Origin of the sequence: Nocardiopsis sinuspersici (assembly GCF_001998325.1) — a bacterium.
GTDB lineage: Bacteria > Actinomycetota > Actinomycetes > Streptosporangiales > Streptosporangiaceae > Nocardiopsis > Nocardiopsis sinuspersici.
In genome coordinates this window covers 862,433-920,103 of record NZ_MCOK01000001.1, presented here as the reverse complement: position 1 = coordinate 920,103, position 57,671 = coordinate 862,433, and the positions used below count along the sequence as shown (strand labels likewise).

The 57,671-nt window shown below is 71.8% G+C and carries 44 protein-coding genes and 2 tRNA genes (2 of these 46 running past the window's edge); 13 read left to right on the top strand and 33 right to left on the bottom strand.

The features are described 5' to 3' along the window. A protein-coding gene (locus tag NOSIN_RS03860) for a deaminase (RefSeq protein ID WP_077689414.1) crosses the window boundary here: on the bottom strand, positions 1 to 408 show its 5' portion. 63 nt of this gene lie to the left of the window's left edge; the window shows 408 of its 471 coding nt (coding positions 1-408); it begins with the start codon at positions 406 to 408; its stop codon lies off the left edge, out of view. Continuing rightward, positions 405 to 1,109, bottom strand: coding sequence for a RibD family protein (locus tag NOSIN_RS03855; RefSeq protein WP_077689413.1), 705 nt, complete (start codon positions 1,107 to 1,109; stop codon positions 405 to 407). Before NOSIN_RS03855 ends, NOSIN_RS03860 begins: the two co-directional genes overlap by 4 nt. A 471-nt stretch (positions 1,110 to 1,580) precedes the next feature. Here NOSIN_RS03855 and NOSIN_RS03850 point away from each other — a divergent pair, with 471 nt between their 5' ends. Next, complete coding sequence (locus NOSIN_RS03850; protein ID WP_077689412.1) at positions 1,581 to 2,468, top strand: SAM-dependent methyltransferase; 888 nt, start codon at positions 1,581 to 1,583, stop codon at positions 2,466 to 2,468. 183 nt (positions 2,469 to 2,651) lie between these two features. On the opposite strand, the gene NOSIN_RS03845 is transcribed toward NOSIN_RS03850, so the two are convergent. The 3 genes from NOSIN_RS03845 to NOSIN_RS03835 all read right to left on the bottom strand — a co-directional run bounded on the left by NOSIN_RS03845 (position 2,652) and on the right by NOSIN_RS03835 (position 5,248). Then, a tRNA-Asn gene (locus NOSIN_RS03845) sits at positions 2,652 to 2,724 on the bottom strand. Positions 2,725 to 2,941: 217 nt separating this feature from the next. Then, a complete protein-coding gene (locus tag NOSIN_RS03840) occupies positions 2,942 to 4,561 on the bottom strand; it encodes a glucuronyl esterase domain-containing protein (protein WP_077689411.1) in 1,620 nt (539 codons plus the stop codon). A 614-nt stretch (positions 4,562 to 5,175) separates the two neighbouring features. Then, positions 5,176 to 5,248 (bottom strand) — tRNA-Asn (locus tag NOSIN_RS03835). Between the two features lie 159 nt (positions 5,249 to 5,407). Between NOSIN_RS03835 and NOSIN_RS03830 the strand changes: the two genes are divergently transcribed. Together NOSIN_RS03830 and NOSIN_RS03825 are read left to right on the top strand one after the other, a co-directional pair. Then, complete coding sequence (locus tag NOSIN_RS03830; RefSeq protein WP_077689410.1) at positions 5,408 to 5,749, top strand: hypothetical protein; 342 nt, start codon at positions 5,408 to 5,410, stop codon at positions 5,747 to 5,749. Continuing rightward, positions 5,749 to 6,270 (top strand): hypothetical protein, encoded by a 522-nt coding sequence (locus NOSIN_RS03825; protein ID WP_077689409.1) that lies wholly within the window; start codon positions 5,749 to 5,751, stop codon positions 6,268 to 6,270. Before NOSIN_RS03830 ends, NOSIN_RS03825 begins: the two co-directional genes overlap by 1 nt. On the opposite strand, the gene NOSIN_RS03820 is transcribed toward NOSIN_RS03825, so the two are convergent. The 4 genes from NOSIN_RS03820 to dnaG all read right to left on the bottom strand — a co-directional run bounded on the left by NOSIN_RS03820 (position 6,267) and on the right by dnaG (position 13,936). Further along, a complete protein-coding gene (locus NOSIN_RS03820) occupies positions 6,267 to 9,233 on the bottom strand; it encodes an FAD-binding and (Fe-S)-binding domain-containing protein (RefSeq protein WP_077693387.1) in 2,967 nt (988 codons plus the stop codon). The genes NOSIN_RS03825 and NOSIN_RS03820 overlap by 4 nt on opposite strands. 160 nt (positions 9,234 to 9,393) lie before the next feature. Continuing rightward, entirely contained in the window at positions 9,394 to 10,719 is a 1,326-nt protein-coding gene (locus tag NOSIN_RS03815; protein WP_077689408.1) for a glycoside hydrolase family 18 protein, read from the bottom strand. A gap of 140 nt (positions 10,720 to 10,859) precedes the next feature. Then, complete coding sequence (gene rpoD, locus NOSIN_RS03810; protein WP_077693386.1) at positions 10,860 to 11,945, bottom strand: RNA polymerase sigma factor RpoD; 1,086 nt, start codon at positions 11,943 to 11,945, stop codon at positions 10,860 to 10,862. A gap of 104 nt (positions 11,946 to 12,049) precedes the next feature. Next, positions 12,050 to 13,936, bottom strand: a complete 1,887-nt coding sequence (gene dnaG / locus NOSIN_RS03805) for a DNA primase (protein ID WP_077689407.1) — start codon at positions 13,934 to 13,936, stop codon at positions 12,050 to 12,052. 210 nt (positions 13,937 to 14,146) lie between these two features. Here dnaG and NOSIN_RS03800 point away from each other — a divergent pair, with 210 nt between their 5' ends. The 3 genes from NOSIN_RS03800 to NOSIN_RS03790 all read left to right on the top strand — a co-directional run bounded on the left by NOSIN_RS03800 (position 14,147) and on the right by NOSIN_RS03790 (position 18,550). Continuing rightward, positions 14,147 to 15,496 carry a phytase gene (locus NOSIN_RS03800; RefSeq protein WP_143832844.1) on the top strand — a complete coding sequence of 450 codons (1,350 nt, stop codon included), beginning with the start codon at positions 14,147 to 14,149 and terminating at the stop codon, positions 15,494 to 15,496. 229 nt (positions 15,497 to 15,725) lie between these two features. Further along, positions 15,726 to 16,886 (top strand): hypothetical protein, encoded by a 1,161-nt coding sequence (locus tag NOSIN_RS03795; protein WP_077689406.1) that lies wholly within the window; start codon positions 15,726 to 15,728, stop codon positions 16,884 to 16,886. Positions 16,887 to 16,921: 35 nt separating this feature from the next. Next, positions 16,922 to 18,550, top strand: a complete 1,629-nt coding sequence (locus NOSIN_RS03790; protein WP_077689405.1) for a VWA domain-containing protein — start codon at positions 16,922 to 16,924, stop codon at positions 18,548 to 18,550. A gap of 28 nt (positions 18,551 to 18,578) precedes the next feature. On the opposite strand, the gene mmsB is transcribed toward NOSIN_RS03790, so the two are convergent. From mmsB to ppdK, 15 genes are all read right to left on the bottom strand, one after another. Then, positions 18,579 to 19,868, bottom strand: coding sequence for a multiple monosaccharide ABC transporter permease (gene mmsB, locus NOSIN_RS03785; protein ID WP_077689404.1), 1,290 nt, complete (start codon positions 19,866 to 19,868; stop codon positions 18,579 to 18,581). After that, positions 19,865 to 21,445: a sugar ABC transporter ATP-binding protein gene (locus NOSIN_RS03780; protein ID WP_077689403.1), complete on the bottom strand. Its 1,581-nt coding sequence runs from the start codon at positions 21,443 to 21,445 to the stop codon at positions 19,865 to 19,867. Before NOSIN_RS03780 ends, mmsB begins: the two co-directional genes overlap by 4 nt. Then, positions 21,442 to 22,533, bottom strand: coding sequence for a multiple monosaccharide ABC transporter substrate-binding protein (gene chvE, locus NOSIN_RS03775; protein WP_077689402.1), 1,092 nt, complete (start codon positions 22,531 to 22,533; stop codon positions 21,442 to 21,444). The genes NOSIN_RS03780 and chvE overlap by 4 nt, the downstream gene beginning before the upstream one ends. Before the next feature lie 37 nt (positions 22,534 to 22,570). After that, positions 22,571 to 24,094 (bottom strand): arabinosylfuranosidase ArfA, encoded by a 1,524-nt coding sequence (gene arfA, locus NOSIN_RS03770; RefSeq protein ID WP_077689401.1) that lies wholly within the window; start codon positions 24,092 to 24,094, stop codon positions 22,571 to 22,573. A 70-nt stretch (positions 24,095 to 24,164) separates the two neighbouring features. Further along, the gene (locus NOSIN_RS03765) at positions 24,165 to 25,235 is read right to left on the bottom strand and encodes an arabinan endo-1,5-alpha-L-arabinosidase (protein ID WP_077689400.1); all 1,071 of its coding nucleotides are present in this window, start codon (positions 25,233 to 25,235) and stop codon (positions 24,165 to 24,167) included. A 43-nt stretch (positions 25,236 to 25,278) separates the two neighbouring features. Continuing rightward, complete coding sequence (locus NOSIN_RS03760; RefSeq protein WP_077689399.1) at positions 25,279 to 26,163, bottom strand: carbohydrate ABC transporter permease; 885 nt, start codon at positions 26,161 to 26,163, stop codon at positions 25,279 to 25,281. 2 nt (positions 26,164 to 26,165) lie between these two features. Beyond that, a complete protein-coding gene (locus NOSIN_RS03755) occupies positions 26,166 to 27,113 on the bottom strand; it encodes a carbohydrate ABC transporter permease (RefSeq protein ID WP_077689398.1) in 948 nt (315 codons plus the stop codon). Positions 27,114 to 27,124: 11 nt separating this feature from the next. Then, on the bottom strand, positions 27,125 to 28,459 hold the full coding sequence (locus NOSIN_RS03750) for an extracellular solute-binding protein (protein WP_077689397.1): 1,335 nt from the start codon (positions 28,457 to 28,459) through the stop codon (positions 27,125 to 27,127). Positions 28,460 to 28,551: 92 nt separating this feature from the next. Next, the gene (locus NOSIN_RS03745; protein ID WP_077689396.1) at positions 28,552 to 29,988 is read right to left on the bottom strand and encodes an L-fucose/L-arabinose isomerase family protein; all 1,437 of its coding nucleotides are present in this window, start codon (positions 29,986 to 29,988) and stop codon (positions 28,552 to 28,554) included. 10 nt (positions 29,989 to 29,998) lie between these two features. Next, a complete protein-coding gene (locus NOSIN_RS03740) occupies positions 29,999 to 30,691 on the bottom strand; it encodes an L-ribulose-5-phosphate 4-epimerase (protein ID WP_077689395.1) in 693 nt (230 codons plus the stop codon). After that, positions 30,688 to 32,364, bottom strand: coding sequence for a ribulokinase (gene araB / locus NOSIN_RS03735; RefSeq protein WP_077689394.1), 1,677 nt, complete (start codon positions 32,362 to 32,364; stop codon positions 30,688 to 30,690). The genes NOSIN_RS03740 and araB overlap by 4 nt, the downstream gene beginning before the upstream one ends. A 156-nt stretch (positions 32,365 to 32,520) precedes the next feature. Next, positions 32,521 to 33,567 carry a LacI family DNA-binding transcriptional regulator gene (locus tag NOSIN_RS03730; protein ID WP_227014250.1) on the bottom strand — a complete coding sequence of 349 codons (1,047 nt, stop codon included), beginning with the start codon at positions 33,565 to 33,567 and terminating at the stop codon, positions 32,521 to 32,523. A 111-nt stretch (positions 33,568 to 33,678) separates the two neighbouring features. Further along, on the bottom strand, positions 33,679 to 34,929 hold the full coding sequence (locus NOSIN_RS03725; RefSeq protein WP_077689392.1) for a deoxyguanosinetriphosphate triphosphohydrolase: 1,251 nt from the start codon (positions 34,927 to 34,929) through the stop codon (positions 33,679 to 33,681). A 51-nt stretch (positions 34,930 to 34,980) separates the two neighbouring features. Further along, positions 34,981 to 36,069 (bottom strand): YdcF family protein, encoded by a 1,089-nt coding sequence (locus NOSIN_RS03720; RefSeq protein ID WP_077689391.1) that lies wholly within the window; start codon positions 36,067 to 36,069, stop codon positions 34,981 to 34,983. Between the two features lie 337 nt (positions 36,070 to 36,406). Further along, the gene (ppdK, locus tag NOSIN_RS03715) at positions 36,407 to 39,103 is read right to left on the bottom strand and encodes a pyruvate, phosphate dikinase (protein ID WP_077689390.1); all 2,697 of its coding nucleotides are present in this window, start codon (positions 39,101 to 39,103) and stop codon (positions 36,407 to 36,409) included. A 417-nt stretch (positions 39,104 to 39,520) separates the two neighbouring features. Here ppdK and trhA point away from each other — a divergent pair, with 417 nt between their 5' ends. Continuing rightward, positions 39,521 to 40,303: a PAQR family membrane homeostasis protein TrhA gene (gene trhA, locus NOSIN_RS03710; RefSeq protein WP_077689389.1), complete on the top strand. Its 783-nt coding sequence runs from the start codon at positions 39,521 to 39,523 to the stop codon at positions 40,301 to 40,303. Positions 40,304 to 40,583: 280 nt separating this feature from the next. Here trhA and NOSIN_RS03705 read toward each other — a convergent pair whose 3' ends face one another. From NOSIN_RS03705 to NOSIN_RS03685, 5 genes are all read right to left on the bottom strand, one after another. After that, positions 40,584 to 41,966 carry a permease prefix domain 1-containing protein gene (locus tag NOSIN_RS03705; protein WP_077689388.1) on the bottom strand — a complete coding sequence of 461 codons (1,383 nt, stop codon included), beginning with the start codon at positions 41,964 to 41,966 and terminating at the stop codon, positions 40,584 to 40,586. Next, a complete protein-coding gene (locus NOSIN_RS03700) occupies positions 41,966 to 42,340 on the bottom strand; it encodes a PadR family transcriptional regulator (RefSeq protein ID WP_077689387.1) in 375 nt (124 codons plus the stop codon). The genes NOSIN_RS03705 and NOSIN_RS03700 overlap by 1 nt, the downstream gene beginning before the upstream one ends. Positions 42,341 to 42,711: 371 nt before the next feature. Continuing rightward, positions 42,712 to 44,100, bottom strand: coding sequence for a glycine--tRNA ligase (locus NOSIN_RS03695; RefSeq protein ID WP_171986552.1), 1,389 nt, complete (start codon positions 44,098 to 44,100; stop codon positions 42,712 to 42,714). A 182-nt stretch (positions 44,101 to 44,282) separates the two neighbouring features. After that, positions 44,283 to 44,579 carry an antibiotic biosynthesis monooxygenase family protein gene (locus tag NOSIN_RS03690; protein ID WP_170293616.1) on the bottom strand — a complete coding sequence of 99 codons (297 nt, stop codon included), beginning with the start codon at positions 44,577 to 44,579 and terminating at the stop codon, positions 44,283 to 44,285. 24 nt (positions 44,580 to 44,603) lie between these two features. Then, a complete protein-coding gene (locus tag NOSIN_RS03685; RefSeq protein WP_077689384.1) occupies positions 44,604 to 46,121 on the bottom strand; it encodes a purine-cytosine permease family protein in 1,518 nt (505 codons plus the stop codon). 75 nt (positions 46,122 to 46,196) lie between these two features. Here NOSIN_RS03685 and NOSIN_RS03680 point away from each other — a divergent pair, with 75 nt between their 5' ends. Both NOSIN_RS03680 and NOSIN_RS03675 read left to right on the top strand, forming a co-directional pair. Further along, positions 46,197 to 46,934, top strand: a complete 738-nt coding sequence (locus tag NOSIN_RS03680; RefSeq protein ID WP_077689383.1) for a TetR/AcrR family transcriptional regulator — start codon at positions 46,197 to 46,199, stop codon at positions 46,932 to 46,934. Beyond that, a complete protein-coding gene (locus tag NOSIN_RS03675) occupies positions 46,934 to 48,559 on the top strand; it encodes an amidohydrolase (protein WP_077689382.1) in 1,626 nt (541 codons plus the stop codon). Before NOSIN_RS03680 ends, NOSIN_RS03675 begins: the two co-directional genes overlap by 1 nt. A 69-nt stretch (positions 48,560 to 48,628) precedes the next feature. Here the strand turns inward: NOSIN_RS03675 and NOSIN_RS03670 are convergent, their stop codons facing one another. Beyond that, complete coding sequence (locus NOSIN_RS03670) at positions 48,629 to 52,237, bottom strand: CDP-glycerol glycerophosphotransferase family protein (RefSeq protein ID WP_077689381.1); 3,609 nt, start codon at positions 52,235 to 52,237, stop codon at positions 48,629 to 48,631. A gap of 333 nt (positions 52,238 to 52,570) precedes the next feature. On the opposite strand from NOSIN_RS03670, the gene NOSIN_RS03665 reads away from it, so the two are divergent. The 4 genes from NOSIN_RS03665 to NOSIN_RS03650 all read left to right on the top strand — a co-directional run bounded on the left by NOSIN_RS03665 (position 52,571) and on the right by NOSIN_RS03650 (position 55,110). Continuing rightward, positions 52,571 to 52,948, top strand: coding sequence for a DUF6703 family protein (locus NOSIN_RS03665; RefSeq protein WP_077689380.1), 378 nt, complete (start codon positions 52,571 to 52,573; stop codon positions 52,946 to 52,948). 63 nt (positions 52,949 to 53,011) lie between these two features. Further along, positions 53,012 to 53,848: a metal ABC transporter ATP-binding protein gene (locus NOSIN_RS03660; protein ID WP_077689379.1), complete on the top strand. Its 837-nt coding sequence runs from the start codon at positions 53,012 to 53,014 to the stop codon at positions 53,846 to 53,848. Beyond that, positions 53,841 to 54,737, top strand: coding sequence for a metal ABC transporter permease (locus NOSIN_RS03655; RefSeq protein ID WP_077689378.1), 897 nt, complete (start codon positions 53,841 to 53,843; stop codon positions 54,735 to 54,737). The genes NOSIN_RS03660 and NOSIN_RS03655 overlap by 8 nt, the downstream gene beginning before the upstream one ends. A 1-nt stretch (position 54,738) precedes the next feature. Beyond that, positions 54,739 to 55,110: a Fur family transcriptional regulator gene (locus tag NOSIN_RS03650; RefSeq protein WP_077689377.1), complete on the top strand. Its 372-nt coding sequence runs from the start codon at positions 54,739 to 54,741 to the stop codon at positions 55,108 to 55,110. A 130-nt stretch (positions 55,111 to 55,240) separates the two neighbouring features. On the opposite strand, the gene NOSIN_RS03645 is transcribed toward NOSIN_RS03650, so the two are convergent. The 3 genes from NOSIN_RS03645 to NOSIN_RS03635 form a co-directional block, all read right to left on the bottom strand. After that, positions 55,241 to 56,059, bottom strand: a complete 819-nt coding sequence (locus tag NOSIN_RS03645) for an SGNH/GDSL hydrolase family protein (RefSeq protein WP_077689376.1) — start codon at positions 56,057 to 56,059, stop codon at positions 55,241 to 55,243. An 89-nt stretch (positions 56,060 to 56,148) separates the two neighbouring features. Next, positions 56,149 to 56,910, bottom strand: a complete 762-nt coding sequence (locus NOSIN_RS03640) for an SGNH/GDSL hydrolase family protein (protein WP_077693384.1) — start codon at positions 56,908 to 56,910, stop codon at positions 56,149 to 56,151. A gap of 35 nt (positions 56,911 to 56,945) precedes the next feature. After that, positions 56,946 to 57,671, bottom strand: the 3' portion of a protein-coding gene (locus tag NOSIN_RS03635; RefSeq protein WP_077689375.1) for an isoprenyl transferase. 90 nt of this gene lie beyond the right edge of the window; 726 of the gene's 816 nt are visible here — the last part of the coding sequence; its start codon lies beyond the right edge, outside the window; the stop codon is at positions 56,946 to 56,948.

Genomic DNA, 57,671 nt, shown 5'->3' with positions numbered 1-57,671 from the left:
GGTCCGTCCCGCCGCGCGCAGGCGCTCGGCCCCGTCGCAGTCCACGAACAGGGCGGGCTCGCGCCAGGCGAAGACCACGCGCGGGACCGGCGTGGCCAGGACCAGGGCGCTGCAGGACCGCGGCCGTGAGGAGCGTGAGCTGCACGGCTCCAGCGAGGAGTACAGGGTGGCGCCGGCCAGCCGGGGGTCGTCGGCGGCCACCTCGCGCAGGGCCGCCTCCTCGGCGTGGTCGCCGGGATCGTCACGGCGCGAGTAGCCCTCGCCCAGGACGGTGCCGTCGTCGGCGACCACGACGCATCCCACGGAGAACGCGGTGTCCGAGGGCGGGCAGGAGCGGGACAGCTCGACGGTGCGGCGCAGCCAGTGCGCGTCGGCCTCTCCCCCGGCCGGGGGCGGACCGGCCCTCACGCCTCCTCCCCTGCGCCCAGGCGGTAGCGCAGGACGGCCACGTCGCCGAGCGCCCTCGCCTCCACCAGGCGCATCGGCGCGTCGAAGGTGTACGGAAAGGCGCCGGGCAGGACGAAGCGCGGGGCCTCCTCCTCCCCCACGAAGAACGGGGCGACCGCCAGCCGGAGCTCGTCGGCCAGCCCCGAGGTGAGGAACAGGGTGTGGACGTGCCCGCCGCCCTCCACCAGCAGGCGGGACACCCCCCGGCCGGCCAGGTCGGCCAGGATCGCCTTGGCGGTGGGGGGATCCCCGGCGTCCACCACCTCGGCGGGCGGGTCGTCGGCGGGCCTTCCCTCCAGTGCGCGCCGGGCGGTCCCGACGCCCGTGCCCCCGGTGTAGACGACGGCTCCCGCGTCCCCGGTGGAGAAGAAGCGGGCCTCGGGGGAGAACTCCCCGCTGCGGGTGACCAGGACCTTCAGCAGGTTCTCGGTGCGTCCCCGAGCACGGCGGCGCTCCCGCAGCAGCGGCGAGCGCACCAGGAGGCGTGGGTCGTCGGCGCGCAGGGTGCCCGCGCCGACGAGGATCGCGTCGCATCCCGCGCGCAGTTCGTCGATCTCGGCGAAGTCGGCCTCGTTGGACAGGCGCAGCCGCCGCGGTCCGGTGTCGTCGATGCGTCCGTCGACCGACGCCGCGCAGCTGAGGATGGTGTAGGGGCGGTCCATGCCCCCAGGTTAGCGAGGGTGCGCGACCCGGGTCGGCACACCTCGGCCGGACGGAGTATTTCCGCCGCGGAAACGGGAATTCCCGCAGGCAGCGGCCGCGAACACGGAATTTCCCGCCAACGTACGGTACGCGCCTTTCTCCACGCGTGCGCGCAAGGGCGCGGGGCCGCCCGAGGACGGGCAGACGACACTTCCCGGGGGTTCTCCCCGGCCACACCGCCGCGTCCGCGAAGCCCGCCTCCACGGGCTTGCGGGGACCGGAGCCGACTCTCAATTCATCACATAATGGACATTAAGCATATAAGTCCTAGCCAGCCCAAGTGAGTCCTTCCACGTACCGCGCGACACTTCCCGGGCACACCGAGCGACGATTTCCGCGAACTGTGTCTGTGACTCGGTTAACAACACCGCACACTCGGAATACAATCCAGAGGTCGACCAGACTTCCCCACCTCAGACAAGAGGAAGGCGATGCCTCGATTCTCCTCCCCCGATTTCCTCAGGCAGGCGGGGGGCAAACACGTCAGGGCCAATCCACCACCCCTCCTCGACCTGGCGCAGCCCAGTGTGGCTCGTCTGCACTCCTTCCACCTCAAGGGCAAGGACCACTTCGAGGTGGACCGGGACCTGGCCGCCAAGGCGGAGCGGGCCGCACCGGGGTTCCAGGACCTCGTCCTGGGCGAGAGGGCCTTCCTCCAGCGCGCCGTGCGCCATCTGAGCGCGGAACTGGGCATCCGACAGTTCGTCCAGTTCGGCGCGGGCCTGCCAGCGCCCGGCGACCCGCACGAGATCGCACGCGAGAGCGCTCCGCGGACCCGCGTCGTCTACGCCACCGACGACCCGGTGGTACTGACCCACCACCGCGCCCTGCTCCGCAGCGGACGCGCCACCACGGCGGTGCGCGCCTCCCTCACCCGGCCCGACGAGCTCCTGGCCGATCCCGGGATCCGTGACTTCATCGACCTGGACGAGCCCGTGGGCCTGCTGCTCACCGGCGCGGTCTCCCACACCTCCGACGCCGACGCCCCGGCCGAGCGCATCGCGACCCTGCGCCGGGCCCTCGCTCCCGGCAGCCACATGGTCCTCAGCCACTACTGCCGCCCCGACCCGACCGCCTTCCCGAAGGACGCGGCGCGGGCCGAACAACTGGAGCGTGTCTTCCTGGACCGTCTCGGATCCGGCCGCTGGCGCTCCCGGCAGGCCATCGAGGCCCTCTTCGGGGGCTGGCGGATCTGTGAACCCGGTGTGATCGAGGTCCAGCGCTGGCGCACGCTGCCCGTGGCACCGCCCGTGCCCGGCTGCTACCAGATGCCGCAGCGCAACCGGCGGCTGATCCTCGGCGGTATCGGCAGGATCTGAGGTCTCCGACACTCCCTCTCCCCGCGTCGAAGCCATGCGGACCGGCAGCGGGCGAGGGCCGCCCCGTCCGGGCGGGACCACCGGAGCGCCTCGACGTGCCCGAACCCGGCCGCGGCGCATCGCGGTGGAGGCACAACGACGACAGGGCCCCTCCCCTGGTGGGAAGAGACCCTGTCCCTACTGCTCCCGCGACTGGACTCGAACCAGTAACCTGCCGGTTAACAGCCGGCTGCTCTGCCGATTGAGCTACGCGGGATCGTGCTCCGCCGAGAGGCCCGAGGCCCTGGCGACGCCCACCAGCCTAGCGCCTCCCGGAGAGTGCTCGCGACGCGTTTTCCGCCGCGCTCCCCCGGGCGTGGGTCTTCGCGTCCCGTGACCCCGTGGCCCCGCGTGAGGTCCCGCGGATCCGGACGGGGTCCCGCCCCGGCGGGTGCGGAGCCGGGGCGGGACCGTCAGGGTGTGCACGGGATCGGTCAGGGGCTGGAACAGGTGATGCCGCCGGGCTCGGTGGAGGAGTCGCCGGTGGCGGTGAAGCCGAAGGTGACGGTGCTATCGGCCGCGACGGTGCCGTTCCACGGGGTGTTGCTCACCGTGACGGATCCGCTGGTCCCGGTGCTCTCGCCGTTCCAGAGGTTGCTGATGGACTGCCCGGAGGCCAGGGTCATGTCGACGGCCCAGCCGTCGAGCGCGCCGGCGCTGTCGTTGCGGACCGTCACCTCGCTCTGGAAGCCGCCGGACCAACTGTTGACCGTCCGGTAGTCGGCGGTACAGACGCCTCCCGTGCCGTCGCCCGGCGGCTCCTCGTCACCGGGCGGGTCCTCGTCGCCCGGGGGGTCCTCGTCGCCCGGCGGCTCCTCGCCGCCGTCTCCGGTCAGGGTCGGGGTCCGCCAGTTCCTCCACCCGGACAGGTCACCGGCCTTGCCGGGCGAGATCCTGAACACGCCGGGAGCCTCGCCCGTGCCCAGCAGGAACGCCTCGATGCTCTGCCGCAGGGGTCCCCGCCACTCGGACCTGGTGGCGCAGTGGGTACCGTCCTGGACGTCGGACGAGTAGCTGATGTTCTCCTCGGCGCCGAGCGCCTTGTAGACCTCGGCTCCGCCCAGGGCCGCCACGCTGCCGGACCGGGCGCCCAGCCACTCGACGTGGGGGTTCTCCATGACGAAGAGCCCCCGAGGCGCGATCATGCCCACGATCTCGTGCGTGTCCACCGGCAGCGCGCTCGGGTCGCCCGTGTAGGAGCCGAACGCGTCGCCCAGCCACGGCTGCTCTCCGTAGGCGCTGTCCAGTGGCTGGGAGCCGCTCTCCCGCGCGATCCCGCGGAAGGCGGGAACACCACCGGTGCCCGACTCGACCGGCATGGTCAGATCGATGCGCTGGTCGAAGGCACCGGCCACGAAGGCGCCCTTGCCGTACCGCGAGCATCCCGTGACACCGGTGCCGTCCGTCCGGAGGACACCGCCGCCCGACTGCTCGATGACGTCGATGATGCGGCTCGTGCCCCAGGCCCAGGACATGAGCAGCCCCGTGCCGCTCGACGAGCCGTAGATGTCGTAGAACGCGCCCTGTTTGTTGTTTCGGGACGTGCCCTCCGCCCCGACCGTGAAGGGGTCGTAGCTGATGACGGCGGCGCCGGCGGCCTTGATGGTGTCCGTGTCCGCGCCGAACCCTCCGTAGACGATGACGGCCGGGAAGGGGCCGGAGCCGCTCGGCAGGTCGACCGAGGCCGAGAAGCTGGTGCTCCGTCCCTGGTCCGTCACGTTCACCGTGATGTCGGACGAGGAGACCGTTCCCGTCACGCTGTCCGGCGGTGCGGGCTTCTCGCCGTAGACGGAGCGCTCCGCCAGTTCGTGGATCTCCGCCCGCCGGCACTCCCACTCCGCCTTGCTGGAGACACGCGTGCCGTCCAGCTTCGTGAAGGGATCGGGAAGCAGGGATTCGGAGACCGGGGGGACGGAGCCGGGTACCGCGCAGTCGGCGCCGTTGTGCTCGTCGGCGGACGCGGCCCGCGGGCTGAGGGTGGTGGTGGCCAGGCTCGCGGCGACCACGAAGGCGGCGGCCGCCCACGCCCGGGGGCGATGTCGATGGAAGTGCATGGAGACCTCCGGAGGAGGGCGCGCGTTCGGCGGGAACGGCCCCGCGCCGGAGGGCGCCGGACACGTGGCCGCCGGTGCGCACCGATGGGGGGTAGGCATCGGTCCCGCCTGGCGAGGACGCCACCGGGGACGCGATGGCGGGGAGGGAGCGTGTGGACTTCCGGCGGGTGGTTGCTGTGGGTCGCGGGACGGAACCGGATGGTGACCCATACTAAGAAGAAGTTCCGGCTGTTTTCCAGGAGGGGAACGGAGTTTTTCCGGAATATTTCGGATGTAGGCGTGCCGGCGAGCGGGAAGGGGGCGGTGGCCAGGCCACACGCCCGTGACCGTCACGCCGTTGGGGGTGCCGCGCGCGATCGCGCGTGCGGTCGAGCCAGGCCGGCTCTCCGCCCAGCCGGACGGGGATGCCGCGTGCGATCGCGCCTGCGGGGACGCCCGGGAACGAGCCGGTGCGGCGGCCCGGCGGCGTGGCGCCGAGACGCGGGGAACCCGCGGTCCGGGACACCCGGGGGCCGCGCCCGCGCGTGGCGGCCCGGCGGCACGCCACGACGCCTCCCGCCCTCGGAACGACGACAGGGTCCCTCCCCTGCCGGGGAGGGACCCTGTCCCTACTGCTCCCGCGACTGGACTCGAACCAGTAACCTGCCGGTTAACAGCCGGCTGCTCTGCCGATTGAGCTACGCGGGATGGCCTACCCCGCGGCCCTTGGGGGCCGTGAGGACACTCCTAGCCTAGCGCCCTCCGAGGAGTGCTCAGGACCGGTGTCGCCCATGTGTGGTGGAGTCCCCTCGGGGTAACGTCGAGGCAGGATCACGCCGATCGTCCCCAAGGCTGAAGAGGTATCCCATGCGCTACCGCATCACGTTCGCCGCCGGACTCGCCATCGGTTACGTCCTGGGCGCGAAGGCGGGCAGAGCCCGTTACGAGCAGCTCACCCGCAGCGCCCGCAAGGTGGCGGACAGCCCCGTCGTCCAGGAGGTCGCCGGACTCGTCGGCGCCCAGGTCGGCAACGCGGGCCGCACCGTCTACGACAAGGCCGTGGACAGGATGCCGGTCACGTCGCTGCGCGACTTCCTGGCCCGGCCCACCGACGAGGAGGTCGAGTTCGTCGAGTGGGAGAGCCGCAGCTCCAACGGCACCCAGCCGCGGGGCGGTAAGAACGCTCCCGGCACCGGCGAGGAGAACTAGTGGCCCTGTTCTCCAGGGGCGTGCCCGCCGGGGTGCGCGCCCGGCTGGAGCGGGGCGAGCGTGTGCTGGCGCACGCGCCCGTCACCGCCCCGGCCGGGGAGGACACCCCGGTCCTGGCCGCCACCACGCGCGCCCTGCACCTGCCCGACGGCCGCACCGTGCCGTGGCAGGACATCGACCAGGCCCGCTGGACCCCCGACGCCTTCACGTTCCTGGAGGAGGGGTCGGGCGAGCACACCGTAGGCCTGCGCTCGGACTCCGACTCCGACGGCGTGGACTACCGCCGCCTGGCCGAGACCGTCTCCGAGCGCGTCACCGCGACCATCCTGGTCAACCGGTTCGTGCCCTTCCCCAGCACCGACTCCACCACCGGCTTCCGACTGGTGGCGCGCCGCCCGCCCGGCGGCACCGACGTGGCCTGGCGCATCCACCTGGGCGAGGGAGTGGACCCGCGGGACGAGCGCCTGTCCGACGCCGTCTCGCGGGCCCTGGACGCCCTGCACGACCAGATGGGCGTCTAGGCGGTCGCCCCTCCGGCACCCCGTGGACGCCTGGACCGCCCCCCTGGAGCCGGGGCCCCTCGGTCCGCCAGGCCCCGGGCGAGGACCTCGGCCAGGTGCAGTGCGCGGCGGCCCGTGCCCTGGCCGATCTGGGTGCGGCAGCTGTAGCCGTCGGCGAGCACCAGGGTCTCCGGCGCGGCCTCGCGCACCCGCGGCAGCAGGTCGCGCTCACCGATGGCCGTGGACACCTCGTAGTGGCCCTCGGTGAACCCGAAGTCGCCCGCCAGCCCGCAGCAGCCGGAGTCGAGCACCTCGCCGTCGATGCCCGCCCGCGCGATCAGCTCCCGGTCGGCGTCGAAGCCCATCACCGCGTGCTGGTGGCAGTGCACCTGGGCCATCGCCGAGGCCGGGATCCGGGGCGGCTGCCAGTCGGGCGCGTACTCGTTGAGGAAGCCCGCCAGGGTGTGCACGGAGGCGGCCACCCCCTCGCTCTCCGGTCCCGGGAGCAGCTCCAGGAGGTCGTGGCGCAGCGCGGCCGTGCAGCTGGGCTCCAGCCCCACCACGGGCAGCCCCTCCTCCACCAGCGGCGCCAGGGCCCGCACCGCGCGGCGCATCACCGCCCGGGCCACGTCCAGTTGACCGGTGGAGACCCACGTCAGGCCGCAGCACACCTGCCCCCGGGGCAGCACGACGGTGAACCCGGCGTCCTCCAGCACACGCACGGCGGCGACGAGCACGTTCGGGTCGAGGTGGTTGCCGAAGGTGTCCGGCCACAGCACCACCCGGGGCCCGTCGGTGCGGGCCTCACCGCGCGCCGCACGGCGGCGGAACGCCCGGGTGAAGGTGGTGCGGGCGAACGAGGGCAGGTCGCGCTGCACGGCCACACCGGCGACCCTCTTGGCCAGGCGCGAGACCCCCGGCAGCCTGGTGGCCCGGTTGGCCTCGGCCGGGGCGAGCGAGGCCAGGCGCGCCCAGACCGGCAGCCAGCCCATCGAGTAGTGGGCGGCCGGACGCACCCGTCCCCGGTAGTGCTGGTGCAGGAACTCGGCCTTGTAGCTGGCCATGTCCACGTTGACCGGGCAGTCGCTCAGGCAGCCCTTGCAGGACAGGCACAGGTCCAGGCTCTCGCGCACCTCCTCCGAGCGCCAGCCGTCGGTGACGACCTCGCCCTTGGCCATCTCGAACAGCAGGTGGGCGCGCCCCCGGGTGGAGTGCTTCTCCTCCTGGGTGACCTGGTAGCTGGGGCACATGACGCCCGGCCCCTCCTGGCGGCGGCACTTGCCGATGCCGGAGCAGCGGCGCAGCGCCTTGGCGAAGTCGCCGTCGTCCTCGGGGTAGGCCATGGTGACGTCCGTCAGCGGCAACGCGGGCCGCGGGTCGGTGTCCACCCTCACGTCGGCGTCGAGCGGGAGCGGGTCGACGATGATGCCGGGGTTCATGATGTCGGCGGGGTCCCAGATCCGCTTGAACTCGCCGAAGGCCCGGATGAGGCGCTCGGGGTACATGCGGGAGAGGAGTTCGGAGCGCGCCTGTCCGTCTCCGTGCTCGCCCGAAAGGGAACCACCGTGCTTGACGACGATCCCCGCGGCCTCCTCCATGAACTCCCGGTACTCGCGGCGGCCCCGCTCGTGCGTGAGCTCGAAGTCGATGCGCACGTGCAGGCAGCCGTCGCCGAAGTGGCCGTAGACCACGCCGAAGCGGCCGTGGCGCTCCATGAGGTCGTCGAAGTCGCGCAGGTAGCCGCCCAGGTTCTCGGGAGGCACCGCGGCGTCCTCCCAGCCCGACCAGGCCTCGTCGCCCGCGGGTGTGCGCTGGGTGAGTCCGGCCCCCTCCTCGCGGATGCGCCAGAGCGCCTTCTGGTGGGCGGGGTCGGCGACGACGAGGGCGTCCTGGGGACGTGAGGCGTCGGAGAGCCCGGTGAGCATGGCCTCGGCCGCCTCGGCGGCCCGTTCGCGGTCCTGCCCGGCGATCTCCACCAGGAGCCACGCCCCGCCCTCGGGCAGCGGCACGCGGGACCCGGAGCCGTGGCTGTCCAGGGCGGCGACCATGCGCTGGTTGATGCCCTCGACCGTGAGCGGCCGGTGTCCGAGCAGGTCGGGTACGGCGTCGGCGGCCGCGGGGGCGTCCGGATAGCCCAGGACGGCCAGCGCGCGGGCGGGCGGCGTCTCGACCAGGCGCACGGTGGCTCCGAGCACGAACGCGCAGGTGCCCTCGGTGCCCACCAGCGCGGCGGCGACGTTGCGGCCCTTCTCCGGCAGCAGCCGGTCCAGGGCGTAGCCGGACACCCGGCGGCGAAAGTCCGGCATGGCCGTGCGCAGCTCGGATCGGTACTCCTCCACCAGGCGGGACAGGGCCGCGTGGATCTCGCCCTCGCGGCCGGGACGGCGCGCCAGGTCCCGCAGCTCCTCGTCGCTGTCGTAGGAGCCCACGGTGAGCCTGGTGCCGTCGCTGAGCAGTAGGTCGAGGGAGACGATGTTGTCGGCGGTGGTGCCCCAGGCCACCGAGTGGGAGCCGCAGGCGTTGTTGCCGACCATGCCGCCGACGGTGCAGCGGCTGTGGGTGGAGGGGTCGGGGGCGAAGGTGAGCCCGTGCTCGGCCGTGGCCCTGCGCAGCTCGTCCAGGATGACGCCGGGCTGCACGGTGGCGGTACGGGCCTCGGGGTCGATGTCCTCGATGGCGCGCAGGTGGCGGGAGGTGTCGATGACCACGCCGGTGCCGATGGAGTTGCCCGCGATGGAGGTGCCGCCGCCCCGGGGAACGACCGGCACCTCGTGCTCGGCGCAGGCGCGGACCGCCGCCACGCAGTCCTCGACGGTCTCGGGGACGACCACGGCGAGGGGCACGCGGCGGTAGTTGGAGGCGTCGGAGGTGTAGAGGGCGAGGGTTCCCGCGTCGAAGGCGACCGTGCCCCGGACACGGCTCTCCAGATCGCGGCGCAGTGCGGCGACGTCGGTCGGTTCTGTGGTGCTGTGCGGGTCGGCCATGGTGCACAGCGTGGCGGGTGGACCGTGGCGCCGCAAGCATGCCGCGCGGACCCGGCCCGCCGGGCGGTTCCGGTGTTCGGGGCCCGGGGGCCGAGCCCGGTTCCGGAGCCCGGTGCGGCCCGCGCGCAGGCCTCACGCGGAGCCCGCGCGTGCTCCGGGGTCAGCCCCTGAGGGACTCGTCCATGGCCTGGACCAGCTCGCCCTCGGGGTCCATGTCCAGGCTCCACACCATGAGCCCGCCCAGGCCCTGTTCGAGGACGTACTCGCCCTTGAGACGGATGACCTCGGGGTTGTCGTAGGTCCACCACTCGTCGCCGTCGTAGAGCCAGTGGGCGCCCGCCTCCTCGTCCAGGAAGCGCCGGCCCTCACGCTCCCGCAGTTCGGAGAAGGCCATGGTCGGCCCGTCGTAGGCGTCGTCGGCGGGCCCGTCCGCCGCCTGTCCCAGTCCGGCTTCGGCGGGACCCACCCCCTGCCAGCCCCGTCCGAAGGCGGGGACCCCCACCACCAGCTTCCCCGACGGAGCCCCCATGTCCAGGTAGCGCTGGACCGCCCGGTGGACGCTGTTGGCGTCGGGATCGGATTCCGGGGCGTACAGGTTCGAGTGGTGGGCGGTCTCCTCGCTCCACGGCCCGGAGAAGTCGTAGCCCTGCACGGTGGCGAAGTCGACGTGGTCGAAGACCTCGTCGTCGTAGGCCTCGCCGTTCCCGGCCCCGCCGGGCAGTGACACGGACAGGGTGTAGTCCTCGCCGGTCTCCCGGGACAGCTCGTCGAGCTGGCGGCGGAACTCGGCCACCAGGAGGGGGAAGTTGGCCGCGTCGTCGGGGTGCTCCACGTTGCCGGGGTGGCCCCCTCCCCCGGGCCACTCCCAGTCCAGGTCGATGCCGTCGAAGATCCCGGCGGCCACCCCCTCGCCGCCCTGCGGTTCGTCCTCGAACACCGGCAGGTCGCCGCGCAGCCACAGGTCCAGGCATGAGGACACGAACGCCTCCCGCGACTCCTCGGTGCGGGCCGCGGTGGAGAAGTGCGTGGACCAGTTCCATCCGCCCAGGGACAGGCTGGCCCCCAGGTGGGGGTGCTTCTCCTGGAGCAGGCGCAGTTGGTGGAGGCTGCCCGCGAGCTCCTGCTCGTAGTCGTCGGCCCGTCCGTCGACGCTCTCGTCCGCGTCGTAGCGGCGCTGGTAGAGCTGCCAGGGCTGGTCGTGGGTGCTCGGGACGTGGCACAGCCCCTCCGGACTGACGGCGCCGAACGCCCACATCAGGCGGGTCAGGTGCTCGGGGGCACCGCTGTCGTCCAGTTCCTTGATGGTGAAGTCGCGATTGGCCACGTTCCAGTCGGCGAAGTACCCGATGCGCTCGGGCTTCCTTGCGTTCGCCACCACGAAGACCCCCGTGATCAGTACCGCCGCGGCCACGACCGCGCCCAGGGCGAGCAGTGGACGCCGCCGGAGGGGGGACCCGGTTCTCGGTGCGGGCGGAAAGGCGTTCACGCCTCGACCCTAGACGCCGCACGGCGTGAATCCCGGGGTTACCGGCAGGTCGGCCACATCAGGCCGTCGTGGAATGCCCGTGGAGCCCCGGGTGTTGGTGGAGCCCCGAGTGTTGGGAGTGGCCGTCCGGGCCGGCCCGCTCAGCCGCCGACGAGGAAGTCGCGCAGGGTGCCGGCGCGCGAGGGGTGGCGGAGCTTGGCCAGTGTCTTGGCCTCGATCTGACGGATGCGCTCGCGGGTCACCCCGAACTCGCGCCCCACCTGCTCCAGGGTGCGCGGGTAGCCGTCGGCCATCCCGAAGCGCAGCCGGATGATCCGCCGCTCCCGGTCGGACAGGCCGGCGAGGACGAGCCCCAACTGCTCCTGGAGGACGGTGAAGGACGCCGCCTCGACCGGGACGACCGCGTCGGAGTCCTCGATGAAGTCCCCGAAGTCGGACTCCTCCTCGCCGATGGGCGACTGGAGCGAAACGGGTTCCCGCGCGATCCGCTGGATTTCCAGGACGCGCTCCCCGCCGAATCCGGCGGCCGAGGAGATCTCGGCGATACTGGGTTCGCGTCCGAGTTGCTGGTGCAGTTGGTGCTGGACCCGGACGACCTTGTTGATCGTCTCGACCATGTGCACGGGAATGCGGATCGTGCGCGCCTGGTCCGCTATCGCCCGCGTGATGGCCTGCCGAATCCACCACGTCGCGTAGGTGGAGAATTTGAAGCCCTTTCGGTAATCGAACTTCTCCACCGCGCGGATCAGGCCGAGGTTGCCCTCCTGGATGAGGTCGAGGAAAAGCAGCCCCCGCCCCATATAGCGTTTGGCGATGGACACGACGAGTCGCAGGTTGGATTCGATCAGGCGCCGTTTGGCCCGTCCGCCCTCCTCGGCCAGGGCGGTGAGTTCCTCGGCCGTGCGCACGCCCTCGGCGGGTTCGCAGCGCTGCGCGTACAGGCCGACCTCGATCGCCTCGGCCAGGTCCACCTCCTGCTCGGCGGTCAGCAGCGGCACCCGGCCGATCTCACGCAGGTAGAGCCGTACCAGGTCCGATCCGGAGCGCCGGCCACCGTCGGAGGGGGGTCCGGCCTCCTCGGGCTCGGCGACCTCCACACCGGCCTGGGCCAGGTGGGCGACCGCCTGGTCCAGGTAGTCCGGGGGAAGGTCCAGCCGGTTCAGCGCCGAGGCGACCTCGCCGCGGCTGACCGGGCCCCGACCCGGGTCGGGGAGCAGCCGGACCACCTGGCGAACGGACTGCGTTTCGTTGGTCACAACTGTGGGAGCCACTCCCCCATTGTGCCCGCCCGGGTACCGATAAAGGGAGAACTACTATTGTCACCCCGGCGCTACATGCCGCTCGCCCGCTCCTCCTGGAGGGCGCGTTTTTGCTGCTGAAGCGCCATGAGTTCGGTGAATACCCGGTTGTGCTCCTCCGCCTGGGAGACCGCGTCGATCCGGGAGAGCCGGGACTTCAGGTTTGACTCGCGCCGGTTGATGGAATGAGTCTTGACTGTGCCCAGTATTTGCCGGGCGTAATGCTCGTCGAGTTCTCCATAGAACTCCAGCTGTTCGACCGCCAAACGTGTGAGGAAATCACGCTGCGTGTCATTGGGGGCGGCCTCGCGCAGGCTGTTCACCCACGCCGCGGGATCGTGCGCGGCGGCCACGCCGCCCCGCTCGGTGATGAGCTTGAGCACCGCCCGGTGCTGGGGGACGGTGAAGTCCTCCTCGGTGAAGGCGTCGAAGCCGACGGCCAGCCAGGGGTACTGCACGGCGATCTTGAGGGCCTGGCGCTCGCGCTGCACGGAGGGGTCGCCGAGGTCGTAGGGGGCCTCCCCGGCGTCCGGGGTGGGCACGGGCCGCGCGGAGTGGGGCCGGGGCGCCGGGCCCCGGCCGCGGGGGCCGCGCATGTGCTGCTTGACCCGGCGCAGCACGAAGGCCTCGTCCATCAGGCCGAGCCAGCGGTCGAGGTTCTTGCCGTAGTCCAGGCGCACACCCTCGTTGCGGATGCTCGCGACCACCGGAGCCGCGGCGTCCAACGCGGCGATCCTCCCCTCGGCGGTGCTCAGGTCGTAGCCCTCCATGACGTTGCGGATCATGAACTCGTAGAGCGGCGGAGGGTTCTCCACCAGGTCGACGACAGCCTGTGCTCCGTGCTGGAGCCGCAGGTCGCAGGGGTCCAGGCCGTCGGGCTGCACGGCGACGTAGGTCTCGGAGGTGAGGCCGTGCTCCTCGGCGAAGGCGCGCACGGCCGCCTTCTGTCCCGCCTTGTCGCCGTCGAAGGTGAAGATGACCTTGCCGCCCTGGTTGGTGCGTCCGAGCAGCATCCGGCGCAGGATCTTGATGTGGTCCTCGCCGAAGGAGGTGCCGCAGGTGGCCACGGCGGTGGTCACCCCGGCGTCGTGGCACGCCATCACGTCGGTGTAGCCCTCGACGACGACCGCCTTGCCCTCCCGGGAGATGTCCCGTTTGGCGAGGTCGAGCCCGTAGAGCAGCCGCCCCTTGTGGAAGATGGGACTCTCGGGGGAGTTGAGGTACTTGGGCCCGTCCTCGTCGGAGCTGAGCTTGCGGGCGCCGAAGCCGACCACCTCGCCGGTGACCTCGCGGATGGGCCACAGCAGACGGTTGCGGAAGCGGTCGTAGGCGCCGCGTCGCCCCTGGGTGGCCAGGCCGCCCTCGACCAGCTCCTGGTCGGTGAAGCCCTTGCGGCGCAGGTGGGCGGTGAGGTTCTCCCACCCCGCGGGCGCGTAGCCGAGGCCGAAGCGCTCGGCGTGGACCCGGTTGAACCCGCGCTCGTCCAGGAAGCGCCGTGCGGTGACCGCTCCGGGCGAGAGCAGTTGTTCGGAGTAGAACTCGGCGGCCGCCCGGTGCGCGTCGAGCAGGCGCTGGCGCTTGCCCGAGTCGTGCCTGGCGGTGCTGCGGCCGCCCTCCTCGTAGCGCAGGGTGACGCCGATCTGGCGGGCCAGCGTCTCGACGGCCTCCGCGAAGCTGAGGCTCTCCATCCTCTGCACGAAGGAGATGGTGTCGCCGCCCTCGCCGCAGCCGAAACAATAGTAGAGGTTTTTGGAGGGGGTGACGTTGAAGGAGGGCGACTTCTCGTCGTGGAAGGGGCACAGTCCCTTCAGTGAGCCGCCTCCGGCGTTGCGGAGCTGGAGGTACTCACCGATCACGTCCGCGATGGGGGTGCGCTCGCGTACGAGTGCGATGTCTTCGTCTTTGATCCGGCCTGCCACGGTCTCCAGGGTAGTTCTCCCCGTCGGCCTTCCGCCCCCCGTCCACAGGCCCCGGGGCGACGGGGCGGGTGGAGGCGGGGGCAGCGGGGTGTTCACACGGCGTTGGATTCCGGGACGGGCTCCCGTACCCCCGGTTTGAGCGGTTCGTGAGGTAATACTTCTCGGTAACAACGTGGCAGCGCTACGTGTCGACCCCCCGAGGAGAACCGTATGGAACCCATGGAGAGACCGCCGGTCGGCCGGACCGCGGCGGCCGCGACGGCACTGGCGCTGTGCGCTCCGGTGCTGTTCGCCGCTCCGGCCCTCGCCGACGACGTATCGGTCGTCGACTACCGGGTCGAGACCCCGCCGGTGTTCAACGACGAGAACGACGCCGACGCCGACGACCCGGCGATCTGGCTCAACCCCCGCAACGACAAGCACAGCCTGGTCATCAGCACCGCCAAGGAGGACGGACTGTACGTCCACGACCTCGACGGCCGGGAGCTCCAGCACATCCCCGCCCCCGACGCACCGGGCGAGGGCGACAGGCCCGGGCGCCTGAACAACGTCGACATCGTCTACGGCTTCGAGCTGGACGGCGACGAGGTCGACCTGGCCGTGGTGTCCGACCGGGGACTCGACCGACTGCGCGTCTACGAGATCGACGCCAAGGGGGGCGGCCGGGGCCGGGCACCGCTCAGGGACGTCACCGACCCGGACGAGTCCCCGTTCGTCTTCTCCGAGGACCAGGACGAGGTGAACGAGGAGTTCACCGCCTACGGCCTGACCACCTGGTCCGACGGCGACGACCACTACGCGGTGGCGAGCCGCAGCGACGGCGCGGCGCTGGCCCTGCTCGAACTCGACGGCGAGGACGGCGCCGTCGGCTACGAGCACGAGGCCGGCATCGACCTGCCCACCTCCTTCGGGCTGCCCGACGGAAGCACGTGGGAGCCGTGCGTGGACCCGGGCGAGCTTCCCGTGGTGGAGGGCATGGTCGTGGACGCGGAGCGCGGGCTGCTGTACGCGGCCTACGAGCAGGTCGGCATCCTCCGGATGCCCGCCGACCTGTCGGAGGAGCCCGAGCTGGTCGACACCGTCCAGGAGTTCGGAGTCCCCGCCCACTACGACCCCGGGACCGACGAGTGCGTCGCCGGGGAGGACCCCGGTTTCGGCGGCGCCGACCTCAGCGCCGACGTCGAGGGCCTCGCGCTCTACCGCGCGGCCGACGGGGAGGGCTACCTCATCGCCTCCAGCCAGGGAAGCGACGCCTTCGTCGTCTACGACCGCGACCCCGGCACCGGCAACGCGCTCGTCGGCTCGTTCCGGCTCGGTGGCCCCGAGGGGGAGGACATGGTCCGGCACACCGACGGCATCGACGTGCTGAACGTGCCCGTGGGGCGGTTCGACGGCGGCCTCTTCGTCGCCCAGGACGGGGAGAACCAGCCCGACGTGACCGGCCCGGACGGCGGGGTCCGCGAGCAGACCAACCTCAAGTTCGCCCGCTGGGACGACATCGCCGCCGGCTTCGAGCCCGCCCTCACCGTGGATCCCCGCGGCTGGCACCCCCGCCGGTAGCGCCGTGTCCCGGCCCGGGCGGGCGTGGCCCGGGCCGACGGCGCCTGACCTCCGCCGGGGCCCGGCCCGGGCCCCGGCCGTGGTCCGGGCCTCCGTTCCGGAGGGGCTCTCGCGCTCGGCGAGGCTTTCCCGCACCGCCACCGGGCGGCCATCTCCCGGTCGGCTCGGTGCCGGCGCGCCCTGGCAGCGTGGGAGCCCCACTGGGCGGTTCCGAGGAGGGTCGGCACAGGTGCGCATCCCCCACACGTCCGGCCGGGGCGCGTTCTGGTTCGTCGTGGTCGCGTCGGCCGTCGCGGTGGTCCTGGCCGCGGCGCTCGGCCTCGTCGTCGTGAACCGCCTGGCCGGCGGCGACCTGGTGCTCGTGGAGGGCGTGGTCGGCTCGGAGAAGGTCGCGTTGTTCGACGACGAACTGGTCGGGGAGCGCTTCGCCGAGCTCGGGTACGAGGTGCGGGTGCGTCCCCGTGGCTCGCGGCTGATGGCCGAGGACGTCGACGGCGCGGACTTCGTCTCCCCCGGATCGGGTCCGGCGTCGGAGCACGTACGGGAGCTGCACGGGATCTCGACCGAGTACCGGCTCTTCAGCACCCCGATGGTCCTGCTCAGCTACCAGCCGGTGGTGGACGCGCTGGCGGGGGTGGATGTCGCCGGGCGCGGCGGGGACGGCACCTGGTCCTTCGACCTGGCCGCCTACCTGGAGCTGACGCGGGAGCGCACCCGCTGGCGTGACCTGCCCGGGGACGCGGTCAGCTCCAGCAACCGCAACGAGGTGCTGGTGCGCACCACCGACCCGCGCACCTCCAACTCGGCGGCGATGCACGTCGCGGCCCTGTCCTACCTGCTCAACGGCGAGGAGGTGGTCACGCCCGGACAGGTGGACGACGACCTCACCGGCACGCTGGCGCGCCTCTTCCTCGCCCAGGGCCAGCCGCCCGAGTCCTCCCAGCAGCCGTTCGAGCAGTTCCGCGACCTGGGGGCGGGGCACACGCCGCTGCTGTGGGCCTACGAGTCGCAGTACGTGGACGCGATGGTCAACGGACCCGCGCTCGCCCGGGACGCGGTGGTGCTCTACCCGGAACCGACCGTGTACGCGGTGCACACCGCCGTCCCGTTCACGGAGGAGGGCGACGCGGTCGGGCGGCTGCTCGCCCGGGACCCGGTCCTCCAGGAGCGCGCCGCGGCGCACGGGTTCCGCACCGAGGGCGGCGCCCACTTCGAGGACCTGGTGGCCGAGCACGGGCTGCCGGTGCGCACCCGGATCGCCGACGTGGTGAACACGCCCACCTACGGGGTCCTGGAGGACCTGCTGGCGGGCATCGAGGACGCCTACGGCGACAGCGGGGCGCGTCCTCCCGCCCCCGATGAGGCGGCCCGCGGCGGCGGGGCCCAGTAGTGGTACGTACACCAGACCGGGAGAGCGGAACGGGAATGACCTCTGGAACGAAGCGCGGAGGGGTCCGCGGCACGTGCGCCTCGGTGCTCACGGCGGCCCTGGTGGCGGCGGGCTGCTCCGCCCCCGGACCGGCCCCCGACGTGACGCTGCGGGTCCTGGCCGGAAGCGAGGTCGCCGACCTGGAGCCGCTGCTGGAGGAGGCGGCCGGGCGGACCGGGGTGGCGGTGGAGCTGGAGTACACGGGCACGCTGGACGGCATGGCCCGGATCGCCGCCGGGGACCGCGGGGGCGGGGGCGGGGAGTACGACGCGGTGTGGTTCGCCTCCAACCGCTACCTCAACCTGCACGAGGGGGGCCGGTCCGCGGTGCACGTCCAGACCCCGGTCATGGTCTCCCCCGTGGTGCTGGGCGTCGCCGCCGACCGCGCGGAGGAGCTGGGGTGGGCCGACGGCGGTGAGGTGACCTGGGCGGACGTGCACCACGCGGTCGCGGAGGAGGGCTTCACCTACGGGATGACCAATCCCGGTGCCTCCAACTCGGGGTTCTCGGCGCTGATCGGGGTGGCCTCCGCGATGGCCGACACGGGCTCGGCGCTGCGGTCGGAGGACGTGGAACGGGTGGGGCCGGAGCTGGCGGAGTTCTTCTCGGGGCAGGAGGTGACGGCGGGGTCGTCGGGGTGGCTGGCGGAGGCGTTCGCACGGCGCTCGGAGCGGGGCAGGCCGGTGGACGGGCTGGTCAACTACGAGTCGGTGATCCTCTCGCTGAACGCCTCGGGCGCCCTGGAGGAGCCCCTGACGGTCGTGTACCCGGCCGACGGCGTGGTGACCGCCGACTATCCGCTCACCCTCCTGTCGGATCCCTCCGAGGAGGCGCTGCGGGGGTACGAGCGGCTGGTGGAGGACCTGACGTCGGTGCAGACTCAGCAGCGGATCGCCGACCGCACCCGGCGGCGGCCGGTCACGGCCGGGGCGGAGCTGTCCCCGCCGGTGCCTCCGCTGGTGGAGCTGCCCTTCCCCACGAGCCAGGAGGTCGTCGACGGCCTGGTGTCGGACTACTCCGCCGCGCTGCGCCGTCCGGCGCGCACCGTGTACGTGCTGGACGTGTCGGGGTCGATGGAGGGCGAGCGGCTCCGGGAACTCCAGTTGGCCCTGAACGCGCTGACCGGCGCGGACGGCGGTTCCCTGACCGGCAGTACGCAGTCCTTCCAGGAGAGGGAGGAGGTGACGCTGCTGCCCTTCTCCACCACGCCCGCGGAGCCGCTCACCTTCGTGATGGAGCCGGGGTCGGTGGACGAGTCCGGCGCCGACCTGGCCGAGGCGGTGGCCGGTCTGGAGGCCGGGGGCGACACCGCCGCCTACGACGCCCTGGTGCGGGCGTACGAGCTGTTGGAGGAGGGACGCACGGGCACGGACGGGGACCACCTGATGTCCGTGGTGCTGATGACCGACGGCGAGGTGAACGGGGGTATCGACCTGGCCGGGTTCGGCGACTCCCTGTCGGCGCGGCCGGACGCGGTGGCGGAGGCGCCGGTGTTCACCGTGCTGTTCGGAGAGTCCGACATGCCGGAGATGACCGAACTGGCGGACCTGACGGGCGGCCGGGTGTTCGACGCCCGGGAGCAGGACCTGGAGGAGGTCTTCCGGGAGATCCGGGGCTACCAGTGACGCCCAGGACCTCCCGGAGCCGTCCCCCTCAGCGGTTCGCCCGCTCCTTGCCGGCGGGGTGCGGCGAGCCGCCGCCGGCCCCCTCCCCGCCCTTGTCCGGCCGGGAGGCGGCCGAGGCGGCGGGCCTGGTGGCGACACGGCGCTTGTTGTAGATGTCGAAGGCCACCGCGAGCAGCAGCACCAGCCCCTTGATCAGCTGCTGCCAGTCCACGCCCAGGCCGATCAGCGACATGCCGTTGTTCAGGACGCCCATGACCAGTGCGCCGATGACGGCCCCGACGACGGTGCCCACGCCTCCGGAGGCGGAGGCGCCGCCGATGAAGGCCGCCGCGATCGCGTCGAGCTCGAACATGGTCCCGGCTCCGGGCGTGGCCGCGTTGAGCCGTGCCGTGAAGACGATCCCGGCCAGCCCCGAGAGCACGCCCATGTTGACGAACACCCAGAACGTGGTGCGCTGGGTCCTGATCCCGGACAGCGCCGCGGCCTGCTCGCTGCCGCCGACGGCGTAGACGCGCCTGCCCATGGTCGTGGAGCGCATCACGAACGAGTACCCCGCGATGAGCGCGACGAGCAGCAGCCCCACGACGGGCAGCCCGTTGTAGTCGGCCAGCACGTAGGTGAACGCCAGGATGGCCATGACGGTGACCGCCGAGGTGGCGGCGGTCACCGGCGCGGGCGCGACCGGAAGCCCGTACCCGCGGGAGCGGGACCGCGTGCCCCACTGGATCCACACGAGCGCGGCGGCCCCGAGCGCGCCCAGCAGCAGGGTCGGCAGGTGCAGGCCCTCACCTCCCCGGCCGGGCAGGAAGCCGCTGGCGATGTCGCGCAGGGCCTGCGGGAGCGGGGCCACGGACTCCCCGCCCAGGACCGCCAGGGTCGCGCCGCGGAAGATGAGCATCCCGGCGAGGGTGACGATGAAGGCGGGGACGCGCACGTAGGCGACCCAGAAGCCCTGCCACGCGCCGATGAGCGCGCCGAGCAGCAGGGCGACGGGCACGACCACGACCGTCGGCAGCCCCCACGAGGTGAGCATGATCGCCGACACCGCGCCGGTGAACGCCACCACCGAGCCGACCGACAGGTCGATGTGGCCGGTGACGATGACCAGCATCATCCCGATCGCCAGGATCAGGATGTAGGAGTTCTGCATGATCAGGTTGGTGACGTTGAGAGGTGTGAGGAGCAGTCCTCCGGTGAGCATCTGGAACAGCACGATGATGGCCACCAGGGCGATGGCCATGCCGTACTGGCGGGAGTTCCCGCCCATCAGCGTGCCGCCGATCCGTGCGAGGCGGGAGGTCGTGCCTGGTTCTTTCACGGGTGTCCCCCGGTTCGCGTCATCAGTCTCATGAGGGTTTCCTGGTCGGCCCCCTCGCCGGGGACCTCTCCGGTGATGCGCCCCTCGCACATCGTGTAGATCCGGTCGCACATGCCGAGGATCTCGGGGAGCTCGGAGGAGATCAGCAGTACGCAGGCGCCCTCGGCGGCGAGCCGGCGCACGATCAGGTAGATCTCGTACTTGGCCCCGACGTCGATGCCCCGGGTGGGTTCGTCGAGGATCAGCAGTTCGGGCCGCGTGAACATCCACTTGCCCAGCACGACCTTTTGCTGGTTGCCTCCGCTGAGGGTGCGCACGAGCTGGGTCGTGCCCTGGCTCCTGACCCGCATCCGCTCGCTCATCCGCGAGGCCTCCACGGCTTCGAGGCCCGGATTGAGGACCCCGCGCGAGGACACGCGGTCCAGCGCCGCCATCGTGGTGTTGTGGCGGATGTCGTCGTCGAGCACCAGGCCGAGCGACTTGCGGTCCTCGGGCACGTAGGCGATCCCGCTCCGGATGGCCTCGGCGACGCTTCCGGTCGCCGCCTCGGCGCCGTCCTTGAGCAGGGTGCCGCGGACGTAGCGCCCGTAGGAGCGGCCGAACAGGCTCATCGCGAACTCGGTGCGTCCGGCGCCCATGAGTCCCGCCATGCCCACGACCTCGCCTGCGCGCAGGGTGAGGTCGGCCCCGTCCACCGCGCGCCGCCCGGACCCGTCCGGGTGGTCCACCGTCCAGTCCCGGACCTCGAAGCGCACCCCGCCGATCTCGCCGGTGCGCGGGGGGTGGCGCTGGTCCAGCTCGCGGCCGACCATCCCGCGGATGATGCGGTCCTCGTCGATGGAGGGTGTCCCGTCGGCGTCGCGCTCCACGGAGAGGGTCTCGATGGCGCGGCCGTCCCGCAGGATGGTGATCTCGTCGCAGACGCGCACCACCTCGCCGAGCTTGTGCGAGATGAGGATGCACGTCACGCCCTGGTCCCGCAGGTCCAGGAGCAGTTCGAGCAGCCGGGTGCTCTCCGCCTCGTTCAGCGCCGAGGTCGGCTCGTCGAGGATGAGCAGCCGCACCCGCTTGGCCAGGGCCTTGGCGATCTCCACGAGCTGTCTGGCGCCCACGCTCAGCGCCGAGACGGGCGTGGACGGGTTCGCGTCCAGCCCGACCCTGTCCAGGAGTTCCCGGGCCCGTGCGTGGGTGGCGCCCCAGTCGACGACGCCGTACCGGGCCCGCTCGTGGCCGAGGAAGATGTTCTCGCTGATCGACAGCTGCGGGATGAGGGCGAGTTCCTGGTGGATGATGGCGATGCCGGCGCGCTCGCTGTCGGCGACGCCGGAGAAGGTGCAGGGCTCGCCGTCGACGAGGACCTCACCCGTGTAGGAGCCCGTCGGGTGGACGCCGCTGAGCACCTTCATCAGCGTGGACTTCCCGGCGCCGTTCTCCCCCATCAGGGCGTGGATCCGGCCGTGCGCGACGCTCAGCGACACCCCGTCCAGGGCTCGTACCCCGGGGAAGTCCTTCTGGATGCCGCGCATCGAAAGGAGCGGCCCGCCCCGCGGGGCGGGCCGCCTCTCCTCCTGTCTCATTCGAGTTCAGACTCCTCGTAGTAACCGCTGCCGACCAGGACCTCGTGGTAGTTGTCGACGTCCACCGAGACGGGTTCGAGCAGGTAGGAGGGGACGACCTTGACCCCGTTGTCGTAGCTCTCGGTGTCGTTGACCGGCACCTCCTCCCCCGCCAGCAGCGCCTCGACCATGTCGACCGTCTGGGTGGCCAGGGCCCGGGTGTCCTTGAAGACGGTCTGGGTCTGCTCCCCGGCGATGATCGACTTGACCGAGGCGGCCTCGGCGTCCTGGCCGGTGACGACGGGCAGCGGCTTCTCCTCGGTGCCGTAGCCGACCGCGCGCAGGGACTCGATCACGCCGAGGCTGATGCCGTCGTAGGGCGACAGGACCGCGTGCACGTCCTCGCCGGAGTAGTTGGCGCTGAGCAGGTTGTCCATGCGGTCCTGTGCGATGGCGCCGGACCAGCGCTGGGTGGCGATCTGGTCCATGGAGGTCTGGCCGCTGCGGACCACGAGGGTGCCGTCGTCGATGTGGGGCTGGAGGACCGACATCGCCCCGTCGTAGAAGTAGTAGGCGTTGTTGTCGTCGGGCGACCCGCCGAACAGCTCGATGTTGAACGGCCCGTCCTCGTTCTCCAGGTCGAGGGTGTCCACGATGTACTGGCCCTGGAGGACGCCCACCTGGAAGTTGTCGAAGGTGGCGTAGTAGTCGACGTGCTCGCTGCCGCGGATGAGGCGGTCGTAGGCGACCACGGGGATGTCGCTGGAGGCGGCCATGTCGAGCGCGTCTCCGAGGGCCTCGCCGTCGATGGCGGCGACGACCAGGACGTCGGCGCCCCTGGTGATCATGTTCTCGATCTGGGCGACCTGGTCCTCCACGACGTCCTCGGCGTACTGGAGGTCGGTGCCGAAGCCGCGGGACTCGAACTCGGCGACCATGTTCTCGCCGTCGTTGATCCAGCGCTCCGACGACTGGGTGGGCATGGCGATGCCGATGGTGGTGCCGTTCTCCCCGGTGTCCTGGGCGGCGTCGCCGACGCCGTTGCATGCGGTGAGCAGCAGGGCCGCCCCGAGCAGTGCCGGGACGACCGTCTTCCTGTGGTGTGGCATGGGTTTCTCTCCTTGGGGACGGGGGCGGGAGACGGGTTCAGCGGCCGTCGGCCGTCAGGTCGACGACGGTCCAGGAGACGGGGGGCAGGGTCACCGAGAGCCTTCCGGCGTCGAGGTGGGCGGACTTGTTGTCCCGGGGGGTGACCCGGTCGGGGTTCTCCATGGTGTTGGCGGCGTACACGTCGTCGTTGGCGAGGGTGAGCGCGCGGGCCACGCCGGTCGGGGCGAGGCCGCGCAGGTCGGCGTCGAGGGTGACCGGCTGGTCGGTGGAGCGGTTGACGACGAACAGGGCGGCGCGTCCGGTGTCGGGGTCGGAGGTGACCACGGAGTCGACGACGGGCACCTCGCCGTACCTGTCGGTCTCCTGGACGGGGGCGGTGACCTCGGCGCGCAGTACGTGGCCGGAGGCGGACCCGGCGGTGAGGGCGAAGGGGTGGAAGACGGTCTGGCGCCAGGCGGGACCGCCCGGCTCGGTCATGATGGGCGCGATCACGTTGACGAGCTGGGCCTGGCTGGCGGCGGTGACACGGTCGCTGTGCCGGAGCAGGCTGATGAGCATGTTGCCGACCACGACGGCGTCGGCCACGTTGTACCGGTCCTCGATGACGCGGGGCGCGATCCGCCAGTCGTCGGTGGGCTGCACGGCGGCCTCGGCCTGGTGGCGGCTCAGGTACCAGACGTTCCACTCGTCGAAGGAGAGCTGGATGCGCTTGGGGTCGCGGAGCCGGGCACCGACCGCGTCGGCGGTGGAGACCACGGAGTCGATGAAGTGGTCCATGTCCGTGGTGGCGCCCAGGAAACTGGCCAAGTCCCCGTCGTGCTCCTCGTAGTAGGCGTGCAGCGAGATGTGATCCACAGCATCGTAGGTCTCCTCCAGGACGGTGGCCTCCCACTGGCCGAAGGTGGACATGGCCGACCCCGAACTGCCGCACACGACCAGTTCCAGGTCGCGGTCGGCCATCTTCATGGCCCGGGCCACCTGGGCGGCCTTGCGGCCGTAGGAGCGGGCGTCGAGGTGGCCGATCTGCCAGGGGCCGTCCATCTCGTTGCCCAGGCACCACATGCGGATGTCGTGGGGGTCGGGGTGGCCGTGGGAGGCGCGCAGGTCCGAGAGGTGGGTTCCGCCCGGGTGGTTGCAGTACTCCAGCAGGTCGAGGGCCTCCTGGAGGCCCCGGGTGCCGAGGTTGGCGGCCATCATCGGTTCGATGTCCAGGTTCCGGCACCAGGTCATGAACTCGTTGAGCCCGAACTGGTTGGTCTCGATGCTGTGCCAGGCCAGGTCGCGGCGGACCGGGCGCTGCTCCTTGGGACCCACGCCGTCCTCCCAGCGGTATCCGGAGACGAAGTTGCCGCCCGGGTAGCGCACGGTCGTCACGCCGAGTTCGCGGACCAGCGCGGCGACGTCGCGCCGCAGGCCGTCGGCGTCGGCGGTGGGGTGGTCGGGTTCGTGGATGCCGGTGTAGACGCAGCGGCCCATGTGCTCGACGAAGGAGCCGAACGTGCGGCGGTGGACCAGGGCTACGGGGGTGGCAGCGTCGACGCGGAGGGAGGCGTTGAGCATGGCGGTCTCCTGGTGGTGTGGCCCGGCCCGGGCGCGTCACCCGGGCCGGGAGGTCGTTGGGTCGGCGGGTCTACTGGACGCGGGGCCAGCCGTCGGCGGTCCAGTGCAGCTTCCGGACGGCCATCCGGAAGTCGAAGTCGGGTCCCAGGTCGGTGTCGTAGTAGTGGTAGGCGAGCAGGCCGCCGGAGACGGACTGCCCTCCCGAGCCGGTGATGGTGCCCTCCTCGGCGAGGACCACGGTGCCGCCGCCCTCCAGCAGGGGGACGCCGTCGGCGTCCACGTAGGGGCCGGTGACGTCGGTGGACCGGCCGACGGCGACCTTGTAGTCGCTGCCGACGCGGCAGCAGTGGTCGAGGGAGACGAAGAGGTAGTAGTAGCCGTCGCGGTGGATGATGTGGGGCGCCTCGACGGCGTTGGGCGGCTCGCGGCGGTCGGCCAGGTGCAGCACCTCCGCTCCCTCGACGGCCCCGCCGCTCGGCCAGTCCAGCTCGACCATGCGGATACCGCTCCAGAACGAGCCGAACGTCATCCAGTGGCGGCCCTCGCCGTCCTCGACGATGCCGGGGTCGATGGCGTTGTAGGGGTCGCCCTCGAAGGACTCGAACACCGGCCCCCGGTCGACCCACTCGTAGCCGGGGTCCTCGGGGTCCAGGGTGGTGTTGGTGGCCAGGGCGATGAGCGAGCGGTTCGAGCCGAAGGTGGAGGCCGAGTAGTACAGGTAGTAGGTGCCGTCGGAGTGGTGGATCTCGGGGGCCCAGAGGGTTCCCACTCCGGGGATCCTCTCCGTGAGCCAGGCGGGCTTGGTGTCCCAGACCGTGCCGGTGTAGGTCCAGTGCCGCCCGTTCGGGGAGCTGCGGATCTGGATGTTGCCGTCGCCGAGTTCGGCGTGGCCGGTGCCGAAGACGTACCAGTCCTCGCCGTCGCCGCCCCGGTACAGGGCGGGGTCGTGGACCCTCAGTCCCCCGGCGAAGGGGTGGATGTCGTCGGGCTGGTGGCCGAAGAGGGGCAGGCCGGGGTTGTTGGGCGGCACGTCCCAGTCGGCGCGCGCCGCGGAGGCGGATCCGGCCGGGGCGGTGGCCAGGGACGTGGCCAGGGCCGCGGCGGTGAGGGCCGCCGCGATCCGGACGAGCGGAGGTCGCATGGGGGGCTCCTGGGGGTGGTGGGAGCGGAACGGGGGCAGCGGGTCAACCCTTGATCCCGGCACCCGCCACGCCCGTGACGATGTGCCTCTGGAAGAGCAGGTAGACCACGAGCAGGGGCAGGGCGCCCAGCACGGCGGAGGCCATGACCTGGGCGTACTGGATGCCGTACTGGCCCAGGACGGTGCCCAGGCCCACGGGCAGGGTCATCATCTCCGGGTCGTTGACCACGATGAACGGCCACAGGAAGTTGTTCCAGGCGCCGATGAAGGTGAAGATGCCCACGGCGGTGAGGATGGGCCGGGACAGCGGCAGGATGACGCTCCACAACACGAGCAGCGGTCCGGCTCCGTCCATCTTGGCGGCGTCCTCGTAGTCGCGCGGGATGGCGTCGAAGAACCGCTTGAGGATGAACACGAACACCGGGGCGACCACCTGGGGCAGGGCCACGCCCCAGTAGGTGTCCACCAGCCCGAGCTGGGTCATCAGCACGAACTGGGGCACGATGAGCACCTGCGGCGGGATGAGGATGCCGCCGATGACCAGGGCGAAGAGCCAGCCGCGGCCACGGAAGTCGAACCGGGAGAAGCCGTAGGCGGCCAGCACGCACACCACCAGGGTGAGCGCGGTGACGATCGTGGTGGTGATGAGCGAGTTCATCGTCCAGCGGATGATGTCCCCGCGGCCCAGGACCTGCGCGTAGGCCTCGAAGGTGGCGTTGGGGGTGAGCCAGGCGGGCGGCATGACGGTGGTCTCGCCCTCGGGTTTGACCGAGGTGGCGAAGGCCCACAGCAGCGGGACGAGCCAGAGGAGGGCCGCCAGGGCGGCGACCGTGTACAGGGCGGCGGAGCCCACCGTGACGCGCCGCCGCCGGAGGAGGCGCGCGGGCGCCGTGGCCGGCGCGGCGGGCCGGGACGTGGAGGTGACCATGGTCAGGCCTCCTTCCGGGAGAACAGGCGGAACTGGGCGATGGAGGCGGCGATGATCAGGACCATGAAGATGTAGGCCATGGACGAGGCCAGGCCGACGCGCAGCCCCACGAATCCGGAGTCGTAGATGTACTGGATGACGGTGCGGGTGGCGAAGTTGGGGCCGCCCATGGTCATCAGGTAGATCTGCTCGAACACGCGCAGGGACCCGATGAGCTGGAGGACGGTGATGAGCGCGGTGGTACGCGCCAGCAGCGGCAGGGTGATGCGGCCGACGCGCTGCCAGGCGCCCGCGCCGTCGATGGCCGCCGCCTCGTAGACGTCCTTGGGGATGGACTGCATGGCGGCCAGGTAGAGCAGGTAGTTGAAGCCGACCTGCCACCAGGCGGTGGCGATGACCACGGAGAACATCGCCGTGTCCTCGCTGAAGAGCCACTCGGGGCCCTGGACGCCGAACCGGGCCAGGGTGCCGTTGAACAGGCCCAGACTCGGGTTGTACATCCAGTTCCAGATGAGGGTCATCACCGCGACCGGGAGCACGAACGGCGCGAAGAACGACAGCCGCAGGAACCATCCGAGCCTGCGGGCGTGATCGGTCAGCAGGGCCAGGCCGAGCGCGAGCAGGACCATCAGGGGCACGCTGAGGATCGTGAACCACAGCGTGTTCCACAGGGAGTCGTACAGGGCGCGGTCGGTCAGGCTCTCCTGCCAGTTGTCCGGTCCCACGAAGGAGAGCGGGCCCCCGGCCAGGCTGCGGTCGGTGAAGGTGTAGCCGAGGCCGACGACGGCGGGCCACAGCAGGAAGAGGAGGTAGAAGGCGAGGAAGGGCAGGACGAACCACAGGCCGGTCCACGTGGTGGGCCTGCGACGCACGTCGACGAGGTCGCGGTCGGCTCTTGGGGGCGCGCCGGGGGACGTACGCGGCGCGGGAGCACTGGTCTGGCTTGTCATGGTGGGGCTCCCTACACCGGTGACGGCACGGTCAGCAGTTCACGGATGGTCGCTTTGAGTTGCGCGAGCGCCTGCTCCGGAGTCTGGGTGCCCTGGTGCAGGGTGGTCAGCGCGCCGGTGGCCTCCTCCTGGAGGCGTCCCGCCGAGCCGCTGAACCAGGCTTGCGGCTCGAACTGGACGTTCTCGGCGGCCTCGCGGTACTCGGACTGGGGGTGCAGCTCGTCGTATTCGGGGCTCTCCACGACCGGCTGGTAGGCGGGGATGTGCCCGCCCTTCGCCCAGGTGAGGCTGTGGCGCAGCATCCACGCGGCGTACTCGACGGCGGCCCGGGTGCGTTCGGGGTCGCGGTCGCGCTGGTGCGGGAACACGTAGCAGTGGGAGTCGCCGCGCGTGCGGTGGTTGCCGAACACGGCCGGGAACTGGGTGGCGGAGAAGCCCACGCCGGTGGCCTCCAGGGTCGGAATCTCCCAGTTGCCGTGGATCATCAGCCCGGCCTGGCCGTTGGCCAGGTTGGCGGCGGTGTCGGCGAGCATGGAGTGGCGGGGGGCCAGCCCCTCCTCGGAGAGGCGGTAGAGCACCTCCATCGCGGCCAGGGCCTTGTCGTCGTCCATCTCGTAGTCGTCCTCGCCGAGGACGAGCTCGCCGTCCTGCTGGCGGTAGAGCGACCAGAAGTTGGACCAGGGGTTCCAGGTGTCGATGGACAGGCCGTAGGTCCCGGTGACGGCCTTGATCTCGCGGAGCATGTCGAAGTACTCCTCCGTCCCGGAGACCTCCACGAGCCGGTCGTCGGCGTCCAGCAGGCCCGCCTGCCGGCACACGTCCAGGTGGTAGTACTGGATCAGCACGTGGGTGTCGAGGGGGATGGCGTACAGCCGGCCGTCGAAGAAGCACTTCTCCCAGATGTTGGGCAGTACCACGGTGTCGTCGATGCCCGCCTCGGCCAGCATCGCCGGGTCGATCGGGTCCAGCAGCCGGCCCGGTGCCAGGCTCTCCAGCCGGGACACGTGCGCGGTGGCGATGTCGGCGCCCCGGCCGCCCGCGGCGCCCATGGCCACCTTGGTGTAGAACGGCGCGCCCCAGGTGAAGGTGGTCGCGCGAAAGTCGATGTCGGGGTGCTCGGCCTTGTAGGCCTCGTGCATCTCGATCATCCGCAGGCCGTCACCGCCGGCGAACAGGTTCCACTGGCGCAGCCTGGTCCTGCCGCTGATGAGGGTGTCGGGGGGCCCGCACCCCACCGCGGCCAGTCCGGCGGCGGCCACGGCCCCGGTGACGAAGGCCCTGCGGCCCGGTCCTGCGGAGGCGGCCGGCGGTGGTGCGTGGTACGACGGGGATGGTGCGTCGCGCATGGTGGTCTCCTTGCGCTGAGGGGGGGTCGAAGGGCTCCCCGGAGCCCTTCGCTGGGGGGTGGTGGTGCGCCGGGGCGCTGGTGCCTTCCGGGTCAGACCCGGACGTACTCGATACCGGAGAGCTCGCACAGGACCCGCCAGTCCTCGGCGCGGGCGCCGGTGTTCATGACCATGTGGTGGGTACCGCCCGCGCGGAGCCAGGAGTCCATGCACCTCCGCACGCCCGTCTCGGGGCGGAACTGTCCGTAGGGCATCTCCAGGGACGGCAGTTCGGGCGCGTCGATGACCTCGCCCTCGGCCACGACCAGCCGGAACTCCTCGCCGCCGAGGGCGACCAGGGAGGCGAGGGTGGCCGGGCCCGGCCGGTAGCGGAAGAGGATGGTGGGCGGGTCGGCCAGGCCGCCGATGCCCAGCGGGCGTTTGATCAGCCGGACGGGCTCGTCCTCGCGCGCGACCCTCCAGTTGCCCTCGCCCATGTGGCTCATGAGGATGGAGTCACTGGGGAAGTCCATCGCGTACATCTCGGTGAAGTGGCCGTCTCCGGCGAGCTGGTGGCCCGCGTAGACGATCGAGGCGGCCAGGACGTCGCCCTCGCCCGCGAACCCGTATCCCTTGGCCATCAGGGTGGAGGCGGCGGCCATCGGCAGCCGGGCGAAGCGGCCGTCCTCCCCGATCGCGTCGAAGTGGGTGGAGTAGGCGCCGCACCCCGTCTCCTCCAGCAGCCGTTCGATGCCCAGCTGCATGCGGGCGTGGTCGACGCGCTCCTCCTTGGACAGGCGCCCGTCCACCTCCAGGGCCGTGTCCTCCCAGGCCATGAGGTCGCGGACCGCCTCCTCGGGCAGCTCGGCCATCTCCCTGTGCAGCGCGCCCGGCGCGATGACGTGGATCTCGGGGCCGAGCTTGCGCAGCAGGGCGCTCTCGTCCACCCGGGCGTCGCCCATGCCGTTCATCGGGTAGCCGAACACGCCGACCCGGAGGGAGCGCAGCGCGCTGACCGCGCGGGCCGCGCGGGCCCAGCGGTCCACGCGCGCGGCGAACTCCGGGCTCTGCCACTCGCCGGTGATGACGTCGAAGGACAGGCCGGCGCGCACCATGGCGTTGGCGGTGTCCTGGGCCCCGTGGATGCCCTGGTTGTAGGTCATGTCGTCCATGTCCCAGGAGGGGCTGACCGCGGGGTCGGGCTGGATGTTGGCCAGCGCCACGGGCAGCCTCATCTGACTGAACATCCGGGTGACGCGCAGGGAGGGGCCGTAGGTGAGCATGACGACGAGGACGCCGTCGAGCCCGTCGGCCTCGAACGCGCGCATCGCGCTCTCGGCGTCGGCGCGGCCGCGCACCGGCGGGCTGACGGTCCACTCGGCGACGTCGGAGAGCTTCTCGGCGACACGGGAGGCGTAGGCCGCCTGGTGCTCGGTGATGCCGGGGATCATGTCGTCGTAGAGGGGCTGCATGATGCCGAGCAGGCCGATGCGGGGCCTGCGCGTCCGCACCGGCGGGTGCTCGGTGGCGGGGGGTGTGGGTACGGGCACTGTTGTTTCCCTACTGGCCGTAGACGTTCTGGTAGCGGTCGTGGAGCGCGTCGATGTGCTCCTGCGGAAGCCGGTGGAGGGGACCGCCCTGGCGGGCGATGTGGATCGTGTGGGCGACGTCCTCGCACATCACCGCGGCCTTGACCGCCGCCCTGGCGTTCGCGCCGACGGTGAACACGCCGTGGCCGCGCATGAGGACGGCGGGCGAGCGGTGGCCGTCGAGGGTGGCGACCACTCCCCTGCCGATGTCGTCGCCGCCGATGAGGGCGAACGGACCGACGGGGATGTCGCCGCCGAACTCGTCGGCCATCGCGGTGATGGCGCAGGGGATGGCCTCGCCGCGCGCGGCCCAGGCGGTGGCGTAGGGGCTGTGCGTGTGCGCGACGCCGCCGACGTCGGGGCGGGCTCGGTAGACGTGGGCGTGGGCGGCGGTGTCGCTGGAGGGCTTGTGCCGCCCCTCGACGACCCGGCCGTCCAGGTCGCAGACGACCATGTCCTCCGGGGAGAGGTCCTCGTAGGAGACGCCGCTGGGCTTGATCACCATCAGGTCGGCGCCGGGCACGCGGGCGGAGACGTTGCCGCTCGTCCAGGTGACCAGGTTCCACCGGGTGAGCTCGGTGTGCAGGGCGCACACGTGGGCACGCAGGCGCTCCACCTCGCCGTGGTGCTCTTCGGGAACCGTCGGGGACGTGTCGGTGGTCATCGGTCTCCCTTCTCGGCGCCGCCCTGGGCGCTGGTCAGGACGGAGTTGCGCAGGGCCCGCAGGCGGTGCAGGCTCCGGCTGCCGCCCCGGCCGAAGTGGTCGTGGAGCTCGGTGTAGACCGCGTGGAGCTCGTCGTAGGCGGCGGTCCTGGCCGGGTCGGGGTCGACGGTCTCCGCGCGGACCCGGCCCATGGCGTCCGAGGCGGCGTGGATGTCGGGGTGGGCGCCCGCGGCGACGGCGGCGTGGATGGCGGCCCCGACCGCGCAGCCGTGTTCGGAGGCCACGATCTTCAGGGAGCGGCCGAGCACGTCGGCGTAGACCTGGAGGACGAAGGGGTTGCGGACCATGCCCCCGCCGATGGTGAGGTCCTCCACCGGCACCCCGGAGGCCGTGAAGGCCTCGACGATGGTGCGGGTGCCGAAGGCGGTGGCCTCGACCAGGGCCCGGTAGACCTCCTCGGGCCTGGTGGCCAGGGTCATGCCGACGAGCACGCCGGACAGGTCGTGGTCGACCAGGACCGAGCGGTTGCCGCTGTGCCAGTCCAGGGCGACGAGGCCGTGCCCGCCCACCGGCGCCTCGGCGGCCTTGTCGGAGAGCAGTTCGTGGAGGGACAGGCCGCGCTCGCGTGCCTCCTCGTGGTAGGCGGGGGGCACGTAGGACTCGGCGAACCAGCCGAAGATGTCGCCGACGCCGCTCTGGCCCGCCTCGTAGCCCCAGGCTCCGGGGGTGATGCCGCCGTGGGCCAGGCCGCACATGCCGGGTACCTCGGCCAGGACGTCGGAGTTCATGACGTGGCAGGTGCTGGTGCCCATGATGGCGAGCATCCGCCCGGGGCCGGTGGTCCGCGCGGTGGCGGCGGTGACGTGCGCGTCGATGTTGCCGACGGCGACGGGAACGCCCTCGGGCAGGCCGGTCCAGGCCGCGGCCTCGGCGGTGAGGGAGCCAGCGCGCTCGCCGAGCTGGGCCAGGGGGTGTTCGAGCTTGTCCCGCACGAAGCCGGCGAAGCGCGGGTCGAGCGCGGCCAGGAAGTCCGTCGAGGGCCAGGCGCCGTCCTGGTGGATGCCCTTGTACCCGGCGGTGGCGACGTTGCGGGTCTCCTGTCCGCACAGCTGCCAGACGATCCAGTCGGCGGCCTCGATCCAGCGTTCGGCGCGCTCGTAGGCGCCGGGATCGTCGCGTAGGACCTGGAGCGCCTTGGCGAACTCCCACTCGGAGGAGATCTTCCCCCCGTAGCGCGCCAGCCACTTCTCCCCGCGCTCCGCGGCCAGGGCGTTGATCTCGTCGGCCTCGGGCTGGGCGGCGTGGTGGCGCCACAGTTTGGGCCAGGCGTGCGGGCGGCGGGCCAGGTCGGGGAGCTCGCACAGGGGGGTGCCGTCCGCGGTCACCGGCATGACCGTGCAGGCGGTGAAGTCGGTGCCGATACCGACGACCTGCCCGGGCGAGACGCCCGAGACTCGCAGGGCCTCGGGGACGGCGGTGCGCAGGACCTCGCGGTAGTCCTCGGGGCACTGGAGCGCGGTCTCCGGCTCCAGGGGGTCCTCCGACTCCGGCAGGCGGTCCGTGATGACGCCGTGCCGGTAGTCGTGGGCGGCGGATCCGAGTTCGACTCCGTCTCGGACCCGGACCACGACGGCGCGGCCGGAGAGGGTCCCGAAGTCGACTCCGATGGTCACCGGTTCGGGCGGAGATGAATTGTTAGCGTTCACATTCTGGTCCAAGGGGAGTTCCTTCCACGAGGGGGCGGACGGGGACGGAAGGGACGGGGAAGGGGACGCGGGCGGAGGAGGGCACGTTGACGGGGTCGGGGGGTCGGGGCCGGGGACAGGGGGTCAGGGTGGCGGGGGTCCGCTGCTGCCCCGGACCCGCAGCCGCGCCGGGACGACCCTGCGCGCGGTTCCGGAGGAGCCCGACGAACCGTTCCGCTCGGTCCCTATCTCGCCGAGCAGCAGCGCCAGGCTCTCCTTGCCCACCTGGGCGAAGTCCTGGAAGACGGTGGTCAGGGACGGGGTGAGGTACTCGGCCTCGGGCACGTCGTCGAAGCCGACCACGCTGACGTCGCCGGGCACGCGCAGCCCCGCCTCGTGCAGGGCGCGCAGTACCCCTATGGCCATCTGGTCGTTGCCCACGAAGATCGCCGTGACGCGCTCCCCCTCGGCCCGCCGGGCCACCAGCGAGCGCCCCAGCTCGTAGCCCGACCGGGGGCTCCAGTCGCCCGGGAGCGGTTCGGGGACCGGCACGCCGGCCTCCTCCAGCGCCCGGCGCCAGCCGACCACGCGGGCCTCCGACTCCAGCCACAGGGGATCGCCCTCGATGTGGTGGACGGTCGCGTGTCCGAGTTCCAGCAGGTGGCGGACGGCGTCGTGGGCGCCCTGGACCTGGTCGACGCAGACGACGGGCAGGCCCGATCCCTCACCGCCCTCGACCGCCACCAGGGGGTGGGGTCCGGGCAGCGCGGCCAGGGCGTCGACCAGGCTGCGCTGGGGGGCGATCGCGACGCAGCCCTCGACCGACTGCTGGATCAGGTACTCGGCCGCCGCGACGATCCCGTCCGGCGACACGTCGTCCAGGCTGACCATGCTCAGGAAGTAGCCCGCCTCGCGCGCCGCCCTCTCGATCCCCGACAGGGTCTGGGCCGGACCGAAGAGCGTGGTGTCGAAGGCGATGACGCCGAGCACGTTGGTGCGGCGGGTGACCAGGGCGCGCGCGGTGGAGTTGCGGTGGTAGCCGAGCTCGTCGATCGCTCGCCGCACCCGGAGCACCGTCTCCTCGCGGACGTTGGGGTGTCCGTTGACGACCCGGGACACCGTCTGGTGGGAGACGCCGGCCAGCCGGGCCACGTCCGCCATGACGGGGGTACGGCCACCTGGTGGATTCATCTGAAACGACACCTCCGGGCCGTGGGGGAACACCTGTGACGTGAGCAACATTGTTAACGCTCACATAGAGGAAGTCAACCCCTTTCCCCAAATCGGGAGGGGGTTGCCCCCTCAGCCCACCAGGCGTGCGTGCAGGGAGGTCGCGGAGGTGTCGGTGAGCGAGGCTACCTGGTCGACCACCACGCGCAGCGCGGCGGCGTCGTCCCCGGCCTCGGCGAAGGAGGCGCGGAACTGCGGGTCCAGGCCCTCGGGCGCGTTCTTCCAGAGGGCCTCGACCAGTTCGCTGATCAGGCGGCGCTCCTCGGCCTGGTAGACCAGGGCCTCCTCGCGCGAGAGCACGAAGTGGGCGGAGACCGCCTTGAGCAGGGCGCACTCCAGCAGGGGGCGGCGGGGCACGATGAGGTCGGCGCCGTAGCGGGTGAGCCGCCCGGGGCCGTAGGCGGCGAGGGTGGCCTCCTCCGCGGCCCGGCAGAAGCGGCCGATGAGTTCGCTGGTGAGGTTCTTGAGGGCGGCGAGGGAGGGCAGGTCCCCGGTGAACGCGCGGGGCCAGACGGGGTCGGCGACCAGGTCGGTGAACACCTCGTCGAGCTCGGCGGCCTCGGCGTCGCAGTAGTGGGCGGCGGCGATCCGGACGATCTCGGCGCGCTCGGCGGCGCCGTGCAGGGCGGACGGGTCCACCAGCCCGGCGTGCAGGGCGTCCTCGACGTCGTGGACGGAGTAGGCGACGTCGTCGGCCCAGTCCATGACCTGGGCCTCGAAGCAGGTGCGGCCCTCGGGCGCGCCCCGGCGCAGCCAGGTGAACACCCCGGTGTCGTCGGGGTAGCAGTTGAACTTGTGGGTGTCGCCGCCCTCGCCCCTGAGCCAGGGGTACTTGACGGTCGCGTCGAGGGTGGCGCGGGTGAGGTTGAGCCCCGCGCTGCGCCCGTCGGGTTCGATGACCTTGCCCTCCAGCCGCACGAGCAGGCGCAGGCTCTGGGCGTTGCCCTCGAAGCCGCCGCAGTCGGCGGCGGCCTCGTCCAGCGCGCGCTCGCCGTTGTGGCCGAAGGGCGGGTGGCCGAGGTCGTGGGAGAGGCAGGCCGCCTCCACCAGGTCGGGGTCGCAGCCCAGGGCCTGGCCGAGTTCACGGCCGATCTGGGCGCACTCCAGGGAGTGGGTGAGGCGGGTGCGCGGGAAGTCGCTCACGCCGGGCTGGACCACCTGGGTCTTGGCCGCCAGGCGGCGCAGGGCGGCGCTGTGCAGGATCCGGGCGCGGTCGCGCTCGAAGGGGTCGCGGGCCCGGTTCTTGCGTTCCTCGCGCGCCCGGCGCTCGGTGTCCCGGTGCGTGTAGCCGGGTGCTCCGCCCTCGCGGGGATTGTTCCTCATTGCTGGCGACCCTACTTCCCAGCGGCGACAGAACCGCGCCGCCCGTACTGGTCAGGCGGCGTTGACCTGGAGGTCGCTGCTGTCCTTGAAGATCCAGTAGTACCAGAGCGCGGCCGTCTCCCTGGAGATGTACCACAGCTGGGTACTGCGCTCGATGACCGCGGGACCCGAGCGCGAGGGGGAGGTGCCCGCGTCGATGCCGTAGTCGGCCGCCATCTGCGCCGACCGCAGGCTGTGCCAGGGGTCGGAGACCAGGATGGCGGTGTCCCAGGAGTGCTCCTCGAAGACCTCCGAGACGGCGTCGATGCTCTGGAGCGTGTCGCGCCCCTCCTCCACGGCGATGATCTGGTCGCCGGGGACGCCCACCTCGATCAGCCAGTTCCTCCCCGAGGCCGCCTCGGTGAAGTTGTCGTCGGGCAGCTTGCCCCCGACGGTGACGATGACGGGTGCGACGCCCTCCAGGTAGAGGACCTGGGCATGCCGCAGCCGTGCCTCGTAGACGGGTGAGGGCACACCGTTGTACTGGCTGGCACCGAGCACGACGATGGCGTCGGAGGGGACGCGGTCGTCCTGCCGGGCGGTGTACCAGACCCAGCCCCAGGTGCCGAACGGCAGGGCCAGCGCGATGAGCAGCAGGAGGGTGACCAGCCAGCGCAGACGGAAACGGCGCCTCCCGCGGCGGGGCCCCCGGGACTCTCGGGGCTCTCGGGGTCGGCGGGACGGTGGTTCGGGCCGTGCGTCGAGGGGTTCGGGCTCCGGGGCGGGCGGGAGGTCCTCCTCGGGAGGGTCCGGCGCCGTGGGGCGAAGGGCCTGGCCCCGGCCGGGGGGCCGGCCCCGGACGAAGCGCCGGGTGAAGGCGGCGCCCCCGGGTGCGCCCTGGGCGTCGGCGGCCCGGGTGGACTCACCGGTCCGGGCCGTACCGGTCGGCACGGGCTCCGGGGGCTCCCCGCGCCGGAACGGCCGGGTGGCCTCGCCGTCGGGGTCGCGGGAGAACTCGCGGGTGTCGTCGGCGGCCCCGGTACCGGAGGCGGGTGTGAGGGTCTCGCGGGAGAAGACCCGGGTGGCCTCGTCGTCGGGAGAGGGCGCGGTGGTGGGATCCTCCCACGGCTCCTCGCCGCGGCCGTCGTTCGCCGTTCGCACCGGCTCACCTCCGCACAAATCTTCGATCGGGGATGTGTACCCCCGCTGGGACGGCCTCCGCCCGCCTCTGGTTCGCGGCGGTCCCGGCCGGGAGGCCGTGGCGGAGGTGGTGTCGGCGCGCCTCCGCTGCCGTGTGTGGGGTGTCCGGCGGGAAACGGAGGCCCTTCTGGCGGTCAGAATACATCACGAACAGGTCACGACCATGGCGCGCTACGGTCGCCGACCGGGATGAGTCTAGAGCTTTTCCGGTGTGGTCCCGCCCCGTGTACCGGATCCCTGTACGAACACCGGACGCGGTGGCCGGGAGCCACCGCGTCCGGACCGTGCCCGGGCCCCGTCAGTGCGCCGTGCGGCCTGCGGCGCGACCCGCCTCCAGGCGGGCGACGGGTACCCGGAAGGGCGAGCAGGACACGTAGTCCAGGCCCACCTGGTGGAAGAAGTGCACCGACGCGGGGTCGCCCCCGTGCTCGCCGCACACCCCGAGCTTGATGTCCGGGCGGGCGGCCCGCCCCTCCTCCACGGCGATGCTGACGAGACGGCCGACCCCGTCCACGTCCAGGGACTCGAAGGGCGACACACCGAACACGCCCTTCTCCAGGTAGGCGGAGAAGAAGGAGGCCTCCACGTCGTCGCGGGAGAACCCCCAGACCGTCTGGGTGAGGTCGTTGGTGCCGAAGGAGAAGAACTCGGCGTTCTCGGCGATCTGTCCGGCGGTCAGGGCGGCGCGGGGCAGCTCGATCATCGTGCCGATGGCGAGGTCGAGCTCGACGCCGTGCTCCTGCTCCACCTCGCGCAGTACGCGCAGCGCGTCCTCGCGGATGATCTCCAGCTCCTGCACGGTGCCCACCAGCGGGATCATGATCTCGGGGCAGGGGCGGCCGCCCGCGGCGATCCGGTCCACGGCGGCCTGGGCGATGGCGCGCACCTGCATGGTGAACAGGCCGGGCACGACCAGGCCCAGGCGGACGCCGCGCAGGCCCAGCATCGGGTTCTGCTCGTGCAGCTTATGCACGGCCTGGAGCACCCGCAGGTCGTTCTCGTGGCTCTCGCCGCGCGCCTCGGCCACGGCCACGCGCACCGACAGCTCGGTGATGTCGGGCAGGAACTCGTGCAGCGGCGGGTCGAGCAGGCGCACGGTCACCGGCAGGCCGTCCATGGCCTCCAGGATGCCGCCGAAGTCCTCGCGCTGCAGGGGCAGGAGTGCGTCGAGGGCCTGTGTCTGCTCCTCCTCGGTGTCGGCGAGGATGAGGCGCTCCACCAGTTGGCGGCGATCGCCCAGGAACATGTGCTCGGTCCGGCACAGGCCGATGCCCTGCGCGCCCATGCGGCGGGCGCGGGCGGCGTCCTCGCGGGTGTCGGCGTTGGCGCGCACGCGCATGCGGCGGGCGGCGTCGACGTAGTGCATGAGCCGGTCCACGGCGCGCACGAGGTCGTCCGCCCGGTCGGAGGCCGGGTCGATCTCGCCCTCGAAGTAGCGCACGACGGGCGAGTCCACCACGGGCACCTCGCCGAGGTAGACCTCGCCGCTGGCGCCGTCGATGGAGATGACGTCGCCCTCCTCGACCACCTCGCCGCCGGGCGCGGTCATACGCCGGTTCTTGGTGTCGATGTCCAGCTCCTCGGCGCCGCACACGCAGGTCTTGCCCATGCCCCGGGCGACCACGGCGGCGTGCGAGGTCTTGCCGCCGCGGCTGGTGAGGATGCCCTCGGCGGCGATCATGCCCTCCAGGTCGTCGGGGTTGGTCTCACGGCGGCACAGGATGACCCGCTCGCCGCTGCGCGACCACTTGACGGCGGTGTAGGAGTCGAAGACGGCCTTGCCGACGGCGGCGCCGGGCGAGGCGTTCATGCCGTGGCCGATGCGGTGGACGCCGGTACCCGAGAGGGCCTCCTCGTCGAAGCGCGGGAACATCAGCTGGGCGAGCTGGTCGCCGGTGACGCGCTGGACCGCCTCGTCCAGGGTGATCATGCCCTGGTCGACGAGCTGGTCGGCGATGCGGAAGGCGGCGGCGGCCGTGCGCTTGCCCACCCGGGTCTGGAGCATCCACAGCTTGCCGCGCTCGATCGTGAACTCGATGTCGCACAGGTCGCGGTAGTGGTTCTCCAGGGTGTCCATGACACCCATCAGCTCCCTGTGGCTGCGGGCGTCGATCTTCTCCAGGTCGGCGAGGGGCACGGTGTTGCGGATACCGGCCACCACGTCCTCGCCCTGGGCGTTCTGGAGGTAGTCGCCGTAGACGCCGGGCTGCCCGGAGGCGGGGTCGCGGGTGAAGGCGACACCGGTACCCGAGTCCATGCCGAGGTTGCCGAAGACCATGGAGCAGATGTTGACGGCGGTGCCGAGGTCCGCGGGAATGCGCTCCTGGCGCCGGTACAGGACGGCGCGGGGGGCGTTCCAGGAGTCGAAGACCGCCTTGACGGCGAGGGTCATCTGCTCGCGGGGGTCGCTGGGGAAGGGGGCGCCCGTCTGCTCCAGCACGACCTCCTTGAAGCGGTCGACGAGCCGGCGCAGGTCGGCGGCGTCCAGGTCCAGGTCGCTCTCGACGCCCTTGGCGGCCTTGACCTCCTCGATGGCCTCCTCGAAGAGCTCGCCGTCGATGTCCTGCACGGTCTTGCCGAACATCTGGATGAGGCGCCGGTAGGAGTCCCAGGCGAAGCGCTCGTCGCCGCCCTGGGCGGCCAGGCCGGCGACGGAATCGTCGTTGAGGCCGATGTTGAGGACGGTCTCCATCATGCCGGGCATGGAGAACCTGGCGCCCGAGCGCACGCTGACCAGGAGCGGGTCGTCCGGCTGGCCGAGACGGCGGCCCATGGCCCTCTCCAGCTCCTTGAGGTTCACCTCGATCTCGGCGTCGAGCCCGGCGGGCACACTGCCCTCGGAGAGGTAGTGGCGGCACGCCTCGGTGGTGATCGTGAACCCGGGGGGAACCGGCAGGCCGAGGTTGGTCATCTCGGCGAGGTTGGCCCCCTTGCCGCCGAGAAGGTCCTTCAGGTCCTTGTTTCCCTCGGTGAACTTGTAGACGTACTTGGCCACGGGGGTGCTCCCTCGTTCGTCGTCGACTCAGCGCTGGGTCGGCGCCTGTGCCCGGATGGCGCGACTCTTCCACACTCTGCGACCTCGCCCCCTTATGAACTCCCTGTTTTTGGTGTATGCCCAGTTCAGAGCCATTGAAAAGGTCTATACCAATGGTTCAGCAAAGATGCACGGCGCCTTCCCCGCCGGACCCGGGGCAGGACACCCCGGCGAGCACGAAGTCACTGGTCAAAGAGGTGAGCGCGCTCACAGAAGCACCCGGAATCGGAGAACGCCGCCCCGGGTAGGGAACCGACCAATCCCATGTCACCACCGCCACGGGAAACGCCCTGTGCCACGGAACACAGGGGTACCGGCAGGTAACTTACGGGTCCGTAGGTTAGGCTTCCGGCAGGACCGCAGCGGGGCGGACCCCGGATGGAGGAGTGCAGCGTGTCGGAGGAACAGGCTCGGGGAACCGAAGGCGCGGAAACCGGTCCGACCGACCCGGCGCCCCCCGGGAGGAGCGGTCGGCACGACGGTCGACACAAGGGAGCCGCGGCGGCGGCCGAGGACCTGTTCGAGGCGGTCAAGCCGCGGCTGCGCGGCTGGCTGCACCTGGGAACCGCGCCGCTGGCCCTGGCTGCGGGCATCGTCTTGGTGGTCCTGTCCCCCACCCTGACCGCGATGGTCGCCAGCGCCGTGTACGCGCTCAGCTCGGTACTGCTGTTCGGCACCTCGGCGGTCTACCACGTGGGCCGCTGGTCGACGGGCGCGGAGAAGGTGCTGCGCCGCATGGACCACTCGAACATCTACCTCATCATCGCGGGCACCTACACGCCCTTCGTGCTGCTGGTGCTCGAAGGCACGCTGCGCACCGCCATGCTGCTGCTGATCTGGGGCGGGGCGATCGCCGGGGTCGGCTTCAAACTGCTGTGGCTCAACGCGCCGCGCTGGCTGTCCACCGCCCTGTACCTGGCCATCGGCTGGGTGGCGGTGCTGTTCATCCCGGACCTGGTCGGCAACACCCATCCGGCGACGTGGATCCTCATCCTGGTGGGCGGGGTGCTCTACAGCGTGGGCGCGGTGGTCTACGCGCTCAAGCGGCCCAACCCGGCACCGCGCTGGTTCGGCTTCCACGAGATCTTCCACTCGCTGACCATCGCGGCCTTCGTCTGCCACTATGTCGCGGTCTCCTTCGTGGTCTACACCTCGGGCTGAGACCGGGAACCGCGACCGCGTCTCTCCTTCGTGGCCCACACCCCCGGCCGAGACCGGGAACCGCGACCGTGTCTCTCCTTCGTGGTCTACACCTCGGGCTGAGACCGGGAACCGCGACCGCGTCTCTCCTTCGTGGCCCACACCCCCGGCCGAGACCGGGAACCGCGACCGCGTGCGCCCTCCGTGATCCCCACCCCGGACCGACCCGACTCCCCGCACGGCGAAAGCCGTGGGCGCCCGCCCACGGCTTTCGCGTCTGTCGGGGACGTGGTCGTCCGCGTCAGGCGAAGCCGAACAGCGGCGGGAACACCAGCACGACCAGCCCCGCCCAGACCGCGTAGACCGGAAGGTAGGCCGTCTGCCAACGTTCGATCGCGGCGAACGGACGTGTGCCCCGTACGAAGCCCACCATCAGCCACGCCGACCACACCAGGTGCACCAGCAGCACGAGGTTGAGCCCCAGCGCGGCGGTCTTGTTGGCGGTGAACCCGAACTCGGCGATGCGCGTCAGCATCGCCGTCAGCGCGACGGCGTCCACCGCGAGCGCCGCTCCGACCAGCGCGAGCTGGAGCCAGTCGAAGACGCCCGCCCGGGCCATCGGGTCACGGGCGGAGATCGAGTACAGCAGGAGGAACAGGACCAGCACCAAAATGGCGTCCATGAGGATGAGCAGGTCGCGGTCCACCGTGGTCAGCGGACCGTCCACCAGGAGCGCCACCAGGTCCGCGGCCAGCATCAGGAGTGCCAGCGGCGTGAAGACCCGGGTCAGGACGGGCGCGATGTTCTCCACCACGCTCTTCTTGGCCTCCACCAGCCACGCGGCCACCAGGAGCGCACCGGGCAGGCCGAACGGCAGGAGCCAGTCCTCGAAGAACGGTTCGAGGTCGACGTCGACCAGGGCGAGCACCGCGAAGGTGAGGCCGACGAGGACCACGGACCCCAGCATGATCAGCGCCAGGTATATCACCAGCTCGCCCATGAACCGCACGAAGTCCATGCGCCGCTCGTGGGACCGCCAGTGCCCGCCCGTGTGCAGGACGCCCACGAGCAGCCACAGGAGGACCGGAGCGTGCGTGAACGCGAGTACGGCGGTCATCCCGGGCGACGGGAACGGGCCGGGGGTCGCCTCGAACGGGTAGAGGTTCACCGCCAGGGCCGGTACCGCCGCGACGGCGGCCACCGCCGCGCACGTGCGCCAGGTGACGCGCCGTTTCCAGGCGAACCACCCCGCGAGGAACGGGAGCACCACGAAGGCGACGTTGCGGATCTGCGCGATCTCACCGTCGACCGACGTGAACAGGAGTTTGACCGCCAGGCCCGCGCCGAGCGCGCACGCGAGCACCACACCGAGCTCGCGCCAGCGCGAGAGGCCGCCCGCGCCGTCCTCGGCCTCGGGGACGAGGACCAGCTGTTTCCAGAGCCGGTGGGAGTGCTCGCGCGCGAACTCCCGCGACACCTCGTCCAGGTTGCCCATGCGCTTGACCGCGACGAGGAAGGCCTCCTCGGCGTCGAGGCCGTTCGCCCCCAGGTCGGCTATCCGTTCGCGCAGGTGGTCCTCCATCTCCTCGACGTCCGCCGGAGAGATGGCGCGGCGGCGGCTCACGAAGCCGCGCCACTGATCGATCTGGTCCTCCAGTACGTCCCCTCGTGCGGCGTCGCTCATCAGGCGATCCCTCCCGCCGCGGCGCTCCCGGGGACCGGGGGGTGCGATGTGGCCCACCACACCTGCTTGAGCGCGTCTGCGACGACGCTCCACTGCTTCTGCCGTTCGGCCAGCGTCTCCAGCCCCGCCTCCGTGATCGCGTAGTGCTTGCGGCGGCGGCCCGCGTCGGACGTACCCCAGGACGCCCGGACGTAGCCGTTGCGCTCGAGGCGGTGCAACAGGGGGTAGAGCATCCCGTCCGTCCACTGCATCCGTCCGCCGGAGAGCTCGTTGACGCGTTTGACGATGGCGTAGCCGTAGGACTCGCCCTCGGCCAGGATGCCCAGGACGAGCGGTGTGGCCGACGCCGCGACCAGGTCCTTGTCGATGTGCACGTGTACTTCCCATACCTAGTTCCGCTAGGGGTCATTACCCTAGCAGAGCTATACATCGCGGTGCGAGGTGTCGGGGCAGGCCTCCCCCGCCGTGGCCATGAGGGTGAGCGGCTACGAACCGGACGAGGAATTCGTCGTCACGATTCACTTACGCGGTAGGACAATCCGCATCAAACAGCCAGGTACCGCACAGGCCCTACCACTAGGTTGAGACCCAGGAACCCTCAGCCGTGTGCGGCCGAGGGAGCCGAGGAGGCGGCCGGAGACCCCCATCCCCCCGGGTCCGGCCGTCTCACCTCCTCCGGAACACACGACGGCGCCCGCCGTCCCTGGGGACGGCGGGCGCCGTCGGCACAGCTGCGGCTCGGGTCCTAGCAGCCGGGCAGGCGCTCGAAGAGGTAGGTCTCCACCCGGTCCAGGGACACACGCTCCTGGGACATGGTGTCGCGCTCGCGCACGGTCACCGCGTCGTCCTCCAGGGTGTCGAAGTCCACCGTCACGCAGAACGGGGTACCGATCTCGTCCTGGCGGCGGTAGCGGCGGCCGATCGCGCCGGCGTCGTCGAACTCCACGTTCCAGCGCCTGCGCAGCCGGGCGGCCAGGTCGCGCGCCTTGGGCGACAGGTCGGTGTTGCGCGACAGCGGCAGCACCGCGACCTTGACCGGGGACAGGCGCGGGTCCAGGCGCATGACGGCGCGCTTCTCCAGCTTGCCCTTGGCGTTGGGGGCCTCGTCCACGTTGTAGGCGTCCAGCATGAACGTGAGCACCGCCCGGTCGACACCGGCCGCGGGCTCGATGACGTAGGGGATGTAGCGCTCGTTGTTCTCCTGGTCGAAGTAGGACAGGTCCGCGCCGGAGGCCTCGGAGTGCGTCCTGAGGTCGTAGTCGGTGCGGTTGGCGACGCCCTCCAGCTCACCCCACTCCGAGCCCTGGAAGTTGAAGCGGTACTCGATGTCGACGGTGCGCTTGGAGTAGTGGGACAGCTTCTCCTGCGGGTGCTCGTACAGGCGCAGGTTGTCCTTGGCGATGCCCAGGTCGAGGTACCACTGGTGGCGGGCGTCGATCCAGTACTGGTGCCACTCCTCGTCACTGCCGGGCTTGACGAAGAACTCCATCTCCATCTGCTCGAACTCGCGGGTGCGGAAGATGAAGTTGCCCGGGGTGATCTCGTTGCGGAACGACTTGCCGATCTGGCCGATGCCGAAGGGCACCTTGCGGCGGGCGCTCTGTTCGACGTTCTTGTAGTTGACGAAGATGCCCTGGGCGGTCTCCGGGCGCAGGTAGGCCAGGCCCTTCTCGTCCTGGACGGGGCCCAGGTAGGTGCGCAGCAGGCCGTTGAACATACGCGGCTCGGTGAAGGAGTCCTTGGCGCCGCAGTTGGAGCAGGCGATCGCGGACAGGCCCTCGGCGGGCTCGTGGCCGTGCTTGGCCTCGTAGGCCTCGATGAGGTGGTCCGCGCGGAAGCGCTTGTGGCAGGACTGGCACTCGGTGAGGGGGTCGACGAACGCGTTCACGTGGCCGGAGGCCTCCCAGACCTCACGGGCCAGGATGACACTGGAGTCCAGGCCGACGATCTCCTCGCGCTCCTGCACCATGGCGCGCCACCACTGGCGCTTGACGTTGTTCTTGAGCTCGACGCCGAGGGGGCCGTAGTCCCAGGCGGCGCGCAGACCTCCGTAGATCTCACTGGAGGGGTAGACCAGACCCCGGCGTTTGGCGAGGTTGACCAGTGCGTCCATTGCCTCTGACTTGGCGGCCATGGGTGACTCTCCATCCGGCTGGGTGTCGGTGGATCGCGGTTAGCGATACATCGGTTGTCGTGTGGGCGGTGAACGTGCGCCGAAACCCGGGAGCGGCAACGGCGGACGACCGCGTCCACCCAGGCTAGGGCACACGACAACCGCGAACACACGCTTTTCCCTGCCCACGGGGCCCGGACGGTTCAGGCCGGGGCGCCGCCACCGGCCATGACCTCGAACGCGGTGGGTTCGTCGATGGCGCGTGAGAGCAGCGGCACGGCGTTGACCTTGACGTCGAAGTCGGACAGGGCCCGGCGGTAGAACCCGGCGCCGTCCCACTCGGTGACCACGGTCCACAGGCAGGGGTCGTCGGCGGCGCGGCCCACCCAGTGGCCCCGGAAGCCGGGGCGGCGGGAGAGCACGTCGACCGCGGCGGCGGCGTCGGTCTGGAAGGCCGCGGTGTCGGCCTCGGGCACGGAGTAGCGGGTGATGACGATCACGGGTTCATTGTGGCCCATCCCGGGTCACACGGCGTTCTCGGCGTCGGCCTCCGGAGCCCTCGGAGCTCGGGGGGCTCCCGGATTCACGGAGGTCTTCGGGGCCTCCGGAGCCCTCGTGCCCGGGGCCTTGTACGAGCGCGCCGTGAGGGCGTAGACGACCGCCGCGAGGGTCATCCCGACGGGCAGGGACAGGTCCAGTCCGATCGCGCGGGCGACCGGCCCCGTGTACGGCAGGGTGTCCACGCACAGGGTGGCCGCGGCGGTGCCGGCGACCAGAGCGGCGAACCCCGCCCAGTTGACGCCGGAGGAGTACCAGTACGGCCCCTCCTCGGTCGTGTCGGTGAGGCCCGGGCCGTCGTAGCGGTTGCGGCGCAGCAGGATGTCGGTGGCGTAGATCGCCGTGCTGGGGCCGAGCAGGACGACGGTGAGCTGGAGCATGTTGCTGACCGAGTCGAGGAAGTTCGACACGAACAACGCGTACGTGGTCAGGGCCGCGGCGAGGACCCCGTCGACGATGACGCTGAGGGACCTGCGGATCCTGACGCCCATGGCTTGAAGGGCCAGGCCGGAACTGTAGGCCGACATCGCGTTGATCGCGATCGTGCTCAGGATGAGCACGAACGGGAAGACGGGCACGAACCAGCCGGGCAGGATCGACTCGAGGGCGGCCTGCGGCTCGGCCATGTCGATCGCGGTGGCGGCGAGCGAGCCGAGGAAGGTGACCACGACGCCGGGGAGGAAGCCTCCGAGCGTCGTCCAGCCGGCCACGGCCGCCGGGGAGGTCGTGCGCCTCAGGTAGCGGGAGAAGTCCGCGCTGTTGGTGTACGACAGCGGGCCCGAGGCGATGAGGGTGACGCCGATGAGCAGGGCCGCCCACAGGGCGGTGCCCTCGAGCGGTTCGGCCGGCGTGTAGTCCCACCGTGCGCGCCGCAGCACCTCGAAGCCGATGATCGCGAAGGCCCCGGTGAGGAGCAGGGTGATCGGGAGGTAGAGCTTCACGATCGTGGCGTGGCCGTAGACGCTGATGGCCAGGGTGATGGCGGAGATGACCACGATCACGGCGGCCCGCACACCGGTGTTCGCCTCGACACCCGCCTTCTCGACGAGGGAGAAGCCGGCGACCGCGGCCGCGGCCAGGTTCAGGGCGATGTAGCAGATACAGAGCGCCCAGCCGGTGACGGCGATGTTCACCCGGTTGCCGCGGACGCCGAACATGGCCCGCATGACCACCTCGCTGGGCGTTCCCGACGCGGGGCCGGACACGGCCAGGATCCCCACCAGCACCCAGAACAGGTTTCCCACCACGCACACCAGCAGGGCCTGCCACAGGGAGAGGCCCATGAGGATCAGGACGCCGCCGACGACCAGGCCCAGGTAGTTGACGTTGGCCGCGGCCCAGACCGCGAAGAGCTCCCGCGGTCTCCCCTGCCGTTCGCCGTCGGGGATGTGGTCGATTCCGTGGGCCTCGACCCGGCCGGCCCTGTTGGACGCCGGGGAGGTGTCGGCGGCTCCTCCGCCAGAGGGGGGATGCGTGGATGCCATGGAATCCTCCGGTCCGCTGTGACGGTGCCCACCGCCCGCTTGCTTATTGGTCACACACTCAATAGCATCGTGGACATGTCGTCAAGCGTCCAGAGGAAACGAATCCGCAAGTCACCGGCGGACCGGCGCGCGGAGATCGTCGGCGAGGCCGCCGCCGTCGCCTTGGCCGAGGGGCTCGAATGCATCACCCTGCGCCGGATCGGTGAGCGGCTCGGCGTACGGCCCGGCCTCGTCAGCCACTACTTCCCCGCCGTCGAGGACCTCGTGGCAGAGGCCTTCGGCAGCGCGGCCGCAGGAGAACTCGACACGCTCATTCCGAGGGACAGAAGCGACGGGACGCCCACGCACCACCTCGCGCGGTTCTTCGCGCTCGCGATGGGAGAGCCCTACGACGACATCAGTCGGCTCTGGCTCAACGCCCGCCACCTCAGTCGCTACCGCCCCGTCCTGCGCGGCAGGGTCGAACGCCAGGAGGCCATGTGGCGCGAACGCCTGGAGGGCCTCATCCGCGACGGCGTCGACGGCGGCGCCTTCCGCACCGACGATCCGCGTGTGGCGGCCGTCCGGATCCTGGTGGTCGTCGACGGTCTCGGCGCACACGCCAACACCGACGACGGCGACCGCCCCGAAACGGTCAGGCACATGGCCGTCACCACCGCCGAACGCGAACTCGGCCTGGACGGCGGCGCCCTTCTGCGCCACGCGGCCGCGCTGGAGGACGGCCGAAGCGGCGCCCGGCCCGTCCCCGGCTCCGACGACGGCGCCGGCACCACCGCCGACCGACCCCGACGAACCGACCACGAGGAGCCGTAGTGCCCACCAGCCTCGTCCTGCTGTCCGCCCGCCTGCTCGACCCGGTCACCGGAGGGCCGCTGCCGGACACCGCCCTGGCCGTCTCCGAGGGACGGATCTCCGCGCTGGGCGACGACCGCCGGATCCGCGCGCTCGCCGACTCCTCGACGACGGTGGTCGACCTCGGGGGAGCCGTGGTGACGCCGGGCCTCGTCGACGGCCACCTCCACCCGGTGTCGGGCGCCGAGCTCACCCAGGGCCTGGACCTGTCCGGCCACACCGGCCTCGACGGCGTGCGCGGGGCCCTGGCCCGCGAGGCGCGCTCACTGCCCCCCGGCGCGTGGCTGCACGGCTGGGGCCTGGACCCGAACGTGTTCGGCGACCGACCCGTATCGGCCGACGCCCTCGCTCCGGTGCTCGACGGCGTCCCGGCCCTCCTCCAGCTCTTCGACGCGCACTCGATGATCGCCAGCGCCCGCGCCCTCGAACTCGCGGGCGTCGACGGTCCCCGCCGCTTCGACCAGGCGGCCGAGGTCGTGTGCGACGACCGGGGGCGTCCGACCGGTCTGCTGCTGGAGGACGCGGCCTGCGAGCTCGTCGAGCGCGCGGCCCCCAGGCCCACCGCCGCCAAGCGGCGTGAGCGCCTCGCCACCGCCCTGCGGAGGATGGCCGCGTCCGGGCTCACCGGCGGACACGCCATGGACGCCAACGGCGACAGCCTCTCCCTCTACGCCGAACTCGACGCCGCCGGGGAACTGCCGCTGCGGCTGCGCGTCGCCCCCTGGTGCCAGCCGGACACCGGCTCGGACGGGCTGCGTGCGCTCATCGAGCAGCAGGGGACCGCCGGCCGGCTCTGGCGGACCGAGGGCGTGAAGCTCTTCATGGACGGCACCATCGACAACGGCACCGCGTGGCTGGAGCGACCGGACCGGCACGGGAGGTCCACCCACGCCTTCTGGCCCGATCCCGAGGACTACACGCGCACCGTCGCCGAACTGCACCGGGCCGGTGTCCCCACCGCCACGCACGCCATCGGCGACGCGGCCGTACGGCACGTGCTCGACTCCGTCGAGAAGGCGCGGGCGCAGGGCGGCGGGGGCCTCAGGCACCGCGTCGAGCACATCGAGACCGTGCCCGACGACACCCTGCGCCGTTTCGCGGAGGTGGGGGTCATCGCCTCCATGCAGCCCACCCACTGCTGTGACTACACGCGCGCCGACCACACCGACAACTGGTCCCGCCGCCTCGGCGAGGAGCGGGCCTCCCGCGCCTGGCGCTGCCGCGACCTGTGGGACTCGGGCGCCACCGTCGTCCTGGGCTCCGACTGGCCCATCGCCCCGTACGCCCCGCTGGGGGTCATGGCCGGCGCCCGCCACCGCCGTCCCAGCCGCGACCCGTCCCAGCCCCCGCACGGCCCGGAGCAGGCCCTCACCGCGTTGGAGGCCCTCCAGGCCATGACCGTCAACCCCGCCCACGCGGCGGGCGAGGAGCGGGTCGCCGGACGTATCGGCGTCGGCCGGCGCGCCGACCTCACCGTCTTCGCGGACGACCCGCTCACCACCTCCGACACCGACCTGCCCGGCCTGCCCGTCGTACTGACCGTGCTCGACGGCCGCGTCACCCACCGGGACCCGAACCTGTCGTAGGCCCCGACCCCACGCGCGGACGTTCCGGAGAGGGGTCGTCTCCGGGCGTCCGCGCCGCGGTGCTCCGTGTCAGTCCCGGCCGAAGACCCGGTCGACGACGCGCGCCGCCGCGTGCCCGTCGTCGAGCGGGCAGAACTGCTCGACGAAGGCCCGGTAGGAGGCCTCACTGCGGGCGGCCACCTCGTCGATGTTCAGCAGGGCGTCGACGACCTCGTCGGACTCGGTCAGCAGCGGCCCCGGCGCGGTCTCCTCGAAGTCGAAGTAGAAACCGCGCAGGTTGTCCCGGTAGCTCTCCAGGTCGTAGGTGAAGAAGAGCATCGGGCGGCCGGTGTTGGCGAAGTCGAACATCATCGACGAGTAGTCCGTGACGAGCACGTCGGTGATCAGGAACAGCTCCATGATCTCCGGGTACAGGGACACGTCGTGGACGAAGCCCTCCCCCACGATCGGCACGCTGTCCACCACCCGGGGGTGCCGGCGCACGAGCAGCACGTGGTCCTCGCCGAGCTTGTCGTGCATCCGGCGCAGGTCCAGGTGCAGGTCGAGCTTGTGCTTGCCGCGCGTGTAGTACTTGTCGTCGCGCCAGGTCGGCGCGTACAGCACCACCTTCTTGCCCTCGGGCAGGCCGAGCCGCCTGCGGGTGCGCTCGGCGATCGCGTCCCGGTCCGGTGAGAAGAAGACGTCGTTGCGCGGGTAGCCGGTCTCCAGGATCTCGCCCTCGAAGCGGAAGGCGCGGCGCAGGATCGGGGTCGCCCAGGGGCTCGGTGAGACCAGGTAGTCCCACTGGGCGGTCTCCCAGGCGAGCTTGTCGAAGTAGTCGCGCGACTTGCCGCGGATGTTCTCCACGTCGAAGCCGATCCGCTTGAGCATCGAGCCGTGCCAGGTCTGCACGACCACCTGGTCGGGGCGCCGGTGGAACCACGCGGGCTGGCGGGAGTTGGTGACCAGGTAGCGGCTGCGCGCCAGGGCCTCGTAGTACTCCCGGCCCCGGTGGCGCACCGGGACGAGGTCGTCGGGCAGGCGCACCTGGCCGTCGGCGACCAGCCACGACATCGGGTAGTCCGCCCAGCGCTCCCGCCCGCGCAGCTCCGCGTAGACGCTCTGCGGGCTGTCGGAGTACTGGCGCCCGGTGTAGGTGTCGAAGAGGATCCCCTCGGTGACGGGCTCCCGGCGCTGGGCCGGGTAGTGGTGCTCGCGCAGCGCGCGCTGGGCGAAGGCGCCCCGCTCGGAGGGGCGCAGGTCGCTGCCGACCTGGAGCACGGGGATGCCGCTCCCCTGGTAGGAGAGGACGTAGGCGCGCTCCCTGGTCCGCGTCTCCAGCGGTAGGTCGGGGATGAGCGCGTCGGAGAACTCCACGCCCACGTCCGTCGATCCGCTCTCGGCCGCGGGGTCGCTGACCCGGCCCCACAGCTGGTAGGTACCCGCGGGCAGGGACAGGGTGCCCGACAGGGTGGCGACGTCGGCCGGGGAGAAGCGGGCCGTGAAGCGGTGGCCGGAGCGCTCCACCGCCAGGGAGTGCTCCTCGTCGCGGCCGCGCGCCCTGGCGACCAGGCGCAGCTCGGCGCGGTCGAGGAACTCGCCCTCCAGGACCAGGTCGCGCCCCTGCCAGCGGGCCCGGTCGACCGTGGGGCGGGCGTGCCCGGCGCGCAGCTTCAGGTGGCCGGTCGCCGTGCGCTGCACGGCCAGCTCCCGCCGGATGCCCTCGTCCGCGTAGGCGGCGGTGGCCACCTCGTCGGGCAGGACCAGCGGAACACCCCGCTCCCGCGGGGTGGCCAGGTGGACGTCCCACTCCTCCTGGCGGATCACCCCGCCGCACTCGGTGACGCTGCGGGCGAGGAGCTCCTCGGCGTGCATGCGTACGATGAAGCGGCCGTCGTGGACGAAGACCGGGTACGTGAGCTCGGCGGTGCCGGGGCGCCGCGTCAGGCGCAGCTCGGCGTCCCGGGCGGCGGGCGCGGACACCAGTTCGCCCTCCAGCTCCAGTTCCCTGGTCCGGGTGTCGAAGCGGTGGCCGGTGACGCGGACGCGGGTCGGTTCGACGCTGACCACCAGTTGGCGGTCCCTGTTCCAGTGCGGCCGCACCCACACGTCCTCGGCCACCTGGTGGTAGCCGGGCCGCTCGGGCGGTCCGGGAACGGGGCCGGAGACGAACCTGCGCCGGGTGATCCCCCGGTTGAGGACGACCAGCTCCAGTTTCCAGTCGCCGGGTTCCCAGGAGCCGGAGGTGCGCAGCCTGTTCGGGTCGAGGACGGCGGTGAAGCCGCCGTAGTCGTGGCGGGCGGCGTCGGCGACGTCGGGCAGCCGGTACTCGGCGGCGAGCCGGACGCGCACGGGCACGCGGACCCTGCGGTGGGTGGCGGTGTTGACGGCGAAGGCCACCACGTGCTGCTGCCAGCGCCGGCGGGCGCGCAGGTGGCGGATACCGATCCGGCCGCTGACGTGCAGGCGGCCGCGGCTCCAGTGGATCTCCTCGGTCTTCTGGCGGACCCGGATCTCCTCGTTCAGCCGGTACACCTCGCGTGGCACGGCCCTGGCGGGGTCCTCGGACTCGAAGAAGGGGTAGCGGACGTAGTAGCCCAGACCGCGCCGCACGACGGGGGCCTTCTTGATCTCGACGCTCTTGGCGAAGACCGCGACCTCCAGGACGTCGGAGACGCGCCGCTTGCGCACCAGGTGGTACAGGAGGCGGTCGAGGACGTTGAGGCCGTGCAGGAGCCGCGCGGGCACGTGGTCGAGGTAGCCGTTGAGCAGGTCGACGGCGACCGCACGGGCCTCCTCGTCGGCCTCGTCCAGGCGCAGGAGGATCTGGTGGAGCTCGCCCCGGAGGAGGAGGCGGTCCCACAGGTCGCGGTCGGCCCCGGGCAGGCCGGCGGCGAGCTCGCCCATGGCGGTGATGCGGCGGGTCAGGACGGCCTTGTCCAGGGGGACCGACGCGTCCTCGCGCTTGCGCCTGAGCAGGACGGGTGCGGGCAGGACGTCGGCGGTGCGGGCGGACAGGAGGGCCCGGCGCAGGCCGAGGTCGGCGTCCTCGGGGTCGAGGGAGTGGTCGGCCAGGGACTCCCAGAACCCCCTGCGCCAGAGCTTGTTGCCGAGGGTGCCGTCGGCGACCAGGGCGGGGAGGTCGCGGGGGTCCTCGGCCACGCGGTGCTTGTTGCAGTACTTGCGGTGCGCCTTGGAGGGGGAGGCGCCCAGCTCGTCGAACTTGTACACGTTGCCGGCCACCAGGTCCGAGTGGGTGTCGGCGGCGCTGTGCAGGAGGTAGTCCAGGGAGTAGCTGGTGAGGGCGTCGGATCCCTCCAGGAAGAGCAGATGGGTGCCGCTGGTGGCGGCGGTGGCGCGTGCGCGCGCGGCGGGCCGGTCGGGAGCGGGCCCGCCGGCCAGGAGGGTCACCGTGAGGCCGGGGGGCGGGGACTCGGCGAACGCGGCGGCGACGGCGCGTGCGTCCTCACGCGCGGACTCGACGGCCTCGTCTCCCTGGTCGCCCTCCTCCTGGCCGCCCTCCTCGGCGCGGCCGGCGGCCCCGAGGACCGGGACGAGGACGACTTCGACGGGCGCCGCGGATCCGGGCGCTCGGGCCCCGTCCCGGCCACCGCCGCGTTGGCGGGCCAGGGAGTCGAGGCAGTTCTGCAGGTGTGGCTCCGTGACGTCGAACGTCACGGCAACAGTGGCTTGGGGCACGGAAGCCGACTTCCTCCGAGAGATTGACTACTGTGAGCAATATCCGGGTAACCATAAGTGGCTCCCGCGTTCGCGGGACAGATGCCAGCTTAAAGTGATTTCTTTGTTACCCCAGGTGCGTGGAACCCGCTGGTTCCTCCACCGTACGAAAAGGGGGGACGCGCGGCGCAAGGGACCGCGCCGTCGCCAGGCGACGCGTCGGGAGCCTGCACTAGGGTTCAGGAGAACAAGTACCACAGGCCCCGGCGGACCCGCCGCCCATCGCCTGAGGTGGGCGCGTCCGGCCGACGGGTGCGCCCGGCGGCGGCACAGGACCAGAAGCGGATACGGACGATGGCCCCTCCCGAGCACGGTGACGAGAAGCGGCGGCAGGACCGGGGACGCCCCCTCCCGGGGGGAGGCGCCCCCGGCCCCAGGACCGAGGGGGCGGGAAGGCTGCGCAGGTCGGTGGAGGAGCGCAGCGCGGTGCCGCTGGTGTGGCTGCACCAGCGGCCGCGGTGGCTGGCGCCGCTGGTGCTGGGCGCCCTGTTCGTCGCGGGGCTGATGGCACCCGGCCTGGTCGGGGCGCTGTGCCTGCTCCTGGTCGCGGTGTTCCTGGTGTGGCTGGCGTTCCTGACCTGGCCCTCCCTGGCCGCGCAGCAGAGGATGCCCCGCGTACTCATGGTGGTGGTCGTGCTGGTGCTCGCGGCGGCACGCCTCCTGGGCTACTGATCCCGTTCTGCCGCTCATCCGTCATACTTTGACAACCGTTTTCGTTTTCGTGATAATGGAACGGTGTCTGACCAGTTCACGGACGTCGAGGCCGACGTACCTCCCTCCTTCCAGATCGTCGACGCACGTGTGGCCTACGACGGAGTCTCCGTACTCGACGGTGTGAACGTCGGCGTACCCGCGGGCCAGACCATGGCGGTCCTGGGCCCCAACGGCTCGGGCAAGTCGACCCTGATGCGCGCGATGCTGGGCATCGTGCCCCTCACCTCCGGCCAGGTCCTCGTGCACGGCGCCCCGCTGCGGCGGTTCCGCGCCTGGCACCGGATCGGCTACGTACCCCAGCGGATCACCGCCGGGGGCGCCGTTCCCGCCACCGTCCGCGAGATCGTCGCCTCCGGACAGGTCGCCTCGCGCCGCCGCCTGTCCCTGTCCACCCGCGCCGACCGGACCGCCGTCGACGAGGCGCTGGAGACCGTGGACCTGGCCGACCGCGGCCGCGACTCGGTGCGCGAGCTGTCCGGCGGGCAGCAGCAGCGCGTACTCATCGCCCGCGCGCTGGCCGGGCGGCCCGACACCTTCGTCATGGACGAGCCCATGGCCGGCGTGGACGCGGAGAACCAGCGGGCGCTGGCCCGCACCATCGCCCGCCTGCGCGAGCGCGGCTCCACCGTGGTGCTGGTCCTGCACGAGCTGGGCCCGCTGGAGGACGTCATCGAACGCGCCGTGGTCCTGGAGTCCGGACGGGTCGCGCACGACGGTGCCGCGCCCGAGCCCACAGGTGAGTGCGCGCGCCCGGGCCACGAGCACCAGCACCCGCATCCCGACCCCAACGCTCCCGAGTCCGTGGACACCACCACGGCCTCGGAGATGATCCGACTCGAGGTACCCGGCCGTGACTGAGCTGCTCGACTACGAGTTCATGCGGCGCGCGCTGCTCGCGGCCGTGCTCGTGGGCCTGGTGACCCCGGTCATCGGCACCTACCTCGTCCAGAGGCGCCTGGCCCTGCTGGGCGACGGGATCGGCCACGTCGCCCTGACCGGGGTGGCGCTGGGCCTGCTCACCAGCACCTCCCCCGTGCTCACCGCGGCCGTGGTGGCCACGCTGGGCGCCGTCCTCATCGAACTGGTGCGTGTGCGCACCCGCACCAGCGGGGACGTGGCCCTGGCGCTGCTGTTCTACGGCGGCATCGCGGGCGGCGTGCTGCTCATCGGCCTCACACCCGGGGCGAGCAGCGCCACACTGGTCTCCTACCTGTTCGGCTCGGTGAGCACGGTGGAGGAGTCCGACCTGTGGGTGGTGGGCGTACTCGCCGCCGGGGTGGCCGCGGTGGTGGCGGTGTTCGGCCGCGAGCTGTTCGTGCTGTGCCAGGACGAGGAGGTGGCGCGGGCCCACGGGCTGCCGGTGCGCTTCCTGAGCGTGCTGTTGGCGGTGACCGCCGCGCTGACGGTGGTGATCGCGATGCGGGTGGTGGGCGTGCTCATGGTGAGCGCCCTGATGATCGTCCCGGTCGCCGCGGCCCAGCAGCTCACCAAGAGCTTCCGGGTGACGATGCTCCTGGCCGTGGTGATCGGGCTGCTGTCCTCGGTCGGCGGCCTGACCACGTCCTTCTACGCCGAGCTCTCGCCGGGCGCGACGATCGTCGTGCTGGCCCTGGCCGTCTTCTGTGTGTCGGTGGCGGTCGGCGGCGCGATGCGGCGCCTCTCCGGGCGCCGGCCCCCGGCCACCCACCAGCCCGTCGGGGACGGTGTGGCCGGTACGATGCCCCAGACTGATCGGGGGAGGGTGTGACATGAGTACACGACGCGAAGCGGTACGCCAGGCTCTGAGCGGGTACTCCGGCTTCCGCAGTGCCCAGGACCTGTACGCGGACCTGCGTGCCGAGGGTTCCAAGATCGGACTGACCACCGTCTACCGGGCGCTTCAGGCACTGAGCGACTCCGGTGAGGTGGACGTGCTGCGCACCGACGACGGCGAGGCCGTCTACCGGGCGTGCGACACCGAGAGCCACCACCACCACATCGTGTGCCGGGTGTGCGCGACCGCCGTGGAGATCGAGGGCCCGACCGTGGAGAGGTGGGCCGCCGAGATGGGAGCCAAGCACGGCTTCACCGGCGTGACGCACACCGTCGAGGTCTTCGGCACCTGCACCGGCTGCTCCTAGGCGTACCGGCCGCCGGGGCCGGCTCCCCCGGCGACGCGCCCGACGGCGACGGTCCCGCTCCCAGGGGCACTGTCGGCGGTCGAGGGTGCCGCCGAGGGCGGGGATCACCGGGTGGGCCCCGGCCGCGGTGCTATTCGCGGTGCAGGCGCAGCGGCTCCAGGCTGGGACGCTTGGGACGCACGTTGTCTCCCGAGGAACGGCCGGTGAGGCGGCGGCCGATCCACGGCACCAGGAACTCACGGGCCCAGTACAGGTCCTCCTGGCGCGCGGCCCGCCAGTGGCGGGGCTCCGCCACCGGCCAGGGCTCCTTCCAGTCGCCCTCCGCCGGCACCCCGAGCACCTCGCACACGCGCAGGGCCATACGGCGGTGCCCCTCCGAGGACAGGTGCAGGCGGTCCCCGCTCCAGGCGCGGGCGTCGTCGAGGATCCGCATGCTCCACACGTCGACCACCTCGCAGCCGTAGCGGTCGGCGATGGCCCGCAGGTGCATGTTGTAGGTGGCGATCCTGCCGCGCATGTGGCGCATCACCGGCTGCCAGTTGGTGTCGAACCCGGTGAAGACGACGATGCGCGCCCCGGTCCGGCTCAGCTCCTCCACGGCTCCGGCGAAGGCCACGGCCACGGAGTCGGGGTCGGAACCGGGTCGGATGATGTCGTTGCCGCCCGCGCACAGCGTGATCAGGTCCGGTGCGAGCTCGACGGCCCGGGGGACCTGCTCCGCGATGACCTGGTCGATGAGCTTCCCGCGCACGGCCAGGTTGGCGTAGCGCACCTCGGCGACGTGGTCCGCGAGGTGCTCGGCCACCCGGTCGGCCCAGCCCCGGTAGCGGCCGTTGGGCACGCTGTCGCTGTCCGGGTAGGGGTCGCTCATACCCTCGGTGAAGCTGTCACCGAGGGCGACGTAGGAGATGATGTCCTGCTGCGCCGCGTCCGTCCCAAAACCGATCATGGTGAACGATGATGCAACCCCGTGCCCGGGTTACGCGACAGTAGGTTGACGCTTCTCCGGTTTTTGGGTGCCACGTCACACCGGGGCGGTCAGCGGTCCTTGGTGATCCGGGTCAGTTCCGGGTACTTGGCCGTGACCGCGTCCCCGGAGGAGCGCCCCGTCAGGCGGCGCCCGATCCACGGACCGAGCGACTCCTTCACCCAGGTCAGGTCGTCCCGGCGCGCCCGGGACCAGCGGACCGGCTCCAGCGCGGGCCACGGCTCGTCCCAGCGCTCCGTCACCGGCACGCCCAGCACCTCGGCCACGCGCAGGGCCAGGCGCCGGTGCCCCTCCGGGGACATGTGCAGCCGGTCCGCGTCCCAGGCGCGGGCGTCGGTGAGCGCCTTCATCGGCCACTGGTCCACCAGGAAGCAGCCGTGCTTGTCGGCGACGGCGCGCACGTGCATGTAGTAGCGCGCGAACAGGCCGATGGTGCCGCGCATGTAGCCCGTGGTGACGTTGACGCCGGTGAACAGGACGACCTGGCTCCCCGCGTCCCGCAGGCGCCCGACCGTGTGGTCCAGGACCCGGGCCATCCGCTCGGGGTCGCCGCCCGGGCGCAGCAGGTCGTTGCCGCCCGCGCTCAGGGTGACCAGGTCGGGGGACATCGCCAGGGCGGGCGGGATCTGGTCGGTGACGATCTGGCGCATCAGCTTGCCGCGCACCGCCAGGTTCGCGTACCGGATCTCACCCAGGTGGTCCGCCAGGTGCTCGGCCAGCCGGTCCGCCCACCCGCGGAACTCCGCCCCCGGGCCCGGGTAGGGGTCGCCCACGCCCTCGGTGAAGCTGTCCCCCACCGACACGAGCGACATCCCCGGCCTGAGCACCGAGCCGTCCTGCGCTGACTTCACTTCTTCTCCTCCGGTACGGGGTTGGGCACGGCGCCGCCGTAGCGGCGGTCCCTGCTCGCGTAGATCTCACAGGCCCGCCACAGGTCGCGGCGGTCGAAGTCGGGCCAGAGCGTGTCCAGGAACACGAACTCGGCGTAGGCGGACTGCCAGAGGAGGAAGTTGGACGTGCGCTGCTCACCGGAGGAGCGCACGAACAGGTCCACGGGCGGGACGTCGGGGGCGTACAGGTGCTGGGAGAGGGTGTCCTCGGTGATCTTGTCCGGGGAGAGCAGTCCCGCCGCGGCCTTGCGGGCCATCTCGCGCGCGGCGTCGACGATCTCGGCCTGACCGCCGTAGTTCACGCAGAACTGGAGGGTGAGCCCGGTGTTGTCCCTCGTCATCTCCTCGGCGTCCTGGAGCTCCCTGATGACGCTCTTCCACAGCCGTCCCGGGCGCCCGGCCCACTTGACGCGGACTCCGCGCGCGTGCAGGGCGTCACGGCGCCTGCGGATGGTGTCGCGGTTGAAGCCCAGCAGGAAGCGCACCTCGTCCGGGGAGCGCTTCCAGTTCTCGGTGGAGAAGGCGTAGGCGGACAGGTTGGGGATGCCCATCTCCAGGGCGCCCTCGATCACGTCGAAGAGCGAGGACTCACCGGCCTTGTGCCCCTCGGTGCGCGCCAGCCCGCGGTCCTTGGCCCAGCGGCCGTTGCCGTCCATGACCACCGCCACGTGCCGGGGCACCAG

Excerpts from the sequence above, each read along its gene's own strand:
- NOSIN_RS03850 (WP_077689412.1), top strand. The coding sequence starts at position 1,581 with ATGCCTCGATTCTCCTCCCCCGATTTCCTCAGGCAGGCGGGGGGCAAA.
- NOSIN_RS03680 (WP_077689383.1), top strand. The coding sequence starts at position 46,197 with ATGTCGTCAAGCGTCCAGAGGAAACGAATCCGCAAGTCACCGGCGGAC.
- NOSIN_RS03790 (WP_077689405.1), top strand. The coding sequence starts at position 16,922 with ATGACCTCTGGAACGAAGCGCGGAGGGGTCCGCGGCACGTGCGCCTCG.
- NOSIN_RS03665 (WP_077689380.1), top strand. The coding sequence starts at position 52,571 with ATGGCCCCTCCCGAGCACGGTGACGAGAAGCGGCGGCAGGACCGGGGA.
- NOSIN_RS03830 (WP_077689410.1), top strand. The coding sequence starts at position 5,408 with ATGCGCTACCGCATCACGTTCGCCGCCGGACTCGCCATCGGTTACGTC.
- NOSIN_RS03740 (WP_077689395.1), bottom strand. The coding sequence starts at position 30,691 with ATGACCACCGACACGTCCCCGACGGTTCCCGAAGAGCACCACGGCGAG.
- NOSIN_RS03765 (WP_077689400.1), bottom strand. The coding sequence starts at position 25,235 with ATGCGACCTCCGCTCGTCCGGATCGCGGCGGCCCTCACCGCCGCGGCC.
- NOSIN_RS03650 (WP_077689377.1), top strand. The coding sequence starts at position 54,739 with ATGAGTACACGACGCGAAGCGGTACGCCAGGCTCTGAGCGGGTACTCC.
- NOSIN_RS03645 (WP_077689376.1), bottom strand. The coding sequence starts at position 56,059 with ATGATCGGTTTTGGGACGGACGCGGCGCAGCAGGACATCATCTCCTAC.
- NOSIN_RS03855 (WP_077689413.1), bottom strand. The coding sequence starts at position 1,109 with ATGGACCGCCCCTACACCATCCTCAGCTGCGCGGCGTCGGTCGACGGA.
- NOSIN_RS03760 (WP_077689399.1), bottom strand. The coding sequence starts at position 26,163 with ATGGTCACCTCCACGTCCCGGCCCGCCGCGCCGGCCACGGCGCCCGCG.
- NOSIN_RS03695 (WP_171986552.1), bottom strand. The coding sequence starts at position 44,100 with ATGGCCGCCAAGTCAGAGGCAATGGACGCACTGGTCAACCTCGCCAAA.
- NOSIN_RS03780 (WP_077689403.1), bottom strand. The coding sequence starts at position 21,445 with ATGAGACAGGAGGAGAGGCGGCCCGCCCCGCGGGGCGGGCCGCTCCTT.
- arfA (WP_077689401.1), bottom strand. The coding sequence starts at position 24,094 with ATGCTCAACGCCTCCCTCCGCGTCGACGCTGCCACCCCCGTAGCCCTG.
- NOSIN_RS03730 (WP_227014250.1), bottom strand. The coding sequence starts at position 33,567 with ATGAATCCACCAGGTGGCCGTACCCCCGTCATGGCGGACGTGGCCCGG.
- NOSIN_RS03755 (WP_077689398.1), bottom strand. The coding sequence starts at position 27,113 with ATGACAAGCCAGACCAGTGCTCCCGCGCCGCGTACGTCCCCCGGCGCG.
- NOSIN_RS03725 (WP_077689392.1), bottom strand. The coding sequence starts at position 34,929 with ATGAGGAACAATCCCCGCGAGGGCGGAGCACCCGGCTACACGCACCGG.
- NOSIN_RS03705 (WP_077689388.1), bottom strand. The coding sequence starts at position 41,966 with ATGAGCGACGCCGCACGAGGGGACGTACTGGAGGACCAGATCGATCAG.
- NOSIN_RS03800 (WP_143832844.1), top strand. The coding sequence starts at position 14,147 with ATGGAACCCATGGAGAGACCGCCGGTCGGCCGGACCGCGGCGGCCGCG.
- NOSIN_RS03820 (WP_077693387.1), bottom strand. The coding sequence starts at position 9,233 with ATGGCCGACCCGCACAGCACCACAGAACCGACCGACGTCGCCGCACTG.
- NOSIN_RS03685 (WP_077689384.1), bottom strand. The coding sequence starts at position 46,121 with ATGGCATCCACGCATCCCCCCTCTGGCGGAGGAGCCGCCGACACCTCC.
- NOSIN_RS03640 (WP_077693384.1), bottom strand. The coding sequence starts at position 56,910 with ATGTCGCTCGTGTCGGTGGGGGACAGCTTCACCGAGGGCGTGGGCGAC.
- NOSIN_RS03750 (WP_077689397.1), bottom strand. The coding sequence starts at position 28,459 with ATGCGCGACGCACCATCCCCGTCGTACCACGCACCACCGCCGGCCGCC.
- trhA (WP_077689389.1), top strand. The coding sequence starts at position 39,521 with ATGGAGGAGTGCAGCGTGTCGGAGGAACAGGCTCGGGGAACCGAAGGC.
- chvE (WP_077689402.1), bottom strand. The coding sequence starts at position 22,533 with ATGCCACACCACAGGAAGACGGTCGTCCCGGCACTGCTCGGGGCGGCC.
- NOSIN_RS03840 (WP_077689411.1), bottom strand. The coding sequence starts at position 4,561 with ATGCACTTCCATCGACATCGCCCCCGGGCGTGGGCGGCCGCCGCCTTC.